This window comes from Sphaerisporangium flaviroseum (assembly GCF_039537005.1).
GTDB classification, from domain to species: domain Bacteria; phylum Actinomycetota; class Actinomycetes; order Streptosporangiales; family Streptosporangiaceae; genus Sphaerisporangium; species Sphaerisporangium flaviroseum.
This window is the reverse complement of sequence record NZ_BAAAZR010000002.1, coordinates 81412-139082: the sequence shown is the minus strand read 5'-3', so window position 1 is coordinate 139082 and position 57671 is coordinate 81412. Positions and strand designations below refer to the sequence as shown.

The window sequence follows — 57671 nt, the reverse complement described above, 5'->3', positions numbered from 1 at the left end:
ACACGTGCGATGGGGGACGTGCTGTCCCGCGGCGTCGACCCGGTCGCACGGTTCGCCGAGGCCACCATCGAGGCGCAGATGCTCCTGGACGACTACCACGCGGACCGCCTCGACGGCGGGCTCAGCAGGCCTACCAGCCTCAGGGTGGAGCACTTCGCGGAGGCCGCGGCGGGACGCGACTACTCCGCCGCCGACCTGGAGAAGGTCGTCAAGCTCAACGGCTGACCCAGTCTCTTTACGGCCACCCGCCGGCTCCGGCCGGCGGGTGGCCGTACCCGTCTCTGGGAACATCCGCCACGACGGCGCCGGCCGTCGCCACGGTGTCCGGCCCCGGCGAGGTCCCAAGGACCTGGACGGCCCGCCGATGCCGTGAGCCTCAAAGGACGTGAACGGCGGGCCGTCGATGCCGTGACGGCCCGCCGTCGTGACCCCCTGTCACCCTTGACCCCGGACAACGCAGACGGGCGGCCCCGGGGTCTCCCCCGTGACCGCCCGATCTCCCTCTGACTCGCCGATCAGGTGTCCGACGGCGTGCCGTCAGCTCGCCTTGCGGGCCACCGCGATGAGATAGCCGAGCTGCGGCACCAGCCCCACAGGGGACCGGAAGACCTCGAGCAGCGGGGCGATCTCCTCGCCGTACCGCGCCACCAGCTCGTCCCAGCGCTCGTCGATGGCGGCGATCACGCGGTGAGTGGTCTTCTTGGTGTGCTTGCTGATGTCGAGCAGCTCCACCAGCTCCAGCCCGGACTCGGCGACCAGCGCCCGGTAGCCGTCCAGGTCGAGCAGGGGGCTGGCCTGCATCTGCTCCATGAAGCTGCGTACGGACCTGTCGTCTTCCTCGCTCATCGGGCCGGTCCGCAGCTGGTCGGTCAGGACGACCCGGCCGCCCGGCCGGAGCACGCGGCCGATCTCGCGCAGGGTGAGCAGCCGGTTCATGTGCATCAGCGACTCGAACACCCACACGACGTCGAAGGAGTCGTCGGCGTACGGCAGGTCCAGGGCGTCGGCGTAGGCGAAGGAGACGCGGTCGGCCACACCCTTCTCGGCCGCCCGGCGGTTCGCCTCGTCGATCTGGGCCTGGTTGTTGGAGATGCCGACGATCTCGGCCGGCGTCGCCTCGGCCAGCCGGAAGGCGGAGGTGCCGATGCCGCATCCGATGTCGAGCACCCGGCCTCCCTGGCCGAGCTCGGACTTCTCGATGAGCAGATCGGTCATCCGCTCGGCGGCGACCCGGTTGGAGCTCTCGTCATCCTCGGAGTGCCAGTACCCCTGGTGGAAGTTCTCGTCCCACACCTCGATGAGGATGAGGTTGGAGATGTCGTAGTACTCGGCGGTCCCAGCGGAGCTGGGAGAAGCCTGGTCGGTGGTCATGTCGGCTCCATTACTGATCGACTAGATGTCTCGCGGCGCGCCGGGCGCGCCGCCCTCATTCCGGCCGCTGGGCCGTGATGATGATGAAGGTGCCGGGCCGGGACTCCTCGTGCACCACCAGCCCCGCGTCGGTCAGCCACCGCTTGATGTCGCCGGGCTCGAAGAGCTGCATCCCCTCCTGGTGGCCGGGGAAGTAGTGCGAGGCCTGGAAGTAACGGGCGATGGGGTCCTCGGCCATGTTGAAGGTCAGCAGCGTGAAGGTGCCGCCAGGCCGCAGGCACCGGCCCACTTCGGCGATCGCCGCCGCGGCGTGGTCGGGGAACGCCTGCAGGGCGTTCCAGCAGATCACCGCGCCGAGGCTCGCGTCGTCGAAGGGCAGGACGGCCGCGCTGGCCATGACGGCCGGCACCTCCACCAGCTTCCTGCGCAGCGCCGAGAGCATGGGCGGGTACATGTCGAGCGCGATCACGCGCTCGGCGCCGACCGCCTCGGTCAGCATGGCCGTCCAGGTGCCGGCGCCGGCCGCGAGGTCGAGCACCGGTCCCGCGACCGGACGCACGTGCTCCAGGATGTAGCTCTTCTCGTCGGCGGGCGTCACCTGGCCGCCCCAGTTGCCGCCGGCGATCCGCAGGAAGTTGGGCCGGGCGTACGCCTCGTAGAACAGCCCCATGCTCGGCATCTCGGCGAGCCTGTAGAGGAAGTCGTCGCCGTTCCTCTCGGCGCCTTCCAGAAGGTTGAGGATGCCACCTGCGACCGCGTACTCCGTCGAGCATCCGGTGCACCGGATGCCCTCGGAGGCGAAGTCCAGCCCGGCGTGGCAGCTCGGGCAGCGGAACGCGTCCGCGTGCCGGCCGAACGCCTCCACGTCGAGGCCGGGCAGCGGCTCGTTCGCATCGCGGGGAGGTACAGAACCGGTGACCACGGGGGCCGGCGTCCCGTTGCACACCGCCCAGTACGCCTTCGCGCCCGCGTGCGCCAGCACCGTCCGCGTGTCCTTCTCCCAGTTCGACTGGATCTGCTCCGCCGGGAGCGCCCTGATCCAGCTCTGGTCGAACTCCCGCTCGTCGCCGTCCATCAGCGCCCACACGGCCGGGGAGGGGAAGACCCTTCCGAGGACCGGGTTGTCGGGGTCCAGCCGGTCGAGGGCGCGCTCCAGGCGGGTCAGGTCGTCCGCGTCGAGCTCCCGCCCCGCCGCGACGGCGAGGATACGGTCACGGTCGTCGGGGAAGTGCGCCACCAGGTAGGCCAGTGCCGTCGACAGCGGCTCCCCGTTCGGGCTGCGGCTCCACAGGTCGAGGTACAGGTCGAGCCCTTCCCGGACGGCGGCGGTGACCTCGCCTGCCGCCGGGTACTCCGCCTCGGCCAGCAGGCCGAGCAGGACGACCAGGTGTCCCTTCCGCTCGTCGTCGACCTCGGCCAGCTGCGCCACGAGCTCGGGCACCGCGGGCAGGGCGAGGCCGGTCAGGGCGCCGTCGTTCCACAACGCCTTGACCAGCGGCCCGTACTCCGCTCCTGCGCGGCCGGGGTCCGCGTCGGTGAACGACCTGACCAGTTCGGCCACCGTGGAATGGGCCGTGGAAACACTCATGTGCGCGTCCTTTCATGATGGGATGTGGCCGCCTGGCCGGCGTCGCCCCGCCCGCCCGCCGGACGACCGATTCGCGGGACGGCGTGCCCTGTCAACGGCGAGGTTTGCGGGCGGAGACGATCACGTACCCGATCTGGTGCTTCCTGGGCGCGAAGAAGCCCAGGTGCGACTGGGAGAATCCCGCGACGGCGTCCTCGCCGAACTTGGTGGCGACCTCCTGGCGGCGGCCCATCGCGGCCTTGAGGTATTTGGCCTTCCTGCCGAACACCCGCGGGCCGCACTGCGTGTACTCCTCGATCTCGAAACCGGCGCTGCGCGCGTGGTCGAGCCATTCGGCCAGCGTGGGCAGCGTGTGCAGTTTCAGGCTCGCCATGAACTTGGCGACCCTCTGCGGATCGGAAGAGGATTCGAGGCTGAAATCGGAGAACGACACCCGGCCGCCGGGGCGGAGCACCCGGAAGAACTCCTTGAACACCTGTCGCGGATCGGGGGCGTTCTGCAGCGATTCGAGGGCGAGCACGGCGTCGAACGACTCGTCCGGGTAGGTGAGTTCGGTGTAGTCCCCGTACTGGAAGCGCACCATGTCGCTCACGCCGGCGGCAGCGGCCCTGCTCTTCGCCTTCTTCAGCTCGAATGCGCTCACCGTGATCCCGGTGACCTGGACGCCGAAGGTGTCGGCGAGATAGACGGCGGTGGCCCCCGGCCCGCACCCCGCGTCCAGGACGTGCTCGCCGGCGCGAAGGCCCATCGTGCCGGTGACCTTGCGGCTGATCCTGTGGACGGCCTCCGTGAGTGGGGCACCGTCATCCTCGTCGTACCAGTACCACATGTGCAGCTGGCCGTCGCGGAGCTCATCTCCGATGGGCGACTGCTCGTCGTAGTGCTTTCCGACGTCGGCCGGACTTATGACTTCATTCCCCATGAACACGTCGCTCCCATCGAGCGGCCATATGACTGTGGGCGGGTTGACGCGGCCGGCTGGGGCCCGCCGGGAACACCTGCAACTCATGGTGAGCGCAGGACGCCCTGGCCACATCTCCGAAAGTGCCGTCCTGCCAGGGCCGTCACGCCGATCCCCGCATCCCGTCACGGCGCGGGACGACACCGCAATCGAGGAGATGCCGCGGCCGGTGGCCCCGTGTGAGGCTGGCACACGGCCCAACGTGAGAGCACGACCGTTGTCCACCGTGTTACCGCACCCACCGCCGAGCTGGAGGCACGTCACTCATGACCACAGTCGACGAGCGGGATACGCAAATCGCGCTGCCCGGAGACGAGGCGTTCGAGAGCGCGACACAGGTCTTCAACCTCGCCGCGCCGGCCAGGCCCGCGGCCGCGGTGACCGCGCGCAACGTCCAGGAGATACGAGCGGCGATCCGCTACGCGGAGTCGCATCGGCTGTCGGTCCGGGTGCACACGACCGGGCACGGCTCTCCCACGGCCCGTCCCATGCACGACGCCGTGCTTATCCGCACCCGGATGGAGGGCGGCGTCGACGTCGACGAGGCACGCCGCGTCGCGCGCGTCCCCGCCGGAACACCGTGGGGCGCGGTGGTCGCGGCCACGGCACCCTACGGCCTGACCGCGCCGCACGGCTCGGCCGAGACCGTGGGCGTCGTCGGCTACCTGCTGCGCGGCGGGATGAGCTTCTACGGCAGGAAGGTCGGGGTCGCCTCCAACAGCGTACGGGCGATCGAGCTCGTGACCGCCGACGGCGAGCTGCGCAGGGTGGACGCCACTTCCGACCCGGAGCTGTTCTGGGCGCTGCGCGGCGGAGGCGGGGGCTTCGGCGTCGTCACGGCCATCGAGATCGGGCTGTTCCCCGCCGCCAGAGTGATCACCGGAGCGGCGTTCTGGACGTTCGCCGAGGCCGCGCGGCTGCTGTCGACCTGGCGCCGGTGGACCCTGGACGCGCCCTGGGAGGTCACGACCTCGGTGCGCGTGATGAACCTGCCGCCGATCCCCGAAATCCCGGCCGCACTCACGGGCGGGCCGGTACTGTGCGTGGACGGTGTGGTGCTCGGCGAGACCGAGGACGACCTGCCCGCCGTCCAGCGGCACGCGGAGGCCCTGCTCGGCCCGCTGCGGGCCGTGGCCGAGCCGGTGCTCGACACCTGGCAGTCGACCACGCCGTCCGCCGTGCTGGAGGCTCACATGGATCCTTCCGATCCCATCGCCATCCACGGCGACCACATGCTGCTCGACGAGATCGGGGACGAAGGCGCCGCGGAGTTCCTGCGGGTGACCGGCGAGGGCTCCGGTTCGCCGTTGATCGCGGCGGGACTGCGGCAGCTCGGCGGCGCGTACTCCGTCCCGAACCCCGCCGGCGGCGCGCTCGACCACTTCGATGCCCACTACGCCTACTCGGGCGCGGGAGTGGTCGACGGCCCGGCCTCCGTCGATGAGATCGCACGCCACTGCGCGGTCATCCGCCAGGCGCTCTCCCCCTGGGACACCGGCCGGACCGCGCCCAGCTTCGTGGAGGGCTACGAGCAGCCCCAGGGCCATCTCGGCCACGAGCAGATGGTCGCCGCCGACCGGGTCCGCGCGCGAGTCGACCCCTCCGGCCTGTTCCGTGATGACATCTCGCCCAACGCGTCGGCGGCCGGCTGAGCGCCGGAAACCAGTGGAAAGGCATGAGCGGCGTACAGGTATTACCCCTGGAAGATGTGCTCTAAAATCATTTTCGACGCCGGATGCCGGCGCATATCGATCGCCGGAACGCTGCGATCGATGGGCGTCTTCGCCAATCCGCTGCATAATCGGCAGAAAGCGGCCGAGGCGGACATGAATCCCCACAGGAGCGCATCATCGGCGTTGACTTTCGGTACTGTTTTTGGTCGGATAGGCTATTGACAACAAACAATAGGAGGTTCCGTTGAGTAAAGTAGTCGCAGTAGTATACGCATCCCTGGACGGGGTGATCGATAATCCCGAATGGTCGATGCCGTACTTCAACGATGAGGCCGGCGAGTACGCCGGCAACCAGGTCGAAGGGACCGGTGCCCTTTTACTGGGGCGGGAGACCTACGAAGGCTTCGCCGAGGCATGGCCCAACATGCCCGACGAGGACGGCTTCGCGACCAAGATGAACACCCTGCCGAAGTACGTCGTCTCGACGACCCTCAAGAAGGCCGAATGGGGCCCGGTCACGATCATCAGCAAGAACGTCGCGGAGGAGGTGTCCAAGCTCAAGAAGAAGTACAAGAAGGACATCCTGATCTACGGCGTCGGCCGGCTCGCGTACTCGCTGCTCGACGAGGGGCTCCTCGACGAGCTCCAAATCTGGGTCCACCCGATCCTGGTGGGCAAGCCGAAGGGCGGCGGCGGCCTGCTGGCCCTGGAGGGCACCAACGCGCCTCTGGAGCTCCTGGAGGCGAAGACCCTGAGCACGGGCATCACCATCCTCCGCTTCAAGCCGGCCGAGAAGGAAAAGGAATCCGCCAAGTAGCGGTGAGCAGGCGGGGGCATGTGTCAGCCCGATGACGGGCGGCTCGCGAAGACGCTGAACCGACGCGTGTCCCCTGCCGGCGGCGCGTAGCCGCACCCGAACGACGGCGCCAGGACTTCCCTGAAGGAAGCCCTGGCGCTTTTGGTCGTGGCGAGGAGTGCGGGTCAGATGCCCGCCATCGCGGCGGAGGTGGCCGTGGCCGCCAGCGTCGGAGGCCGGGCGCCCAGGGCGGCGATCTCCACCCGGGTGTGGTCGCCGACCACCATGCAGTGGCTCGCCTCGCCAGGGCTCGCCGGGCCGACGACCGCCGAGCGGCCGATCAGCGAGCCGAGCAGGCCGGAGACCTCCGAGATCAGCGCGCCGCGGAGCACGATCGAGTCCGCGAGGTGGGTACGACGCAGCGTGCAGTCGTCCCCGATGGAGGTGTACGGCCCGACGTAGCTGTCCTCGACCACGGTGCCCGCGCCGATGATGGCCGGGCCCTCGATGCGGGAGCGCACCACCCGGGCCCCCGGCTCGATGACGACCTGGCCCTCCACCCAGCTCGCGGCGTCCACCTCTCCCCCGACGGCGGGACGCAGCCCGGCGAGCATGTGGCGGTTGCACGCGAGGACGTCCTCGGCCTGCCCTGTGTCCTTCCAGTAGCCTGCGTACTCGCTGGCCCTGACCTCGGCGCCGTGGCCGAGCAGCCACTGGACCGCGTCGGTGATCTCCAGCTCGCCGCGGGGGCTCGGCTCGATGGCGGCCACGGCCTCGTGGATGGCGGCGGTGAAGAAGTAGACCCCGAGCATGGCGAGGTCGCTGCGCGGCCGGCGGGGCTTCTCCACCAGCCGCCGCACGGCGCCCCGCTCGTCCAGCTCCACCACGCCGAAGGCCCGCGGGTCCGCGACCCTGCGCACCACGACCTGCGCGGCCGGGCGCAGGGCCCGGAACTCCGCGGCGATCTCGCCGACCCCGTCGGGAAGCATGTTGTCGCCGAGGTACATCACGAAGTCGTCGTCGCCGAGGAACGAGCGCGCGAGCGTCACGCAGTGCGCGAGGCCGAGCGGGCGGTCCTGCGGAAGGTAGGTGACGCGCAGGCCGAAGCGGGCGCCGTCGCCGATGACATCGGCGATGTCGGGCGCCCGGTCCCCGACGATGACGCCGACCTCCCGCACGCCGAGGTCGCGCACGTTCTCGAGCACGTACTCGAGCACCGGCTTGTTGGCGATCGGGATGAGTTGCTTCGGCATCGAGTAGCTGAAAGGACGCAGGCGGGTGCCGGACCCGCCTGACAGGATAAGAGCCTTCATCACCGTCCCTCTCGTCGGGAAGGCATGGCCCGGCTCAGCCACGCCGCCGGTGCTGGGCGGTCCGCTTCTCCAGGTCCTGGACTATGCCGGCGGGCTCGGGCTTGGCCTGCCACTCGTCGTACAGTGCCGTCGCGCCCGCCTTGAAGGACGGCTCTTCCAGCACCCTGACGATCTGCGCCCGGATCTCCTCGGCCGACTGGGTCTGGTGGTTCAGGCGCATGCCCGCCCCGTGCTTGGTGACGTACTCGGCGGCGATCGGCGACAGGATGTGCCTCTGGGGGATCGAGAACTCGGTGTCGGCTCCCTGCCCGGTGACGATCCTGCGCTGCGGCTCGTCGGTGTCGGTGACGAGCTGCGGCAGCTTGTTGACCAGCGAGGCCCAGAAGGTGCCGCTCGAACCGTGGTTGATGCTCGCCGAGCAGGTCGGCAGGAGCTGGACGAGCGGCACGTAGTCGACCGTGCGGACGTTGCCGGGGATCGGGGGCAGTCCCTCAAGCTGGTCGGCGTTCAGCGTGGCGACCAGCTCGATGTCGAGGTCGGCCACGGCCTCCAGGATCTTGGGGGTGCGCCACTCGCCCTTGTTGTAGGCACGGGTCGAGACGCCCAGCGACAGGGCCACGCGCGGCTTCTCCGGCCGCGCGTACAGCCACTCCGGCTTCTCGGCCCCGCCGTTGTAGGGAATCCACCGGACGGGCATCGAGGAGATGTCGGCGGACAGGCGCATCTCGCGCGGCATCGGGTCGATGGTCCACTGCCCGACCAGCATCTCGTCGTCGACCTCGATGCCGTACCGCTCGGCCAGCGGCCGCATCGCCGCCGCCACCGGGTTGTCCTCCGGGGTGACACCGGCCCGGCCGTTGTGCTCGACGAACCTCTCGAACGCCCAGCCGCTGTAGTCGGGGGCCATGAGCATCCGCGCGTGCGCCGCGCCGCAGGCACGCGCCGCCACCGCGCCCGCGGGGAACCACGGGTCCCAGAGCACCAGGTCCGGCTGCCAGCTCCGCGCGAACTCGATGAGGCTCACGTTGTCCTCGCTCGGCTCCGGCGGGAGGTGGAACCGCACCCCGATGAGCAGGAACTGGTAGTACACGTCCCAGTGGTCGCGCTCGGCGGGGTCGATCTCCAGCACCTTCGCCAGGCGCTCCATCTCTTCCATGTCCGTCACGAGATCGGGTCTCGACCAGCTCTCCAGCGACTTGGGCGCCGGGTCGCCGCAGACGACCGCGGTCAGGCCCGCGGCGGTGATGTGCTCGGCGGTACCGGGAGGGCAAGCCACGCAGACCTCGTGCCCCGCGTTCTGCAGCGCCTGGGCGTACGGGACCACCGGGTACAGGTGGGCCATATGAGGCCAAACGGTTAACATGACTCGCATTGCGATCTCCTTGGAACGTGGCATCTCTCGTGGGGTTGCGGTCGCGGGTCGGGCGGTCCGAGGCCCGTCCGCCTCGGGTGGTGCGGAAGCCGGTCAGACCGAGGAGACGGCGAGCGAGGCGCTCCCGGTGACGTTCATCCCGCGTACTTCCACGAACTCCTTGATCGAGGCGACGACGTAATCGATCATCTCGTCCGTCAGCCCCGGGTAGACCCCGACGTGGAAGGTCTGGGTGGTGATGATGTCGGTGTTGGTCAGCTCTCCGACCACGCGGTACGGCTGGTCGGCGTAGGCGGGGTGACGGATCAGGTTGCCCCCGAACAGGCGGCGGGTGCCGATCTTCCGGTTCTCCAGGAAGTCCACCAGTTCGGCGGTGGTGAACGGCGCCTCCGGGTCCAACGTGATGACGAAGCCGTACCAGCTCGGGTCACTGCGCGGCGTCGCCTCGGGCAGCAGCAGGTACGGCACGCCGTCGAGGCCCTCGCGCAGCCGCCGCCAGTTGCGCCGCCGCGCCGCGCAGAAGTCGTCGAGCTTCTCGAGCTGGCTGAGGCCGAGGGCGGCCTGCAGCTCGGTGGCCTTCAGGTTGTACCCGACGTGGGAGTAGATGTACTTGTGGTCGTAGCCGGCGGGCAGCGTGCCCATCTGGTAGCTGAAGCGCTTGAGGCAGGTGTTGCTCTCGCCTGGCTCGCACCAGCAGTCACGGCCCCAGTCGCGCAGCGACTCCACGATGCGCGCGAACAGCAGGTTCGAGGTGAGGACGCAGCCGCCCTCGCCCATCGTCATGTGGTGCGCCGGGTAGAAGCTCACGGTCGTCATGTCGCCGAACGTGCCGGTCGGCTCGCCGTCGTACTTCGAGCCCACGGCGTCGCAGTTGTCCTCGATGAGGAACAGCTCGTGCTCGGCGGCGAGCTCGGCCATCGCGGCGACCTCGAAGGGGTTGCCGACCGTGTGGGCCAGCATGATCGCCCGGGTCTTCGGCCCGATGGCCTGCGCCACCATGTCGACGGTGGGGTTGTAGGTACCGAGCTCGACGTCCACGAACACCGGCACGAGGCCGTTCTGCAGGATCGGGTTGACCGTGGTCGGGAAGGCCGCCGCGACGGTGATCACCTCGTCGCCGGGGCGCAGCCGCACCTCCTGCAACCGGTGCGAGGTGAGGGCGGAGACGGCCAGCAGGTTGGCCGAGGAGCCCGAGGTGGTCAGGAGCGCCTTGCGCCGCTTCAGCTTGCGCGCGAACACCGACTCGAACTTGCGGGCCTTCTGCCCGGCCGCGACACGCAGCTCCATGGCCGCCTCGACGAGCGCCACCCGGTCTTCCACGTCGTGCACCGCGCCGGTCGGCCAGATCTCGGTGACGCCTGGGACGAACTCCGCCTCGGCCTGGATGTCCTGGTGGTACCTGCGGACCTCTTCGAGGACTCGTGCCTTGTGGTCATTCATCTCCGGTCCCTCAGTCGTCGGGTCGACAGCGCTCGATGGTCTTCCAGACATGCCGGTGCTCGTGCTTCCGGGACGACGGTGCCGGTGGACTCCCTGCCGCGGCACGCGGACCGCTCATGGCCCGGATCGGGCCGGACGCGAGAACGATCCGGCGGTGTCCGAGCCGGAGAACAGAAGAGCACCCTCTCCGGTCACACCACCACAGGATCGTCTCCGGTCCCTCCGCGCCGCATCTCCTGAAGTGCGGTGAGGCGAGGAAGGAGACCTGGTGATGCACACGCTGTTACGCCCTCGCAATCCAGGAGATGCGGTTTCGGAGGGACGCCCCTGACGATGTGCCAGAGGGGACGACCCAGGGCGGTCGATGCCCGCGCGAGAACAAAGTGCCGCGCCCTGACCCCCAGCGATCGAGTCATCACTCTCGACGGGAGCGTTCATGCGTTTTCTACGTGACCATCAAAGTCCCAAAGTGGCGGTCGTCGGCCTCGGCTATGTCGGCTCGTGCTTCGCCGCGATCCTCACCGACCGTGGCTGTGATGTCATCGGCGTGGACAACGACTCGCGGCTGATCGAGGAGCTGTCGAGCGGGTACTGCCGCTACCAGGAGGACGGGCTCCCCGCTCTCCTCTCCGCCGGGATGGAGTCCGGGCGCCTGCGGGTGACCACCGACTACGCCGCCATCCGCGCCGCCGACGTGGTGCTGATCGCGGTCGGCACGCCGGTGCGCGCCGACGGCTCCCTGGTGGACGAGCAACTGCGCGGAGCGTGCCTCGAGCTGAGCCGGCACGTGCGCGAGGGCCATCTGTTCGTGCTGAAGAGCACCGTCCCCCCCGGAACGACCAGGAAGCTCGTCCTGCCGATCCTGGAGGCCGGCGGCCTGGTCTGCGGCCAGGACTTCGGGCTGGCGTTCACGCCCGAGCGGTTCGCCGAGGGCACCGCCCTGCGCGAACTGCGCAGGCTGCCGATCGTCGTGGGCGGGATGGACGCCGACAGCACGAAGGACGCGGCGGAGTTCTGGCGCCGCACCTTCGACGTCGAGGTGTCGGAGCTCGGCTCGCCGGAGTCCGCCGAGATCGTCAAGCTGGCCGACAACTGGTGGATCGACCTCAACATCGCGCTCGCCAACGAGCTCGCGAAGTTCTGCGCCCTGTTCGACGACGTGGACGTGCTGGAGGTGATCTCGGCCGCCAACACCGTGCCCAAGGGCGGCGGCAAGGTGAACATCCTGCTGCCCAGCGTCGGCGTCGGCGGCTCCTGCCTCGTCAAGGACCCGTGGATGGTGTGGCGGGCCGCCCGCGAGCACGGCCTTGAGATCCTCACCGCGCCGATCGGCCGCGAGGTCAACACCGGCATGCCGGAGTGGACGGCCCAGCAGATCACCGACGGGCTGCTGCGGCTCGGCAAGGACCCCGCCACCTCGACGGTCGCGGTGCTGGGCCTCGCGTTCAAGAACGACACCGGAGACCTGCGCGCGACGCCGGTCGAAGGCGCCGTCACCGCCCTGAAGAAGGCCGGTGCCACGGTTCGCGTGTTCGACCCGCTGGTGGACCCGGTGCTGGCCGAGGAACTGCTGGACCTCAAGCCGGCGGCCACCCTGCACGAGGCCGTCCAGGACGCCGACTGCCTCGCCCTCATGACCCTGCACAGGGAATTCGAGGACATCGACTTCGGCGAGCTCCCCGTCACCACCTCCTGCCTCGTCCTGGACGGGCGCGCGTACTTCCCGCAGGAGAAGATCGCCTCGCTGCGCCGTCTCGGCTACGTCTACCAGGGGATCGGCCGGTGAGTGCGGCCCGCGCCGTCGTCACCGGAGGCTCCGGCTTCATCGGCGGCCATCTGGTCGAACGCCTCATCACCCGCGGCGACGAGGTGACCGTCTTCGACAGCGGGCCGCTTCCCGAGCACCAGCGGCTCGCCCGCGCCCACGCCCGGCAGATCCAGGGCGACATCCGCGACCGGGACCGCCTCGCCGAGGCGATCACGGCCGGGACCGACGTCGTCTACCACCTGGCGGCGGTCGTCGGGGTGGACCAGTATCTGGCCCGGCCTCTGGACGTCATCGACATCAACTTCACCGGCACGCGTAACGTGCTGGAACTGGCGGCCCAGGCCGGCGCCAAGGTCGTCGTCGCCAGCACGAGCGAGGTGTTCGGCAAGAACCCCGCCGTGCCGTGGCGCGAGGACGCCGACCGGGTCCTCGGCCCCACTTCCGTCGACCGCTGGACCTACTCCTCCGCCAAGGCGCTCACCGAGCACCTCACCTTCGCGTTCGGCCGCCAGCACGGGCTGGCGACGACGATCGTGCGCTACTTCAACGCCTACGGCCCCGGGCAACGCCCGGCGTACATCCTGAGCCGCAACGTCCACCGCGCGCTCAACGGGCTGCCCCTGGTGACCTACGACCAGGGCACGCAGACCCGGTGCTTCACCTACGTGGGCGACGCCATCGAGGGGACCCTGCTGGCCGCCGACGGCCCGGGTTCCGCCGGTGAGTCGTTCAACCTCGGGAGCATGGTCGAGACGACCGCCGGCGACGCCATCGAGCTGATCGCGGACCTGTCCGGCACCGCGTCGGCCACGGTCTCGGTGGACACCCGGAAGAAGATCGGGGCGGCCTACGAGGACCTGTCACGGCGGATCCCCGACAACGCCAAGGCGCGCGACGTCCTCGGCTGGGAATGCGGGACCTCCCTGCGGGACGGGCTCGCCAGGACCATCGCCTGGGCGCGGGAGAATCCCTGGTGGCTGGCGCTCCCCGACAGCGGTGCCGCCTGACGCGTTCCTGCGGGCGACCTGCGTGATCGGCCCTCACGGTGGTGACTCCACCGCGAGGGCCGATCGCTTTTCTCTGTACAGGACCGGGGCGGGGCGGCCTTCCGTGGATCGGCACGCCCGCACCGGCAGGGCGTCAGACGGGGACCTTCGGGCTCGGCACCTCCTGCTCGACCGCGCCGACCGGCACCTGGGGCACGGTCGCGACGGGCTTCTTGGACCGGCTCCAGTGCCGCATCGTGGGCTGTTCCACCAGCTTGAAGAGCAGCCAGCCGGCCACGATGTTGATGGCGATCAGGCCGATGAGCAGCACGGTGCCGCCCAGCAGGCCGTAGGACGCCTCACCGATGACCGTGGGCCGCAGCCAGAACAGCACCACGCCCTGGGTCATGAAGAAGCCGAAGGACACGTTCCCCAGCCAGACCATCGGCCTGCTGCCCATCACGGTGCGAACGCCGTCCAGGTTGCGCGAGGCGTAGGTGCCGATCGCCAGACCGAAGGGAACCGCCGTGACCAGGAAGAGCATGAACGGCGACGGCACCGTCAGCGCGGCGGCGTACCCGATCACCAGCAGGACGAGCACCGGGGCGAGGCCGATCCTCGGCCAGCGGCCCCGCATCACGATCTGCGCCAGGATCATGCCGAAGATGAACTCCATCAGGCGCGCGGGCGGGAACATGTAGCTGAACCAGAACTGCGGCATCGAGAGCGCCTCCCCCGGGTAGCGAGGCGCGTCCGGGATCAGCCAGAGCGTGACGACGCAGATCGCGGCCATGCCGGCGACCGCGGCCCCGGCCCACAGCCACAGGCGGCTGTCGGCTATCCGCCTGATCGGGATGATCAGCAGAGGGAACAACAGGTAGAAGAGCATTTCCACGGTGAGCGACCAGGCGGGCATGTTCGCCCCGCCCCAGTATTCGGGGTTGGACGAGTAGGTGTTCACCAGGAACAGGTTCGGCAGGCCGAACAAGGGGGTGTACGCCCCTGCGAACAGCAGCATCGCGAGAGCCCAGGTGACCACGTGGTTGGGGAACACCTTCACGAGGCGGCGGCGCAGGTACGCCGTGGTGCGCTGTCCTGGACGGGACGACCAGGTGATGACGAACCCGCTCAGGATGAAGAAGAAGGAAAGCCCAATGGTTCCGCTCGGAGAGAAGAACCAGATGAGGTTCTCCGTGAGCGTCGGGTCGCTGTAGGGCACGGCGGGAGTCTGGTTGCCGGGGGTCAACGGGAAAACGGCGTGGCACAGGAAGACGGCGAGCGCGGCCAGGAACCGCATTCCCGTCAGCGCCGGCAGATCGCGTGAGCGCTCCGGCTTCGCGCTCGATTCAACGGATGACGCTGTCAAGGTGAGGACTCCTCTTTCTCGATGGTTTTGCGGCCGGTGATCCACGTAGGCCGAAAAGCAACGCGAGGACCACGGCCCGCGCCCACTCATATCTCGGTCTCCTGTCACCGGATGGCGTCCCAGTCACCCAGTACTTCCGGACGGCCGGCTCGCGAAAAATAGAACTCTCTACGCGTATGATTCGCGCGGAAACGGCGCCGCCGCATCTCCACGATTGCTTGACTGTGCCCTCGACCGAATTGAACGGCTCTCTCGCGCGCGGATTCGGGGCCGTCCCACGACGGAGCCGCCCCGCCGGCCGGGGACGTGCGGCCGGTCGGCGGGGCGGCGCGAGGCCGTCACGGCGGCGCGAAGGCCGGCAGGGCGGCGGGAAAGGCCGGCGGGCGGGGCCGCCGGCCTGACCGCGGCCGGCCCCGGACCATCGCCGGGATCTCTCAGACGATGTGGACGTCGGGGACGTAGAGGATCCAGCGTCCTCCGCGCTCGCGGAACTCCTTCTCGTTCGCCATGATCTCCTCGGCGTGGTTCCAGGCGAAGAGCAGGGCGTATTCCGGGTAGTCCGCGCGGAACTCCTCCGGCGACCGCACCGGGATGTGCGAGCCCGCCACGAGGCGTCCCTGCTTGGAGGGCGTGGAGTCGCACACGAACGGCACCAGGTCGGGGCCGATGCCGCAGTAGTTCGTCACCGTGGCGGCCTTGGCCGGGGCGCCGTATCCGACCACCCGCCCGCCCTCCGCGTGGATCTTCCGCAGCAGGGCGTTGAGGTCGTCGCGGATGCGCTCGACCGAGACGCCGAAGCGCTCCAGCGTCTTCTTCTCGCCCAGCCGGCTTTCCTTCTCCTTGGCCAGCCACTCGCCCACCGCGGGCGTGGGCGTGCGCATGGAGGGCCGGGCGATCGTGTAGCGCATCGTCCCGCCGTGCAACGCGAGGGGCTCGACGTTGACGAGCTCCAGGTCGAACCGCGCCGCCATGGCCTGGACCGATCGGACCGCGAAGTAGAACGAGTGCTCGTCGTAGATCATGTCGAAGGCGACCTGTCCGACGACGCTGCCCAGGTAGGGCTCCTCGAAGACGAAGACCCCGTTGGGGGCGAGCAGCGTCTCGACCCCGCGGAAGACCGACGCGAGGTGGGCGATGTGGGCGATGCAGTTGGCGCCGAAGACGACGTCGGCCGGGCCGTGCTCGAAGAGGATCTTGCCGGCGGTGGACTCGTCGAAGAATTCTGAGAGCACCCGGACGCCCTTGGCCATGGACATCTCGGCCACTTCCTTGGAAGGCTCGACGCCCAGATGCCGCACGCCCGCCTGCGCGATCGTCGCGAGCATCACCCCGTCGTTGCTCCCGATCTCGACGATGAAAGGGTCGGGACCGGTCAGCTCGGTGTCGAGAAAGTGACGGGCGTTCTGCTCGAAGTGCCGGCGGTGAACCGCCGATCCCGATGCATGGTACGGATACGCATCGTGGTACCTGATTTCCTGAGGCACCTCACTCTGGAGCTGGACCATCGTGCAGGCATCACACATACCGACGGTCAGATGGAAGAAGAACTCGTTCTCGACCTCCTCCGGCAGGAGGAATCCGTTGCCCCGGGGGTGCCGCCCCAGATCAATGGATGTCAAGACCGTGCCGCCACAAATCCGACAGGTGCTCTGCATGCAATTCAGGCTAACCTCGGACCCGATGCGGGCCTTCTCCGAAAGTGCCGTGCCATTCGCAGAAGGCCCCTGATCCGCACTCCAGAAGATGCGTCCCACACAGGTCGGAGTGGAGGCTCGCATCATGGCTTTCATGGCTTCATGGCTGCCCAGCTGAAATCGAGCCTTTCTTACCCGACCAAGTGGAGAGACGTCGATGACCACAGATACGTCCGTTCGGGGATCAAACGTCTATGGCGCAGAGGTCAGCGAGGTCTACGACTTCCTCTACCAGGGGCGGGGCAAGGAGTACGCGAAGGAGGCCGAGGTCGTCGCCGGCCTCGTACGTCACCGCAACCCTCTGGCCGCCTCGCTTCTGGACGTGGCCTGCGGAACCGGCGAGCACCTCGCCACGCTGAAGGCCATCTTCGGCGACGTCGAAGGCGTGGAGCTGTCCGACACGATGCGCGCGACGGCCAGGAGGAAGCTCGCGGACGTGCCCGTCCACGGCGGTGACATCCGGGACTTCGACCTCGGCCGCACCTTCGACGCCGTGTGCAGCCTGTACAGCACCGTCGGCTACATGGCCTCGACGGCCGAGCTGGACGCCGCGGTGGCGACCATGGCCCGGCACGTCTCGCCGGGCGGCGTGCTCATCGTCGAGCCGTGGTACTTCCCCGGCAGGTTCCGCGACGGTCACATCGGAGACGACATCATCCGCGCCGACGGCCGCACGGTGGCGCGCGTGGCGCGGTCGGTGCGCGTCGGCGACTCGGTCCGGCAGGAGGCCCACTACATCGTGGCCGACTCGGCCGGCATACGGCACTTCGACCACGTCCAGGTCTTCACCCTGTTCGAGCCCGCCGAATACGTGGCGGCGTTCGAGCGCGCGGGCTGCACGGTGGAGTACGTCGAGCGCGACGACATCCTCGCGGGCCGCGGCCTGTTCGTGGGCACCAAGCGCTGAACGGACGGCGACCGGCCGGCCGGACGCACGAGGAGCAGGCGATGATCCCCCTATTCAAGGTCGCGATAGCTCCGGACGCCCTCGACCGGGTCACCGAGGTCATCCAGAGCGGCCAGCTCGGGCACGGCCCCGTGGTCGGCCGGTTCGAAGACGCCCTCCGAACCCACGTCGGGAACCCGCACCTGGCGACGCTCAACAACGGCACCTCCGGCCTGCACCTCGCCCTGCGGCTCGCGACCGGTCCCCCGCCCGCGAGCGGCTCGGGCGAGCCCGGCGAGGTGCTGAGCACGCCGCTGACCTTCGAGGCCACCAACTGGGCCATTCTGGCGAACGGCCTGCGCATCCGATGGGTCGACGTGGACCCGGCCACGCTGAACGTCGACCTCGACGACCTGGCCAAGAAGATCTCGCCGGCGACCCGGGCCGTCATGGTCGTCCATTGGGCCGGCCATCCCGTGGACCTCGACCGGCTGAGCCGGATCCTCGACGAGGCCGAGGCCGCGTACGGGCACCGTCCCGCGGTCATCGAGGACTGCGCGCAGGCCTGGGGCACCACCTACCGGGGCCGTCCGCTCGGCAACCACGGCAACATCTGCGTGTACAGCTTCCACGCCACCAAGCACCTCGCCTGCGGCACCGGAGGCATGATCGTCCTGCCCGCGGAGGAGCTGCACGCGCGCGCCCTCGCCCTGCGGTTCTTCGGCATCGACCGAGGAGCCGACCGGGTCAACGGCGCCTACGACGTGCCCGAATGGGGCTACAACTTCTACCTGAACGAGATCAACGCCGCCATCGGCCTCGCGAACCTGCGGACGGTCGCCGACCGCGTCGAAGAGCACCGGCGCAACGCCGCGTTCTACGACGCCGAACTGGCCGGCGTTCCCGGGCTGGAGCCGACCGCACGGGTGGAGGGCCAGGAGTCCTCGTTCTGGCTGTATCCCGTCAAGGTGGAGGACCGCGCCTCGTTCATACGGAAGATGGCCGCCGCGGGCGTCACGGTCAGCGCGGTGGTGCGGCGCAACGACACGCACACCTGCCTGTCGCCGGGGGACTCCGCGCTCCCCGGCCTGGACGGCGTGCACGAGCGCGTGGTCCACATCCCCGTCGGGTGGTGGCTGTCGGAGGACGACCGCGCCCACATCGTGGACGCCATCAGATCAGGCTGGTGACCGCACGGCCCCGACGCCGACCGGCGTCGCGGCGGCCGTCAGGCCCATCGTGTCCCACACCACGGGATCGAGGAGGCTCCGGGCCCGCAGGTCGGCGTCCAGTTCGAGCTCGGTGTGCGAGGGGACGCCGATCACGTACATGCCCGCCGCCCGCGCAGCGAGCGCGCCGTTGGCGGAGTCCTCCACGGCGATCGCCCTGCCGGGCCTGACGCCGAGCGAGGCGCAAGCGTGCAGGTAGGGGGCGGGGGACGGCTTCGGGACCCCGGCGGTCACGCAGTCCACGACCACGTCGAAGGCGTCGCGGATGCCGATGACGTCCAGGTACCCCGTGACGATCTCGAGGGGGGTGTTGGTGGCTATCGCGAGCGGCCGGGTCCCGTACAGGGCGCTGACGAGCTCGACCGCGCCGGGCAGCGCCTCGACGCCGGCGTCGGCGTTGCTGCGCACCAGGTCGTAGACGGTGCGGCCGAGTTGTTCCGGCGGGGCGGGGTGCCCGAGCAGCTCGGCCAGCGCGTGCCCGAGTTCGCGCAGTTGCAGGCCGACCAGACGGCACCGTGCCATCGAGTCGAGGTGGACGCCGTAGTGCTCGAACAGGTCGTAGTAGGCCTTGCTCCAGGAGGTCTCTGTGTCCACAAGGGTGCCGTCGCAGTCGAACACGACCGCGTCGTGCGGGATGGGCATGGCGTACCTCCGTGCTTCGGGAGCGGTGGGGACGCGTCGCCCAGGCCGTGGGCCGGGCGACGCGCGGGCGCATCGCGGATGCGGGAGGGAAAGGCGGGAGGCGCGGCGAAGGGAAGGCGGGAGGCGAAAGGCGGGAGCCTTGCGGATCAGAGGGGGATGGAGGTGGTCAGGCCGCCGTCCACGGCGATCTCCTGGCCCGTGATGTACCCCGCGCGAGGCGACAGCAGGTAGAGGACGGCGTCGGCGACGTCGTCGGCCTGGCCGAGCCGGCCCAGCGCCACCTGGCTGCGGCAGAACTCCTGCGCCTCCTCGGTGCTGGAGATGCTGGTGAACATGTCCGTCACGATGTAACCCGGGCTGACCGAGTTGACCCTGATGCCCTGGGGGGCGAGGTCGGACGCGAGCGTGCGCGTCAGGTTGCGCACGGCGGCCTTGGTCGCCGCGTACACCGACGTGAAGGCCATGCCGCGCTGCACCAGCCACGAGGTGTTGATCACCACGGATCCACCGTCGGTGAGCAGCGGCAGCGACTTCTGGATGGTGAAGAAGACACCCTTGAAGTTGGTGCCGACGACGTCGTCGAAGTCGGACTCGGTGACGTCCGCGGTACGGGAGAACCGGGCGGTGCCGGCGTTGGCGAACACGCCGTCCAGACGGCCGAACCGCTCCTGGATCTCGGCCGTCAGCCGGTCGAGGTCGGCGACGCTGGCCACGTCGGTGGGAACGACCAGCACCTGGTCGTCGGAGTCGAGCTCCTTGGCCGCCGTCGAGAGGCGGTCGGCACTGCGGCCGGCGAGCACCACATTGGCGCCGGCGGCGACCAACTGCCGGGCGGTGGCGAGGCCCATGCCGCTGCCACCACCCGTGATGAGCACGGTCTTACCGTCGAATTCAGTCATGCGGCAAGGGTCACACCCACGCGTGCCGCGACGCATCTCCAGAAGTGCGGCGTGAACCCGCGTACCGGAGGTGCCACGGACCCCCTCCAGCCGGGCGACGATCACTTTACTCTACACTTTTCTGTCAGATTTCATGTTATGTCGGAAATATTTCTATCCAGGGCCAACTTCATAGATCACCATATTATTCGCGGGTCAGGGAACACCTTTTATAACAGTTCCATGTAGCAGGGCACATGATCAGAACATCTGCCCAGGTCAGACCCTCGCCGCCAATGGCCGTCACCTGAATTCCGCAATCTGGAAGAAGCCCGTCCGAGGTCCGAACTGATATGACTGACATGTCTGCCAGTGAGTTTGACAACCTTTCTCTCCATAGCACGACCCCCTTGTCATGACAGCACGGACACAAGAGACGGAAGGATCTTTTAATGGATGCGAATCCCGAGACCGGGTCCGGTGTGCGGGCTGGGCCGCGAGAGTGGATCGGGTTGGCCGTGCTGGCGCTCCCGACCTTGCTGCTGGCCCTCGACCTCAGCGTTCTGTACCTCGCGCTGCCCCAGCTCAGCGCCGACCTCGGAGCCGGCAGCACACAGCAGCTGTGGATCACGGACATCTACGGATTCCTGATCGCGGGCTGCCTCGTCACGATGGGGACCGTGGGCGACCGGGTCGGCCGCCGCAAGCTGCTGCTGATCGGCGGCGCCGCCTTCGCGGTGGTCTCGCTGCTGGCCGCCTACTCCACCAGCCCGGAGATGCTCATCGCCAGCCGGGCTCTGATGGGGATCGCCGGGGCCACCCTCATGCCCTCGACACTGGCACTCATCGCCAACATGTTCCAGGACCCCAAGCAGATGGGGACCGCCATCGCCGTGTGGATGAGCTGCTTCATGGGCGGCATGGCGATCGGCCCGGTGGTCGGCGGGACACTGCTGGAGCACTTCTGGTGGGGCTCGGTGTTCCTGCTGAGCGTGCCGGTCATGGCGGTGCTGCTGCTGGCCGGACCCCGGTTGCTGCCCGAGTACCGCGACCCCGACGCGGGGCGCATCGACGTGACCAGCGTGGTGCTGTCCCTCGGCACCATCCTGCCCGTCATCTACGGCCTCAAGGAGCTGGCCAAGAGCGGCTGGCAGGTGACGCCCATCGCGACCATCGTGGCCGGCGTGGTCATCGGCGTGCTGTTCGTCCGCAGGCAGCGCCGGCTGCCGAACCCCTTGCTCGACACGCGCCTGTTCCGTAACCGCTCCTTCAGCGCCGCGCTCGGCATCATGGTGTTCGGCGGGGTCATGAGCGGGAGCTACCTCCTCATCAACCTGTACCTCCAGGCGGTCGAGGGTCTCTCGCCGCTGAACGCGGGGCTCTGGCTGGTCCCCTCGACCGTCGCGACGATCATCAGCCTGCAGGCTGCCCCGATCATCGCCCGCCGGGTCCGGCCCGCCTACGCCATCGCCGGGGGCCTCGTGGTCACGGCGATCGGCTACCTGCTCATCACCCAGGCGGACGGTCCTTCCGGGCTGCCCCTCCTCCTGGGCGGCCTGTACGTCGCCGCCCTCGGCGCCGGCCCGATGGCGGGGCTCGGCACCGGCCTGATCATGGGCGTGGCTCCCCCCGAGAAGGCCGGATCGGCGGCGGCCATGTCCGAGACCGGCGGTGAGCTCGGCATCGCGCTCGGCGTCGCCACCATGGGAAGCATCGGCACCGCCGTCTACCATGGCCAGCTGAGCGGTGCCGTCCCCGGCGGGGTCCCCGCCGCGGCGGCCGACACCGCCCGCGAGTCCATCGCCGGTGCCGTGGCCGTGGCGGACCAGCTGCCGGCCCCGCTCGGGACCCAGTTGCTCGACACCGCCCGCGACGCCTTCACCGCCGCGCTCCACTCCGCGGCCGGGACGAGCGCGGCGATCGCCGTCACCCTCGCCGTGGTGGCCACGCTGGCCCTGCGGCACGTGGGTGCGACCGGCGAGGCGCCCGCGGAGGAGCCCGCCGCTCCTGAGCCCACCCCGGAGCCCCAGGAGCCGGAGTACTCGAAGGCGTCCATCTAGATACCGACAGGTCCACCCTCGAGGGCCGGCCCGGCCCCCCGCCACCGGCCCTCACAGAAACCAGACCCGCGGAAACCAGACTCACGGGAACCCCGGACCCTTACGGACCCCGGATCCATGGAAACCCAGACCCTCACGGGAACCGGGACCCCAGGAAACCCGGACCCACAGAAACCCGGACCCTCATAGAAGACCCGGACCCTTACGGAACCCGGACATGACCCCTGGCCCGGCCGGGACGGTACCCCGCCGCCCCGGCCGGGCTCTTCTTTGCCCGAAATATGGCCGTTTATCCGGGCCGCTTCCCCGCATCCACGTCGGGCGGAGCTTCCGGTGCGTGTTGAGCGCCCACCATTTCTCTTCCGGATTGCTGAATTCGCTCCCGGCGGCTCCGGCGCCTTTTCCCGGACGGTCCGCCGACGTAAAATTACCTATAGATCATGGATGCGCGGACATTTATCGATATGGCCGCCGCACAGGCATTCACCTCGGTGACCACTCGTATTGTCGGTTGTTTCCTGTCGCTGTGTCCGCATCCTGATTTCTACCCACGAGATTCCGGGAGACATCCGATGGAACAACGTTGCCCCGTCGCCCTCGACCCCACCGGCCAGGACATCCACGCCGAGGCGGATAGGCTGCGCGCGCAGGGCCCCGCCACCCTGGTGGAGCTCCCCGGCGGTGTCCAGGCGTGGTCCATCAACAGCTACGCCGTCATCAGGCAGCTGCTCACCGACCCGCGTGTGACCAAGAACGCCCGCAACCACTGGCCGGCCTTCATCAACGGCGAGATCCCGCCCGACTGGGAGATGATCAGCTGGATCGCCATGGACAACATGGTGACCGCGTACGGCAAGGAGCACGTCCGCCTGCGCAAGCTCGTGGGCAAGGCGTTCACGCGGCGGCGCGTGGAGGCGATCCGCCCGCGCATCGTGGAGCTCACCGGCCAGCTCCTGGACGGGCTCGCCGCCACCGAGCCCGGCCAGGTGGTCGACCTTCGCGAGAGGTTCGCCTATCCCCTGCCGGCCAGGCTCGTCGCCGACCTGATCGGGATGTCGGAGGACGCCCTCGCCAAGACGGCCAAGGTGATCGAGTTGATGATCGACACCACGGTCAGCCCCGAGCAGGCCACCGCCATCCTCGGCGGCTGGCGGGACGCCATGGCCGACCTCATCGCCTCCAAGCGCGCGAACCCGGGCGAGGACATCACCAGCGACCTGATCGCCGCCCAGGAGGAGGACGGCTCGCGCCTGAGCGAGGCCGAGCTGACCGACACGATCTTCGCGATCCTCGGCGCCGGTTCCGAGACCACGATCAACTTCTTCGACAACGCGATCACCGCGCTGCTCACCCACCCCGAGCAGCTCGCGCTCGTCACCAGTGGCCAGGCCTCCTGGGACGACGTGATCGACGAGACGCTCCGTGTCGAGTCCCCGCTCGCGCAGCTGCCGCTCCGGTACGCCGTCGAGGACATCGAGCTGGACGGGGTCACCATCCCCCAGGGCGACCCGATCCTCATCAACTACAGTGCCGCCGGGCGCGACCCCGCCCTCCACGGTGAGGACGCCCACCGCTTCGACATCACCCGCGCCGACAAGGAGCACGTCTCCTTCGGCTACGGCCCGCACTTCTGCCTGGGCGCGGGCATCGCCCGCACCGTGGCCACGATCGGCCTCTCGACGCTGTTCGAGCGCTTCCCCGAGCTGAGCCTGGCCGTCGAGCCGACGGACCTGCAGCCCCTGCCGACCTTCATCATGAACGGTCACCGCAGCCTGCCGGTCCGCCTGACCGCCCCGGTGCCCGCCGGAGCCGGCGCGCACTGACGCGACGCAAGAAGAGATCCGGGCGGTGGGCCGTACGGCCCACCGCCCGGATCTCTTTGTCGTGCGGCCCTCCGCGGTTCAGACGCTCGCAGCGGCCCGGCAGGGTTCGGTAAGGACTCCCCCGCCATTGATGTTCAGACGCGTGCAGCGGCCCGGCAGCGGTCCATGATGCGCTCCCTGCCGTGGTTGCCGCGGCTGAGCAGGTCGACCAGCATCCCCGGCGCGCCCTCGCCGTTCCCGGCGCGGAGCGCGCAGGCGGCCTCCGCCAGGTCGCGCACGACCGAATCCAGGACGGTGGCGACGGCCTCGCCGTTCTGTTCGAGGATGTCGCACCAGAGTGCCGGGTCGCCCGCGGCGACGCGGGTCATGTCCCGCAGGCCGGTGCCGACCAGCGACAGCATGCTCTCGTCCACGCCGGCGAATCCGGCGGCGAGCGCCGCGGACACCAGGTGCGGGGCGTGCGAGGCCGCGGCGACGATCCGGTCGTGCGTATGGGGGGCGAGGAACTCCGGCTCTCCCCCGCACGCGGCCGCGAGCTGGGCCACCATGTGCAGGGGTTCCGGCGGCGTCGCCGGGTGCGGGCACAGCGCCCACGGCCGGCCGGCGAACAGGTCCGCGCGGGCCGCGAACGCGCCCGACAGCTCGCGGCCGGCCATCGGGTGACCGGGGACGTAGGTGGTCAGATCGCACCCCGCACGTTCGGCCTCGGCGACGATGCGGCCCTTGGTGCTGGCGACGTCGGTGTACACCTCGCCCAGGCCGCGCGCCTGCGCGTCGCGCAGCACGCCGACGACGGCGGAAGGGGGTGTGGCGATGACCACCACGTCCGCGGGCGGGTCGCCGGGCCGCAGCGCGACGCCCGCACCCATCAGCTCCGCTTTCACCACCATGTCCTGGTCCTTGTCGGACAGCCCGACACGGATGCCCGCGCGCCGCAGCGCCAGCGCGATCGAGGTGCCGATCATGCCGCTGCCCACGATGGCGACACGGCGAAGTGTGGTCGGATACATCAGCCCTCCCGACGTGCCCCTGGCCGAGCGCTCAGCGGGCCAGGGACTCCCGCTGCATGGGCGGATGAAAGCCCATGAGCCCGGTCAGATCCTGTGTCGCGCGAACAGGCACGCGCGGGTCCTCCTCGACCGGGGCCCGCAGGCCGGGCCGAAGGCCGCTGATCACACCGTGGCGGTCGCGAACTGACCAGGAGTACGGCCGGCGCCGGCGGGGCCCCGGTAGCACTGGGCGATGTCCAGCCAGTGGTCGGCCTCGTCACCGGTCGCGACGACGGCCAGGTCGTCACGGTGGCGCCGCCTGGTCACCAGGAGGCAGAAGTCCTCCGCGGGCCCGCTCACCCGCTGCGTCGAGTTCTCGGGGCCGTAGGCCCACAGCTCGCCCGAGGGCGCGGTGATCTCGAAGCGGAACTCGGTCGAAGGCGGGTTGAGGCCCCGTGACAGGTAGCCGAAGTCCCTGGTCAGCACCGCGAACACGACCAGATGCTTGAGACGGTCCGTGGCCTCGCGCCGCACGCCCAGCGCGTCGCAGATGTCCTGGCCGTGCGCGAACTGCTCCATGATGCCGGCGCAGGCGAGGACGATGGGCGGCAACGGGTTCACGAGCCACGGCACGACCTGGCCGGGCGGCACGGCGGCGAGCGCGGCCACCACGTCCTCGCGCTCGGCACGCCACCGGCGGAGCAGGACCTCGGGGGTGTCGCCGGCGTACAGCGCCAGCGCGGCGTTCACCGCGCCGTTGAAGTCGTGTTCCGCCCCGGCGACCATGGCCTTGAACGCCTCGGCGTCCGAGGCGGCGGTCCCGGCGAGGCGGAAGATGAAGGCGAGGTGGGCGATCTGGTTCGCGATCGTCCATCCGGGTGCGGGCGTGGGCAGCTCCCACTGCGACGCATCGAGACCGGCGACGATTCGGTCCAGCTCGTCGCCCTCCGCGGTCAGTGCCTGGAGCACTTCATCCAGCTCGCTCACGCGTCTGTCCTCTCAATGGAAATCGGTTGGTGCTGTGATCACGATCGCCCGGCGTCACGTATTCGACGACGGAAACGCGGCAATGGACATCCATCGGGGCGCGGGGGCGTCCACGAGAATGGATGAAATGCGCCTCATCCAGCATGCACCGGAGAAATACCGATGTCTTCTCCGTCTTTGCTGTACGGCGTCCTGGCATAAAGTCGGCGACGTCATTTCGGGGAATTCATTCCGCTTTCGCGGCGTTCTGCGGCACCGGTGCGAATCCAGCCGCCGATCCGGCGGGCCGCGGCCATTGCGGCCCATGAGGTGAGCTCGACGAGCTCCCTGTCGCCGGGCGTGCCCGACCGGAACTCCTCGACGACCGGCCCGTCGATCTGGTAGGACGCCATCGCCGTGAGCAGCGCCAGCCGGCCGGCCGGGCGCTGCGCCGCGGGCAGGCCCGACACCGCGCGGGCGGCCCACGCGCGGCTCGGTCCGGTGGGCTCGCCGTTCCACGCGGCCAGTTCGGCGGCGACCAGCTCCCGGACCGGGTCCGGCACCGAGCGGCGGCCGGCGGCGTCGATGGCGGCGGCGGCCCGGGAGAAGGCTCCGGCGAGGTGCGGCGACCCGTCCGCCCAGGACAGTTCCTCGGGCAGCGGCGCGGCCGGGAGCAGGGCGACCGAGGTGCCGGGTGTTCCGGCCCTGCGGGCGGCCGGGCGCATGATGAGTCCGAACAACCGCATGAGCGGGCCGCGTGCGCGGGCCGGCACTTCGGGCGGCAGCGGGGACTCGCCCAGGAAGACGTTGACCATGCGGTTCAGGTAGTGGAAGGTGACCGCCACCCCGGCCAGCTCCCTGCTCTGCTCCGCCGTCAGCGGGGCCTCGTGGCGGGCGGCGCTCTCGCGTGTGCCGCTCGCCCGCGCCCACGCGGCCACCCTGCCCACGACCGGGTCGGTGACCGCCTCGACGCCGCCGCTCACGATCCCGGCGGCCTGGCGCCCCGGCACCAGGCCGTCCATCGTCGCGCTGTGCACGTCGACGCAGTACGGGCACGCGTTGCCGAGCGACACCGCGGTGGCGGCCGCCTCCCTGACCGGCCTGGCGACGAGCCCTCCGGCGAGGAGCGACTCCCGCAGGATCGACCACGAGGCCGCCAGCGCCTCGGGAGCCGGCGAGTGCAGGAGCATGGGCGGCGCGAGCATCCCGAAGTCCCGCTCCACCTGTGCGTAGACCCTGGTGACGAGGCCTGTGGCCTCGCGGGGCCGTACCGGGGTGACATGGCGAACCTGGGACAGCGTTCCCGGCAGTGTCACCCGGCTGAGCAGCTTGCCCATGGCCTGCTCCTCTCCTACTGGCGCAGCAGGCTGGGCACCAGGGGCAGGGCTCCGTGCCGGCCGCTGGTGGAGCCGTCGGGGGCCGGCGCCCCGTACGTGACGTCGACGCCCCGCTCCCGCGCGGCCTGGACGATGCCGGGGATGGCGCGCTCGGCCAGCGCGGCGATGGTCATCGCCGGGTTGACGTTCAGCGCGCCGGGGACGGCCGAGCCGTCGGTGACGAAGATGCCCGGGTGGCCGCGCAACTCGTTACGGTCGTCGAGCGCCGAGGTCGCCGGGTCGTCGCCGATGCGGCAGGACGCCAGCGGGTGCACGGTGTAGGCGCCCACCACGTCGTTGGTCCACGCCGCCACCTCGGCCAGCCCGTCGCGCTCCAGGATGTCCTTGACCTCGGCGTCCGCCTCGGCCCAGCCGCGCAGCGTGTTGGGCGTCGGGTCGTACTTGAGGCGGCCGACGCCGAGCATCTGCTGCGACAGCCGGTCGGCGTTGCCGTGGGCGGGAGGCGGGCCGAAGACCCCCTCGTTGTCGTCCTCGGTCATCTGGAAGATGATCAGCCAGGAGCGCCAGCGCTTGAGGATCTCCTTCTTGTCCTTGCCGAACCAGCTCACGCCGGGGGCGCCGGGGACCTGCGCGAGGATGGTGCCGAGGCCGGGCGGGAAGTACAGCTGCTCCAGCGAGAACCGCGAGTACTCCGGCAGCGAGCCGTCCAGGCGGTCCCAGCTCGCCACGACCGGCCCCTTGCCGATCTGGTTGGCCTCGTACGCCAGGCCGTCGCCGCGGTCCAGCCCGAGCACGTCGCGGACCCGGTCCTCGTTGAGGATCGCGGTGTTGAGCCGCTCGCCGTTGCCCGAGAAGTAACGGCCGACGGCGGAGGGCATCGTGCCGAGCGTGTCCTCGCTGCGCTGCAGGATCACCGGCGTGGCGCCGGCGCCGGCGGCCAGCACGATGATCTTGGCGTCGATCGTGCCGCCCTCGCCGCGGATCCGGTAGTCCTCGTCGTCGATGAGGTCGTAGTGGACCCGGTAGCCGCCGTCGTCGGTCCGCGAGATCTTCTGCACCTCGTGCAGCGGCCGGATCTCCGCACCGTGCGCGAGCGCCGCGGGCAGGTAGTTGAACAGCAGCGACTGCTTGGCGTCGAAGCGGCACCCGGCCATCATCCAGTTGCAGTTGGTGCACTTGGTCGTGTCGATGGCGACCGGAACCGGGTTGGCCGTGCGGCCCGCGTGGTCGCACGCCGCCGCCCACAGCCCTCCGGCGTAGGAGACGTCGCTCCAGTCCTGCTGGGTGATGTTGATCGACTCCGCGACCCGGTCGTACCAGGGGTCGAGGGTGTCACGGCTGACGGCCGCCGGCCACATCCGCCTGCCGATGCTGCCGTGGCGCTCGAAGGTGTAGCGCGGCGCCCGCGGCATCGCGGCGAAGTAGACGACGCTGCCGCCGCCCACGCAGTTGCCGCCCAGGATGCTCATGCCGTCGCCCACGACGAAGTCGAAGGCCCGCGTGTAGGAGGAGCCGAGCTTGAAGTCGTGGTCGAAGTCCTTGCCCGTCAGCCAGGGACCGCGTTCGAGCACCACGACCCGCGCGCCGCCCGCCGCGAGATGGTAGGCCGCGATCGCGCCGCCGAAGCCGCTTCCGACCACGAGGACGTCGGTGCGTTCGGTGCTGGTCATGCGGGGCTCCCTGATGGGGTCGTGTCCGGATGCAGGCGGGCCAGCGGCCGGCCGTAGGAGTACTCGGGGAACCTCCACAGCCCGTCGGGATCGGGCTTCTCGATGCCCAGCGCGATCAGGCCCGGGTGTCCCGCGGCGATCGCGTCGGCGGTGTGCATGTGGGCCGCCGAGTCGTAGGCCATGTTGCTGAACAGGGCGAGACTGACCCAGAGCGCCTTCTCGGGATGGCCCGGCGTGGTGAGCCGCTCCACAAGGGCGGTACGGTCCTCGAACGCCAGCGCGACGAACGGCGGCACGGAACCGTCGAGGTCGAGCCCCCGCTCGGCGGCGTACGCCCGCGCGTGGTCGTCCAGCGAGGACGCGAAGTCGCCGAGCGCCTCGCTGACCCCGGTCGCGTCCCACCGGAGCAGTTCCAGGGCGCCGGCCGCGACCGCGCCGCCGCCGGTGGAGACTCCCGCGACGGCCCTGTCGTCCGGAGACCGCTTCTCGCCGGGGATGATCGTGTCCGCGAACGCCTCGAGCGTCATCGTCTGTGCTTGCTCTTCGTCTGGAGTTGGCGGCCGCATAGGCGTGGTCCTCGTCCGTCTCGATCGACTGCTGACCAGTTCATCGTTCAGCCAGGGACGCCTTCGCCGCATCTTCTGAGTTGCTTTGACATAAGTCCCGGACCCAATGATCAAGCCGCTTCGCAACTCGCAAAAACCGGATATCGGCAGGCTGGGGGCTCCTAGGGGTTGTCGCAAGAGGTGGTGACGACCAATTCTGATTGCATGGCGAAGTGCCACAGATGCGTCATCGTCGAGTGTCATTCACCCCGGATATCGCACCGTAAGCCCGTTCGGGTGAGTCGCTTGCGCGGAGTGGGATCACGTGATGGAGGCTCGCGATGACGAGTGCTCCCGCGTTGATTCGTAGCGAATTATCACCACACCTCCAACGCACTGGAGGAGCAATGGAAAACGCGATAGAACAAGCCGTCCTACGAGTCGTAAAAAGCATGCACGAGAACCTCGGCGAGCAGCTCACCATCAATGACATGGCTCGCACGGCTATGTTCAGCAAGTTCCACTTCTCCCGTGTTTTCCAGCGGGTCACCGGGCTCTCTCCCGGCCGGTTCCTCTCGGCCGTGCGCATCCAGGAGGCCAAGCGTCTCCTGGTCTCGACCTCGCTCACCGTCACCGACATCAGTCACCGGGTCGGCTATTCCAGCGTCGGCACCTTCAGCTCGCGGTTCACCAGCAGTGTGGGGCTGTCCCCCACCAAGTACCGCCAGTTCAAGAGCATCACGCCGCAGGCACCCGCCAACGGGGACGACCCGGCGTACAGGCGGCCGGTGACGACGGTCCGGGGGGACATCTCCTCCCCGCTGAGCGACCAGCCGGTCTTCGCCGGGCTGTTCCCCGACCGGATCCTGGAAGGCCGGCCGGTCAGATACGTGATCCTGCGCAAGCCGGGCCCGTACGTGCTCGAGGACGTTCCCCAGGGCGAGTGGCACCTGATGGCGCAGTCCGTGGCGCCCGGCCGCGAGGACGCCGCCGACCACGCCCCCGGGGGCGACGAGGCCCTGTGCATCGGGCGCCACGGGCCGATCACCGTACGGCCCGGCACGCACACGAAGGTCGCCGACCTGCACCTGCGGCCGATGCGCTCCCTCGACCCCCCGGTGCTGCTGGCCCTGCGGGACCTTTTGTCCGTGGACGTCCCCCAGCTCACCCACTGACCTCCCGCCTCCCGTCCGGCCCTCGCCATTCGATGTCCTGGGCCGGCCGCGGGCCGGTACGCGGCCCGCGGTGCCCGGGGTCAGGCGGAGTGCACGGTCATCGGCAGGCCGCCGCGCACCCGCAGCGACAGCATCGGCTCGGGGACCACATTGTGGCCGGGCACCGTGACCAGCCTCAGGTCACGGGCGACCATGGCGATCACGAACGTGGCCTCCATCATGCCGAGGTGGTTGCCGACGCAGAACCGCGGCCCGGCGCCGAACGGGATGTACGCGTACCTCGGCCGGTTGGCGGGACGGTCCGGGTCGAACCGCTCGGGGTCGAACCGGTCGGGGTTGTCCCAGAACGCCGGGTGCCGGTGCAGCGTGTACGGACTGATCAGCACGTCGGATCCGGCCGGCACGTGGTAGCCGCCGACCTCGTCCTCGCCCTGGGCCTCCCGCGGCAGCATCCACACCGGCGGGTAGAGGCGCATGACCTCTTCCACGACCATCGCGGTGTAGCGCAGCCGGTGCAGGTCATCGTGGACCGGCAGCCGGTCGCCGAGCACCTCGACCGCCTCGGCGTGCAGCCGCTCGCGCACCTCCGGATGCCCGTCGATGAGGTGGAACGTCCACGCCAGCGTGCTGGCCGTCGTCTCGTGCCCCGCGAGCAGCAGCGTGACGAGCTCGTCACGCATGCGCTGCCTGCCGACCCGGGGGTCGGCCTCCTGACGGGTCGAGCCGATCAGCCGGGACACGACGTCGTCGCCGTCCTCGCCGCGAGCGAGGCGGTCGGCCACGAGGTGGTCGACGATCCTCTGGAGCTCCTTACGGGCGCGCCGGAACCGGATCTGCTTGGGCAGCGGCACCCACATCGGCACCTTGCTCAGCGTCACCAGCTCGAACATCGCCTGGTCCTGAACCGCCTCGAAGGAGTGCCCGATCGAGCTGAAGGCGCCGAGGTCGGCGTCGAGCAGGGTGCGCCCGAGCACGCCGAGGCTCAGCGAGGTCATCTCCTGGACGACGTCGACCGGCTCGCCGCCCGTGTGGGACCGCAGCCGGTCGACCAGGTGAGCCGCCTCCTTGGCGATCACGCCGTCCATCCGGGAGATCCGCTTGTTCTGGAACACCGGCTGGATCATGCGGCGCTGCTTGCGCCACAGTTCGCCCTCGCTCGTCAGCAGCCCGTCCCCGATGGCCCGCCGTGCCTGCACGAGACCGACGCCCTTGTGGTAGTTGCCGCTGTTGTCGGCCAGCACATGCTTGGCGTGGTCGGGGTGGTTGAAGAAGTACAGGGTCTTCGGGCCGATGGACAGCCGGGCCGCGTCGCCGTACGTCGCGGCGAGCGACATCAGCGCGATGCGGTCCGTGGCCAGCTTCTTGAACAGGCTGGGCGCCGCCCAGGGCGGTGGGCCGGGAGGCACCCGGCGGCCACCCGGTGTGGGCGGCCGCTTGGATGCCTTCTCCGACTTCGGTCCGGTGAGGGTCACGTCGGCACCTCGCTCCAATCAGGACTGATCTGGCGGAACTTCCCCTTGAAGACGAGCAAGGCGTCTCGGTCGGTCTGCTGGTGCAGCGAGATGATCTTCCCGATGAAGATCGTGTGGTCACCGCCGTCGTACGTGCGCCACAGCTCGCATTCCAAGCTGGCGAGCGTGCCATTGAGGAGCGGCACGCCGCTCACCTCTCCAGGGCTCCACTCGACATGCTCGAACTGGGCCGCGCCCAGGGTCCGCCAGCGGTCGGCGAAGTGCATCGCCTCGGGCTCCTGGTGCGCGGCTAGTACCGACACCCCGAAGAAGCCCGTGGCGGTGAGGCACTGGTGCATCACCGCGCCACGATCGACGCAGATCAGCACCAGCGGCGGGTCCAGCGAAACCGAGGTGAAGGAGTTGGCGGTCATGGCGTGCGGAGTGGGGCCGCCCGTCGTCACCACCGTGACACCGGTGGCGAAGGTCCCGAATGCCCGCCGTAGCGACTTCGGATCCGGCACCGGGCGGGTTGTCGTGGAGTTGTCGACGTTCACGCTGTCCTCCTGGCTAGCTGTCCGGACCCGCGCCTACGAGGCATACGGTTCGAGCGCCCGTGCCAAGGCGTCGGGGACCCTGGCGGGGACCGTGCGGGTGTTCGGTCCTCGCATGCACGCCACCCGCTGCCGGCCGCGGGCGACCAGGGTCTCCCGCTCTCCCGGGTCGAGGCGGACGTAGTCGAAGCTGAACTCGACCTGGGTCTGCCCGAGCTCCTGCAGCCGCATCCTGATCGACAGCTCGTCGAAGACGGTGATCTCGGCGAAGAACTCGCAGTCCACCTTCAGCGTGAAGAGCTTCAGGTCGTCCTGGAGGTCGGCGAGCACCTCCGGCGCCCGCTGCTTGAGGAACATCTCCCTGCAGCGTCCCTGCCACCGCAGGTAGTTGACGTAGTAGACGTTGCCGACGAGGTTGGTCTCTTCGAAACCGACCGTGTGCTGGTATTCGTAGTACTTGCCCATGGCCTACGACCGCCCTTCTGTGAGGACTGCGAACACGACTGGGGACTGGGCGTCCCGGAGCGTCGTGGCGAGCGTCGAGACGCGCACACCTCCCGACGCGAACACCGCCCACGCGTCCCGTCCCGCCGGAGCGAGGGTCAGGGGCGCGTCCAGCGGGAGGCCGGCGCCACGAAGGCACTCGACGGCGGTCAGCACCCGCGTCGCCGCGGTGCCGAGCCCTTCACCGGTCTCCGCGGAGACCAGCTCGGCCAGCGGCGCGTGCGCGCCGAGCAGTTCGAGCCATTCGGCCTCCGGCCGCTCGGTCACCGGCGCGACGCCGGAGCCCAGCGTGCCCTCGGCGGCGACGCACAGGGTCACGCCCGCGCCGTGGGCCGCCGAGACCGTCGTGCCGCCGTCGATCTCCAGCGCTCCATCGGGAAGGTGCCGGACCTCGACCTGCCTGCCGAGCGCGCGCCCGGCCGCCACGGCCGTACGGGCCAGGCGCTCGGCGTCGCCGTCCGGGCCGTCAGGATGACGCGGTTCCACCGCGACCGCCACCCGGACACCGACCAGGTCCTCAAGCGTGCGCTCCAGGTAGGAGCCGAGGATCGGGGTCACCCACGGGCCGCGGCCGTCCTTCTTGCGTACGGCCTGCAGGCGCAGGCCCTCCCACCGCTCGACGACCTCACCGGCCGGTGTGCGCACCGCGATGTCGTAGATGTAGGTGTCACCGTCGCGCTCCCGTTCGGTGGCGCAGTAGCGCAGCTCACCCGCCGCCGCCAGCGCGGCGCCGCCGGGGTGGATCCGGTCGATGCCGACCGGCAGCAGCGTGGCGTCCGGCACACAGACCTGGTTGCCGTGCATCAGGGCGTCGCGCATGCCCGGGTCGCCGAGCAGCAGCTCGCCGGACAGGAAGCCGGCGAACCAGTCCCCGGCCTCCAGCGCGGCCACGTCCGCGTCGACGTGGCGTGCGGCGGCCCTGTGGTAGCGGCGCAGGCGGTGGAACCGCCCGCCCTGGAACAGCACGTCGCCGTACAGCTCGGTCGCCGGGTCCAGCGGCACGACCGGCAGGCCCTCACCGACCTGGCTCGGCGGGCCCTCCGGCGCCGCCTCACCGGTGAACCGCAGCCGCGCGCGGAAGTGGTCCACCTCGAAGCCGGTCTCCGCGCTGCGGATGGCCACCTCGACCGTGTCGTCGTCCTCCGTGACGGTGGCGGCGACCCGGATCGTGGTGCTGCCCTCCGGCGGCACGATGATCGGCCGCAGGAACTCGGCCCGCTCGATCACCGGGATCGCTTCGCGTCCGATGGTCGCCGAGGCCACCTGCGTCATGGCCTCCATGCCGAACACGGCCGGGAACAGCAGGTTGCCGTCCAGGAGGTGGTCGGCCAGGTAGAGGTCGGTGCCGGCGTTCATCTCGGCCTCGGTGACGAGCTCGACACCGTGGTAGCGGATCAGCGGCTTGTCGACGAAGCGCAGCAGCGGCAGCGACGGCAGGTCGTAGCGGACGGTGTCGATGCCCTCGGTACGCCCGCTGATCACCACGATGCTGGGGGCGTCGGGGTCGGCCACCAGCCGCCGCATGATCTGCACCCCCTGCTCGGGGGAGATCGGCGTGATGCCCTTCGCGGCGAGACCCTCGACGACCGAGAGCCGCTCGCCCATGCCGACGTCGGACCAGACGGACCACTCCATGCAGATCGCGCGGCACTGCGGGTGCCGCTCGCCCACCTCACGGGTGAGGTCGGCCAGCCAGTCGTTGGCCGTGGAGTAGTGCGCCTCGCCGTGCAGACCGGCACGGCCGATGATGCTGCCGAACGACACCAGCAGGCGGAGCCGGCCGGGGTCGACGACGTCGAGCACGTTGCGCAGGCCGTCGACCTTCGGGGCGAAGGTGCGCCGGAAGGCGGCCATGTCGAGGGTCGACAGGCCTCCGGGCTCGTTGCGCCCGGCGCCGTGCAGCACCGCGGTGACGGGCCCCAGGGCCGCCTCAAGCTCGGCGATCCCGCTGCGCACCGCGCCCGCGTCGGTGACGTCGGCACGTGCGTAGTGGACCGTCACGCCGGAGTCGCTCATCCTGCGGAGGTTGTCGGCCAGCTCCTGGTCGGCGGCCGGGTCGGAACGGCCCAGCACGGCCAGCTTGGCACCGGTGTCGGACGCCACCGCCAGCGCGCACTCGGCGGTGATGCCCTTGCCGCCACCGGTCACCAGCAGCACGTCGCCGCCGTCCAGCGGCAGCTCCGTGCGGGCCGAACGTACCGGCATCGCGCGCATCGTCGGCACCCGGCGCACGCCGTCGGCGTCGTAGAACGCCTCGGCGAACCTGGTGGTCGACCCCACCTCGGCCACGACCCAGGCGACCGCCTCGGGCGTCGCGGGCACGTGGACGATGGTGGTGCGCAGGTGAGGGGCCTCCAGCTGGAGCGTCTTGGCGAGACCGGCCGCGCCGCGGTCGTGCTGCACCACGACGAACCGGGTGCCTGCCGCACCGGCGATGGCCGCCTTCGCGCCCAGCAGCGCCTGCTCCAGGTGCTCCTCGGCGCAGTCCTGCGGGAGGACGACCAGCACACCGGAACCGACCTTGCCGCCTTCGAGCGCCTCCCGCAGCGGCCCGGCGAGCGGGGAGTCCCCGGCCGCGTAGAGCTGCCACTGGCCGTTCTCCTGGGGTGAGGTCCGCGCCGGGAGGCGCAGCTCGTCCAGGTCGACGGCGAAGGGCCGCGCCCAGGACGCGGCGCCGGCCACCAGCGTGGTCGGGGCGGTCTCGCCGGAGCCGGCGTTGGCCGCCAGCGCGTCGAGCGCCTCGGACAGCTCACGCAGGCTCGCCGTGGCGAGGTTGGTCGGCGCCTGGGAAGCGGGCACGCCCAGCTTCTGGGTCGCCTGGTCGATGATGTGCATCACCGTGACCGAGCTGAGGTGCAGCTCGTCCAGCGGCCTGCTGTCCTCGCTCACCATGTCGAGCGGCAACTCGGCCCGCTCGGCCGCCAGGCGGCGCAGCAGGTCGATGCTCGACTCCGCGGCGTCCCCCTCGGCGGCCGCCGTGCCGGAGGTGACGACGGGGGCCGCCTTGAGGGGCTCCTCGGCCCGGCGGGCGGCGGCGCTGATCTGGATCTGCGGCGCCTTCTCGACGGGGCTCTGGAAGAACGTGAACTCGGTGCCGACCTCCAGGGGCCGGACGAGCCGGCCGTGGAACAGCTCCTCGTGGACGACCGGGACGCCCGCGACGTAGGCCGCGCCCGCCACCCGGAGCAGTCCGGTGAGCGACTCGTCGTCGGTGTCCAGCGCGACGGCAGGCACCTCGGTCACCGACGCGGCGAGGCCGCTGAGCACCCGGCCGGGACCGACCTCGATGAGCAGGTCCATGTCCTTGGCCGCCACCTCCACGGCCTGGGTGAACAGGACGGGGTCGGTGATCTGCGTGCGCAGCAGCGCCGGGATGTCGGTGTCGGCGGGCAGGACCTCGCCCGTCACCGTGGAGACGACCTGCCGTGTGATCGGGCCGAACTCCTCCTCGGCGATCTGCGTGCCGAAGGCCTCTGCCGCCGGCGCCACCAGGGGCGAGTGGAAGGCGTGGGACACCTTCAGCAGCGTCCACTTAAGGCCGGCGCCCGTGGCCCTGCGCCCGAAGTCCTCGATCGCGCCGACCGGCCCGGCGATGACGGTCTGCTCGGGGCCGTTGTACCCGGCGATCACGACGGGCAGGTCGCCGGCCAGCTCGGTCACCGTGTCGGGTGTCGCCCGGACGCTGGCCATGGTGCCCGAAGCGCTGTGCTCGGTCATGGCCTTGCCCCGGACGCCCGCCACGCGCAGCAGGGCCTCCTCGTCCAGCGATCCGGCCCAGTGCAGCGCGGAGATCTCGCCGAGGCTGTGGCCGACCGCGACGTCGGCCTCCACACCGATCAGGGACAGGGCCCGCAGGCCCGCCATCGAACCGGTGACGATACGCGGCTGGGCGACCGCGGTCGCCACCATGTCGCCGCTGGTGGGCAGGTCCGCCTGGACGTAGATCTCCTCGACCTCGGCGAAGCGCCGGCGCAGCGCGCCGCCGCTGGTGCCCCTGCCCGACCCTTGGCCGGGGAACAGGAACCCGACCCGGCCGGGCCCGTCGGCGTGGCCGTAGAAGGCCCGCCCGTCGGGGGCGAACAGGCCGGTCTCACCCGCGTCGAGGGCGGCGAGCACGCGCCGGAGCTGCCGCTCGGCGTCCTCGGGCGAGGAGACCACCACGGCGGCGCGGAACGGCAGCTCGCGCAGGTCCCGCTGCAGCGTGGCGGCGAGGTCGGCGAGCTGGCCGTACGACACCTGCGTGACGAAGTCCGCCAGCTCGGCGACGCGCTCGCGCAGCGCCTCCGGTGAGGCGGCGTCGGCGAGCAGCAGCTCCATGTCCTGGAGCGACGAGGCCAGCGCTTTGGTGCGCGTCGAGAGCGGCGCCCGCCGCCTCGCGCCCGTCTTCTCCAGCACGACGTGGGTGTTGATGCCGCCGAAGCCCATGGCGGTGATGCCGGCGCGCACCGGGGCCCCGGAAGGCCAGGGCTCGGCCTTGCGCAGGACGCGGAGCGCCGCCGACTCGCCGGACAGGATGTCGTGGGGCTCGACGCAGCCGATGGCCGGAGGGAGCACCTGCTCGTGCACCGCCATCGCGGCCTTGATCAGGCCGGCGACCCCGGCGGCGGCCTTGGTGTGCCCGATCATCCCCTTGATGGAGCTGACCGCGGCGCGACCGGCCGCCGGATCGGCCTCGGACCTGGCCTGCGACAGCGCGGTGAGCTCGGTCGCGTCGCCGACGGCCGTGCCGGTGCCGTGGCCCTCGAACAGCTCCACCGTGTCGATGCCGAAGCCGGCACGCTCGTACGCGCGCCGCAGGGCCAGCTTGTAGCCGCTGACCTCGGGCCTGGTGATGCCGCCCTTGCCGTCGGAGGAGATGCCCCATCCGGCGATGGTGGCGTAGATGCGGTGCCGAGCCTCGATGGCCTCGGACTCCCGCATCAGCACGATCATGCCGCAGCCCTCGCCCGGCCAGAAGCCGTTGGAGTGCCGGTCGTACAACCGGAACTCGCTCTTGGCCAGGGCGCCGGTCTTGGCGAACCCGACGATCTCGAACGGGTCGATGGACAGGTCCACGCCGCCGGCGATGGCGACGTCGAGGTCACCGTCGAGGAGCGCCTTGCACGCCGTCGTCACCGAGAGCAGGGACGAGGAGCACGCGCCGTCGACGGTGTAGCCGCCGCCGTTGAGGTCGAAGTAGTTGCAGATGCGCCCGGCGATCGTGTTGGAGAGACCGCCCGCGAGCGTGTCCTCGTCGATGCTCGGGAACGGGCTCTTGTAGGTGGACTCGAGGTCCTCCAGGAACGTGGCGAGCCGTTCGTCGTCCCAGCCCTGCTCCTTGAGCACCGCGGCCACCGTGCGGCGCACGTACGGCCAGCGCAGGCGCATGACGTTGGCCCTGGTGAACTCCCCGGTGAGGGTGTTCCCCACGACCACGCCGGTGCGCTCGCGCGGCAGGCCCTGCGCCGCGGGGAAGCCCGCGTCCGCCAGGGCCTGGGCCGCCATGTCGAGCGCGAGCCAGTGCGTCAGGTCGGTGGAGCGGTATGTGCTGCCACCGATCTTGTAGCCGACACGGTCGAACTCGTAGCCCTCGATCACCGCAGCGGTGCGCGCGTAGAAGGTGTCCGGGTGGGCCGGGTCGGCGTTCCAGTAGTCTTCCAGCCGCATGCGCACGTCGGGGAGCCGTCGGAAGGCTCGGCGACCGGCGACGGCGTTGTCCCACAGTTCCTTCGGCGATGCGGCGTCCGGATATCGGCACGCCATGCCGACGATCGCGATCCTGGTCATACGGGCGCGCCCTCTTTCTGCGTGGCGGGAGCCTTCTCGATGGGCAACTCGGAGATCGCCCGGATCGCCTCCTGGGCCTCACGCTGCTTGCGGGCCTTGTCCACGAAGTGGATCGCCCAGAAGAACCCGCCGCGGATGGCGCAGACCCCCGCGGTGGCGAAGAACAGCGCGTAGGAGATGTGCACCGCGGTGAGCACCCCGTAGAGCAGGGCGATGCCACCGCCGAAGAGCACCTGGGAGGCCGGCTTGGAGGGGCTCGTGCCCGGGTCGGTGACCATGTAGTTGCTGAACAGCACGAACGCGACGCCCGTCATCATGCCGAGGGCCGCCGGGATCGAGGTGTCGAAGAAGATGCCGCGCACGATCGCCTGGAGGGCGAAGACCCCGACCCAGCCGGCGATCAGCGGCATCCGGTTGGTGAGCTTCCCGTTGAGCATCGTGCCGCCGACGATGATGATGCCGGGGATGATCCAGTCGAACCAGGTGTCGGTGTGCTCGGTGAAGTGGTACGGGGGCGCGATGCTGGCCCAGGGCAGGAGCAGCAGGATCACCGCGATGCCGAAGTTCGACGGGTTCATGAAGTGCCGCATGCGGCCCTTCACCGGAGCCCGCAGCACCCACTTGGCGCCGACCGCCACGACCACGCCGAAGATCAGGACCAGGACCTGGTCGTTGACGTAAATCAGCATGTTCATCGCGAGGCTGGTGATGTGTGCCGGATACAGGAACTGCATCAGGCCCTTGAATCCGCCGCCCGCGTACCGGGGCGCGCGCCCCTCTGTCTTGGCTCCGATCCACTCCAGCGCGATCTCGGTGGAGTAGCCGGTCGCCAGGGCGATGAAGGGCCACAGCCACGGCTGCTCGAACCCGAGCACGGTGTAGCCGAGGATGTTGAACACCGTGATCGACATCGCGAAGTTGCGCAGTGCGATGATGACCTTCGGGTCGTGACGGGGCGGGGCGCTGGGCTTCGTCTCAGCCATGTCGATCACTTCTCCTTGGCCTGCTGGCCGAGCACGAGCGAGTGCCAGCCCGTGGTCAGCTGAAGTTGCTGTTCGCGCACCTGTCCGGTGCGGTCGCGCCACCACAGACTCACCTGCACCGGCCCGTTGACGTTCTGGCCGAGCCCGATGTGGACGTCGGTGCTCCGCCGGCCGGAGTGGCCGCTGCTGCCGTCGACGCGGGCGATGAACGAGCGGCCGTCCGCCGTCTTGACCTTGACCTGCGCGCCGGTGACCGGTGAGCCCGCGGCGGGAAGGGTCCCCGTGACGGGGGAGGCGTCGCGGGTGAGCTTCAGACCCAGGAAGGCGCCGGTGGACGGGCTCTGGTTCTGGTAGAAGACCGGAGCGTCGAACTGCCGTGCGACGGCGAAGTCCACGCGGCCGTCCCCGTCGGAGTCGCCGGTGGCGATGCCGCGCGTGGGCACCGGGATGGCCAGGCCGAGCTGGGGCGCCAGGTCGACGTAGCGGCCCGTCGGGCCCTTGACGAAGAAGTGCAGGGTCTGGTGACCACCGATGTCGTCACCGGCCTGGGCGTTCGGCCACCAGAACGGGTTCTGCAGCAACTGGTCGTTGGCCGTGGCCAGCTCCTGGAGTTGCGGCCAGCGGTCGATCTGTCCCTTCACGAACCCGGTGGCCTGGGCGATCGTGAGCTCACCGCTGTTGTTGAAGTCCTCCATCTTGACGTCCCAGCCCCAGCCGGACCAGGCCGTGCCCGCGGGACCGCTCTTGTCCACCCACGGCGCCTCGCCGGCGCGCAGCTTCGCCCGAAGGTCGGCCTGGTCCTTGGCCGTCGAGACGAACTGGAAGTTGCTCTCCTCGATGCCCCACGAGGTGGTGATGTTGCTGACGAACATGTCGTAGATGCCGTCGTGGTTCAGGTCGCCGAAGTCCAGGCCCATGCCCTTGAACGAGTCGTGGCCGACCGTCTTGGACTTGGGGATCAGCGGCGTGCGCACGCCCTCGACGGGCGACAGCTTGATCTGGCCCGGCGTCGAGCGGTTGTAGAACATCCGGTCCGGGCCGAAGTCGTTGGCCAGGTACAGCTCGGGGAGCAGGTCCCCGTCCAGGTCGTTGGCCGCGGCGCCGAGCTCCCAGCCCTTGGAGGCGTAGTCCGGGAGGACGTTGTCGAGCTTCTGGTAGGTGACCGAGGGGGTCGCACCGGAGGTGGCACCGGTCCAGCGGAAGAAGTAGTCCTCGCCGCCGTTGTGGGCGTCGGACATGGAGTGATTCATGTGGACCCCGCCGCTGACCGTGGAGTCCAGCACCGGGCTGTCGGCGAAGTAGTTGCCGATGAAGATGTCGTCGTGCCCGTCACCGTCGAAGTCCGCGACGGTGGCGGCGTTGGTGTTCCACTGCGGGCCGTTGTACTCGCCGCCGCTCGAGTTGGCGCCGGGGACCAGCTCCGTCGCCTGGTAGGCGTTGGCGTCCAGCTTGGTGGCGCCGGGCTTGGCCAGATGGACGATCGGCGTGCGGCCCCACATGTAGACCAGCAGGTCGATGCGGCCGTCCTCGTTGTAGTCGCCGGGGACGCAGCCCATGGGCGCCATGTGGTCGTTCACCGGCAGCGTGCCGGAGTTCAGCGCGAACGAGGCGTACCTGTCGCTGCGCGCGCCGGGAGTCGGCGTCACCACGGTCTGGTCGGTACGGGTGTCGACCAGGCACAGGTCGTTGGACAGTCCGTCGCCGTCGAGGTCGTTCATCGCGATCGCCGCGCCAACAGAGGAGATCCAGGCGTCGATGTGCTTGTAGTCCTGGTTCACCTTGCGGATCGTCTGCTGCGCGTGCCCGCCCGGGAGCGATATGGACAGCGGCTTGAACGCGAACTTGCCAGCGATGTTCGTCGTTTCGGCCGCGGAGTACGAGGGCAGACGGGCGATCAAGAAGACGCTCGTGACCAGCACGAGGGCGACGATTCCCGGTAGCTGCCTGCGCAGCCATCCAAGGGTCGCAGTCACGGGCTAACACCTCCAAGAGAGACAAATTGGTCGGCGATACGTCGGCGCCACACCTCATAGGCCGGCACATCGCCCTGAATCGGCTGGTCGGGGCGGGATTCATTGCTGATCCGCGCCGCCTGCTCCGGCGTCACGCCGCAGAAAACCTCTGTCGCGATCTCCGTCGCGGGGACCACCAGCCCCGGTCTCACCCGGGCTTCGGCCGCGAAGGCGCAGCCTTGCGCGAGCTGGGGGCGGTACTGTCCCGCGCGCTCCCGGAACCGGCGGAGCTCCTGCTCCTCGGCCCCGCAGGCGTAGGTGGCCGCCAGCCCGGCGCCCGCGTACAGGTCGCCACGCCGGGACTCGGGAAACTTGTGGATCATGTCGGTGACGACGTCGACGTCGGTGCCTCCGACGAACCACATGGCCCGCCCGATGCCCTGGTCGATGACACGGTTGGCGTACCCGGGAGGGGCGTCCGCCGGCCACGGGAACCGGGGGTCCTGGTACTGCCCGTGTACGTACTGGTCGGTGCGGAAGTAGGCCTGGTGGAAGCCGTATCCATCGAGCGCGAGCCACCGCAGCAGCGGGTCCGGCGCGTGGATCTTGGACCACAGGAACCTCGGGAGCCGGGCCATCGCCCAGCCGACGCCGACATAGACCAGGTAGATCTGGGCGTCACCTCGCCCGGCGAGGAAGCCGGCGACCTTGCCACCGCTCGCCAGCGGGGTCGCGTCCAGGACGGCGAAGCCCATGCCCGCGCCCTCGTAGGCGAAGCCGCGGAAACGGCGCGGGATCTGCTCCAGACGCTCCTCGGCCTCGGCAGGCGTACGCGACTCCGCCGCATAGGCATAGCCGGTCAGAAACATCTCGCCGACCGTTTCCAGCAAATCCCGGGACTCCGGACTCTTCACATGGAAACCACGTGTCGCGAGCTTCGTCTCCGAGACGTTAGGTGTGATAATACGGCGCCTCAACGACCGTAGAACGCTGGCCAATTGCCTCTCCCTCCCCCCGGGTTTCCCCTTGTCCGCGGGAAATCTTTTACTTAGATGTAGCCATATGGGTTGACTTCTGGTCCACTTCAAACGTGCTCACTAGAACGAGCGCATTACTTATCCGGGCATGCCGATAAAGACCGTCCGGCCAAAAGGAATCCCGCCGAGGCGGGATCGTGGTCGCCGTTCTCCGGCGGGGGCGTCAGCTCAGGACACGGTCCGCGCTGAAGTGCGCGCGCACCCCACGCCGCCACAGTTCGTACGCCGGGACCGGCTCGGACCCGGCGGACTCCACGGCGGTGGCGTCGGCGAGCGCGACGGCGGCCTCCACGGAGAGCCCGGCGAGGACGGCCGTGGCGGTCTCGGTGTGCTCGGGCACGAAGCCCGCGAAGTCGCGCGCCTTGGCCGCGAAGACCACACCCTGTGCCAGCTCGGGGTGGTGGTCGCCCGCCGCATGGCGAAGGGCGTCCAGGCCGCCGGCGTCGCTGCCGCCGGCGAACGTCGCGGCGAGGCCGACTCCGCTCCACAGGTCGGCGTGCCGGTGGGCCGCGAAGCTCCCCACCCTGGCTGCGACGTCGGGCACCTGCCCGCCGTGGATGAACCACAGCGCGCGGCCGATGCCCTGGTCGACCGCCCGCAGGAAGTAGTCGGGCGAGCCTTCCCACGCGTAGGGCGACGGGACGCGCTGCTCGTCGACCCAGCGCCGGGTCTCGAAGTACGCGCGGTCGAAGCCGTAGCCGTCGACCGCCAGCCAGCTCATCGTCGGGTAGTACGCCGACCCGCTCAGGTCCGGCATGATCTTCTTCCACAGCGGCCGGGGCAGCCGCGCCATGGCGAAACCGATTCCGATGTAGGTGAGGAAGATGTGGGGCTGCCCGGGGCCGAGCAGGAGGTCGCGGGTGCGGTGGCCGCGGCCCCCGCCCATGGCGTCGACGATGGTGAACGCCATCGTCGCCCCTTCGTAGGCGAAACCGCGCAGCTCCTGATCGACCATGCTCAACCGGCGCTCGACCTCCCACTGGTCGCGCGCGTCGATTCCCCACTCGAATCCACAGATCACCGCCTGGGGAATGGCCTCCAGATGGCGGGTGGCGTCCGATGGCGTGACCGGAAAGCCGCGCACGCCGAAAGTCACGTCGGCCAGCGATGGGGTCAAGACGAGCCTGCGCAGGGAACCGATCAGGGTAGGCATGACGCTCCTTGTCGTTCGCCGTCAGCTGATGGCGTAACGGGCACCAACTGGGCTATTTCATGGTCATATACCGACTTGTTTAGGCACATCTTTCGTATTGCGGTGCTATGAGGCGTCTGGAGTGATCGGCCTTACCCGGGCGTCGGAAGCCCTCGCGTGAGCGGAGGCTTCGGTCGGCGTCCGATGGGGCTATCGAGGCATCCCGCTGATCCGCCAGGCGGTGGAGCCCGCACTCGGCGTGACCGGCTGACGCGAGGCACGAGAGCCCTCGACCCAGGCGGACGTGGCCGCCTCCTCGGGCGCCGGCTCGGCGGCGGCCGACGCGGCGAGTGTGGTGAGGGCGATTATGAGCGCCGCCAATTCCTCGGGCGTCGGGTTCCCGCGTAGCACTCTCAAGAACACGCTTTGCGCCACGTCACGCCTCCAGATCGTGGTCGCCGTCCTCCTGAGGGTCACCCGCACAGCACGAGCACGCAACCTCTTGAATGCGCATCTCGGAACGGCCGGGCGCCACCGGTCAAGGGATCGGCGTGGCAGGAAGCGGGTAAGGCCGGGCAGCTTGCTGACTGCGAGAACCCTGTCTACGGGGCCGATACCAAGCGCAGAGTTGGTAATGCGAGAACAATTGGGAACCACAACCAAAGGGCTGATCAAATGACGAATGCCGTGACCTATCCCGTCCGCAGGAATAACATCGTGGAACTCCCCGACCTGGCCGGGACCAGCGAACTCTCATGCGGACTCGAGTGGCCGCACCGCCCTCCGCTCGTCCCGGTGGGAAATGAACAGGAGCCGGATCCACATATCGATCTGGACTCCAATGAACCGGGAATTCGGGGCCTGTTCAAGTTCCGCCCGGAGACGGCTCTTCCCCTGGTCGCGCTGTCCGAGGTGCTGCTCTGCGGAGAAAGCACGCTGAGCCGGGGAGAACGCGAACTCATCGCCGCCTACGTCTCGGCGCTCAACCAGTGCCGGTTCTGTTTCTTCACGCATGCCGCCTTCGCGGCGGTGCGGGCCCCTGAGGGGATGACATTGGTGGAACAGGTCTGCGCCGACCTCGACTCCGCGCCGGTCTCGGACAAGCTGAAGGCGTTGCTCGCCATCGCGGGGGCGGTCCAGGAGGGGGGCAAGCGGGTCACCAAGCAGCACGTGGCCCATGCACGGGCGGCGGGCGCGACGGACCTGGAGATCCACGACACCGTGCTGATAGCCGCGGCGTTCTGCATGTACAACCGCTATGTCGACGGGCTTTCCACCTTCGCCCCAGACGATCCCTCCGTCTACGCCGCACGGGCGAAGATGACGGGAGGGTACATCGCGGTGCTGGCCGACTCGCAGCGGGAGGCGTGAGCGTTCATGGGGAAGAAAGGCCACCCGGACCTCGGGTCCGTCGACGGCGGAGGCCGGGTGACCATGAAATCGGACGATAGGGTGGCGGCCGGCCGGAGCCGTCGTCAGCGCCGGACGCGGAAAGGAATGGGACTACGAGAAGAATTCGTCGATGACGTAGGAGTCCTGCGGGAAGCTCCACCGTTCGGCGATTCTGCCGCCGACGATGCGGAACACGTGAACACCGCGCTCGTTCAGCACCTTTCCATCGTGATCCCCGCGAATGCGGAGCAGGACCGAGACGTACTGGTCGTCGGCGAGGAACACTTCCGGCTCGTACCGCATCGAATTGCCGGACTGCTCGGCGAGTTTCGCGAGGTAGCTTGAGACGTTCGCCTTGCCTGAGTGGTCACCCGCCAGTGAACCCCGGCCCGGAACGTGGAAGACCACGTCCTCGGCGAGCAGGTGGTCCCGAATGTAGTCCAGGTCACCCTTGGCGATGGCGTCGTAACTCTCGCGGGCTGGATTGACGTTGGGGTGTTCGGACATGAACTGCCTCCTGGAGATGGTGCGGATCTTTTGGGGGGCGACGGTGACGCTACGCCTGGGCGTCTGAGCAAACAAGGGAGTGAGGACAGACTTACCGTAAGGTCACGTGAGGGTAACGACCTAAAGGAAACGGACAGAAAGGACGATTAGGGTCGCAACAAAAACCGGCCATTGACAGCCGGGCGGCCATATGACGAACATGAGCCTTTGTCGGATGGATCTGTTCGCCACGACCGCCTGAGAGGCGGCCTCTCCTCGCCGGTGAGGAAGCCAGCCTGCCCGCATCACCGTCGCCTGATCACAGCGCGTAACCTCGGCGCCTGCCGTGCTCTGAGGAGGCGCGGACGAGACCGCCGGACCCGACGACCGTGAAGGACACCACTCATGGCCAGCCACCCAAGCGCGTTACCCTCCCGAGCGGGCCTGCCGACCACCCCGAACCGCGAACGGGCGCCCATGACCCGCCGACCCGCCATCGTCCCCGCTTGATGAGCGCGCAGGGCGAGCACCTCCACCGCTACCTGATCATCGGCGCCGGACCCGGCGGCCTGCAGCTCAGCTACTTCCTGCAGCGGGCCGGCGCGGACTACCTCACGCTGGAGCGCGAGGCCGCCCCGGGCGGGTTCTTCCGCCGGTTCCCGCGTCACCGCAGGCTGATCTCACTGAACAAGGTCCACACCGGCGAGAAGGAGCCGGAGATCGCCCTGCGCTGGGACTGGAACAGCCTGCTCAACGACTCGCCCAGCCTGATGTTCCCCCGCTACTCCAAGGAGTACTTCCCGGACGCGGAGGATTTGCTGCGGTACCTGTCGGACTTCCAGCGGGAGCACGAGCTCAACGTGCGGTTCTCCACGGCCGTCGAGCGGATCGAGAAGACCGGCGGTCACTTCGCCGTGCACGCGGCGGGCGAGGTGTTCCGCGCCGAATGCCTGATCATGGCCACCGGCTGGGGTGGGCCACACATTCCCGATATTCCCGGCATCGAGCTGGCGGTGGGATACGAGGACGTCTCAAGCTCGGGGGTGGACTTCACCGACAAACGCGTATTGATCATCGGCAAGGGCAACTCGGCGTTCGAGACGGCCCAGGCCATCCTCGGCCACGCCTCCATCATCCACCTCGCCAGCCCGAGCCCGGTCCGGCTGGCGTGGACCAGCAAGCACCCCGGGCACGTACGCGGCCAGTACGGCGCCCTGCTGGACAGCTACTGGTTCAAGACCCTGCACGGCGTGCTGGAGTGCCGCATCGACCGGATCCGGCGCGAGGGCGACCGGTTCAAGGCGGAGATCACCTACACGCTCGCCGAGGGCGAGCGGGCGCTGCTGGAGTACGACGTGGTGGTGCGCTGCACCGGGTTCACCATGGACACCGGCGTCTTCGACGCCTCCTGCACACCTGAGCTCGCCCCCAACGGACGCATCCCCGCCATCCGCCCCGACTTCCAGTCCACGAACGTCGACGGCCTCTACTTCGCCGGGACCTTGATGCAGGCCCGCGACTTCAAACGGGCCTCGTCGGCCTTCATCGACGGGTTCCGCTACAACCTGCGCACCTTGGCCGCCCTGCTCGCCGAACGCTACGACGAGACACCCCTTGTCCCGGAGGCGCTGCCGGCCGACCCCGACCAGCTGACGGCGAGCATGCTGGACCGGGTGAACTACAGCTCGGCGCTGTGGACGCAGTTCGAGTACCTGTGCGACGTGTACGTGGCCGACGAGGCGACCGGTCAGATCCGGCACTACGAGGACCTGCCCGAGGACTACGCCGTCGACCGGTTCGCCGGGCACTCCCTGTTCTTCACGGTCACCCTGCGGTGGGGGCGCCAGGACCACGCGGACGTGTTCGCGATCAAGCGGCATCCGACCCCGGAGCGGGCGCACGAAAGCGCGTTCCTGCATCCGGTCGTCCGGGTGTGGCGGCATCGCGAGCAGGTCGCCGAGCGGCATCTCCTGGAAGACCTGATGGCCCAGTGGCGCGACCCGGTGAGGCACGTGCGGCCGCTGCGCGAGTTCCTCGCCGGCCACCTCCCCACGGACGCCTCCTCAGTCCCGCCCCGGTGAATCCGGGCCGTCCACCAGCCGCGCCACCAGATGGTCGACGACGTCGGCGGGCCGGCCACGCCGGGCGTGGGCGGCCCGCTGCCGGGCCGCTCCGGTGCCGGCGGCGCGCAGCCGCTCCAGCCGGCGGGTCACCATATCGAGGTCGCCGGTTCCCTCCAGCGCCGGGCGGATGTGGTCGAGCAGCGCCGTGACCAGGTCGCCGGCCGGCCGCAGGTCGCCGGTCACCGGGTCGACGCCATGCCCGTCAAGGCCGTCCCTGGCAGCCCGCCAGTACGCCACCCGCAGCCGCTCGCCCGCCAGCCGAGGCCCCGGGTCGCCGTCCTCCACCCGCTCGAGCGACACCAGCACCAGGGCCCGTGCCACCGCGGCGAGCAGCGCGGACTCCTCCGCCGTGGCGGGGACGTCGGTCACCCGGATCTCCAGCGTGGGCAGCCGCGCCGACGGGCGCACGTCCCAGAAGATGGTCCCGGGATCCACCAGCGCCCCCGACTCGGTGAGCCGGCCGACCAGGTCGTCGAACTCGGCGAGCGAGGCGAAGTACGGCGGCGGCCCGGCCACCGGCCACCGGCCCCAGCACAGGGTCCGCCAGCTCGCGTATCCGGTGTCGCGGCCGAGCCAGAACGGCGAGTTGGACATCAGCGCGATCAGCACGGGCAGCCACGGCCGGATGTGGTTGCTCACCAGCACGGCGCGCTCCCGGTCGGGCAGGTGCACATGGACGTGCCCCGCGCAGATGCTCTGCTCGTCGTGCAGCGCGCGATAGTTGGCGATCCCGACCGCGTACCTCGGATCGTCGGTGATCGGCGGCGGGACCGCCTCGCCCAGCACCGGCGTCCCCGAGGCGATCACGGCCAGCCCCCGCTCCGCGGCGGCGGCGGCCACCACGGCGCGCATCCGCCGCAACTGCGCCTCCAGGTCGGAGACGCCCGCACACGGCGTCGTCTTGGTCTCCACCTGGAACCGGGTGATCTCGGTGCCGACCTGCTCGCCCAGCTCGTCCGCAGCACGCTCCACGACCTCGCCCGCCCGCGGCGCCACCTGCCTCGTCGCCGGATCGACGACCAAGTACTCTTCCTCGACCCCCATCAGCGGGCAGACCGCATCGAAGGGCACCTGATGGGGTGAATCCACAGTCGCCGTCATCCCTGCTCCCGCCTCGGGAAGTCGCCCGTACCGGCGGGCGTGCTCTGTCGACGACGCCACGTTACCCACTCGGATCTTCTCCCGCGGGAACAGAACGCCGATCGCTTCCGCGAATGAGCATTACTGAAGAAACACCGCGACGTCACCCGCGGGGAGGAGCGGACGGCATGGTGGCGAGACCGTGGCGGAACGCGTAGGTGACGGCCTGCGCGCGATCACGCACCCCGGCCTTGGCGAAGAGCTTGTTGATGTGGGTCTTCACCGTCGCCTCCGTGATGTAGAGGGCGCGCGCGATCTCGGAGTTCGACCCGCCCTGCGCGATCAGGCGCAGCACCTCGGCCTCCCGCGGGGTGAGGCCGTCGGGCAGGTCGTCATCCTGCGGCCGGCCGCGGGTGACCGCCTCGACCAGTCGTCTCTGCACCGCGGGGTCGAACTGCGCCTCGCCCCGGCGCACGCTCGCGATGGCCTGCGCGATCTCGTCGGCGCGCGCGTCCTTGGTGAGGTAGCCCCGCGCGCCCGCGCGCAGCGCGGCGAACACCGACTCGTCGTCGGAGTAGGTCGTCAGCACCACCACCTGGGTACCGGGGTGTTCGGCCCGGATCCGCCGGGTGGCCTCGACCCCGTCCATCCGGGGCATGCGCAGGTCCATCAGCACCACGTCGGGACGCTCGCCGGCGACCAGCCGCAACGCCTCCTCACCGCTCGCCGCCGCCCCGGCCACCTCGATGCCGGGCAGCAGGCCGAGCAGCAGCACCAGCCCTTCCCGCACGACGGTCTGGTCGTCGACCACGATCACGCGGGCGGGGCCATCCGCCGCGGCCTCCCCGCTCACGCGGGCACCCGCAGACGCACGGTGAACCCCTTCCCGTCGGCCCCGGCGTGCAGGCTGCCCCCGATCAGCTCGGCGCGCTCGCGCATGCCGATCAGGCCGTAACCGCTGCCCGTGGCCGCAAGCCGTCCCGGCTCGCCGCCCATGTCGCGCACCTCCAGCTCGCACCAGCTCTCCCCGCAGCGCAGCTCCATGGCCACCTCGGCGAAGGAGGCGTGCTTGTGCACGTTGGTCAGCGCCTCCTGGGCGGTGCGGATCACCGCGAGCCGGGCCTCGGGCGGCAGCCGCGCGGGCTCGCCGGAGACGGTCACCTTGCACGGCGCGCCGGTCACCGACCGGAACTCCCCCGCCAGCCGTTCGAGCCGGCCGGCCAGGGGCATCTCGTCGCCGCGCAGTGCCTCCACCGCCCGCTTGGCCTCCTCAAGACCGGCCCGCGCCATCTCACCCGCGAGGTCGACCCTCTCCAGCGCCGACCCTGAATCGTCCCCGCGCTCCAGCAGCAGGCGTGCCCCTTCCAGGTGCACGATCTGGGCGGACAGGGAGTGCGCGAGGATGTCGTGGATCTCGCGGGCCAGCCGCTGCCGCTCCCCCATCACGGCCTCGCGCGACCGGGCCTGCGCCATCGCCGCCGACTGCCTCCTGGTCACGGCCAGCTGGTTGACGACCGCGGCGAAGAACATGGCCCAGCCGAGGCCGGTGGCGATCCCGAAGGCCGCGTCGTTCGGCAGGGAGTTGACCCGCGCCATCAGGACGAATCCGATGGAGGCGAGAACCGAGAGCGGCACCGCCTGCCACAGCCGCATCCGGAAGGGGGCCACCCAGACGACGAGGAACAAGATGGCCACGCCGGTGTAGGGGGTCAGCGCCTCCATGCACAGCGCGATGACCGTGGCCACCGCCGGCAGGACCGCGTAACGCGGCGTGCCGCCCCATCGCAGCGTCGCGACACAGCACGCCGTCGCCGCGATGTACAGGACGGCGTTGAGGCCGCCGCCCGCCCATCCCCGCGTGCCCGCGGCGTCGATCGTGCCCCAGACCAGAGAGGACAGCAGATAGGCGGCCACCACCGCGCCGATCGCGTACTGCCACCATGGCCGCCTCTGCCGTGTCACGCGAGAACCGTACCTCCGCGTGCCGGCCCGGCGCCTCCACCCGGGGGTGGGCGGAGCTCCACCCCCGGTGGGAACCTCAGGTGCCCACCCCCGGCATCACGACGTCGCCCCCCGGCCCGGGCGACAGTCTGCGTATGCCAGCGATAACGGTCACCCACCTCAGCAAGTCATTCGGCCGGGTACGTGCCGTCGAGGACCTCTCGTTCACCGTCGAGCCGGGCCGCGTCACCGGCTTCCTCGGCCCCAACGGCGCGGGCAAGACCACCACGCTCCGTATGATCCTCGGGCTGGTGGAGCCGACCTCGGGCACCGCCGTGATCGGCGACCGCCCGTACACCCGGCTGTCCGCACCGATCGCCACGGCCGGAGCGGTGCTGGAGGCCACGGCCTTCCACCCCGGCCGTACCGCCCGGATCCACCTGCTCGCCCTGTGCACGGCGGCCGGCATCCCCCTCGGCCGGGCCGACCAAGTGCTGAAGGTGGTCGACCTCGCGGATGCGGCCGACCGGCGCGTGGGCGGCTTCTCGCTGGGGATGCGCCAGCGTCTCGCCCTGGCCTCGGCCCTCCTCGGCGACCCCCTCGTCCTCATCTTGGACGAGCCCGCCAACGGCCTGGACCCGGCGGGCATCCACTGGCTGCGCGGCTTCCTGCGCGACCTGGCGGCCGAGGGGCGCACCGTGCTGCTGTCGAGCCACCTTCTGGCCGAGATGGAGCAGACCGCGGACGACCTGATCATCATCAACGGCGGGCGGCTGGTGACAGAAGGCACCGTCGACGAGCTGGTCGGCGCGCGTGCCGGGCTGGAGCAGACCTACCTCGAACTTCTCAAGGAGACCCGATGATCAACCTGGTGAAGGCGGAGCTGCTGAAGGCGCGCGCCACCCGCTCGGTCTGGGCCCTCGGGGCCGTCGGCGTGGCCTTCTCCGTCGTGTGGGCCGTCGTCGACGTCCTGGTCTTCATGCGGCTCGGCGACGGATCGGGGTCCATCGACCGTAAGGTCCAGGACGCGTACAGCATGGCGCAGCAGGGCTATCTGCTCGCCCTCATCCTCGGCATCGTCGTCATGGCGGGCGAGTACCGCCATCAGACGATCACGTGGGCCTTTCTCGTCACACCGCGGCGCGGCAAGGTGATCACGGCCAAGCTGCTCGCGTGCGCCGTCCTCGGTCTCGTGCTCGGAGTCGCGTCGGCCGTCGTGACCGGTATCGTCACGGCCATCCTGCTGGCCGCCACCGGGCACCCCGTCACCGCGCCCGGAGTCCCGCTCGTCCTGATCGGATCGGTGCTCAGCACGACTCTGTGGGGGGTGTTCGGCGCCGCGCTGGGCGCGCTCATCCGCAACCAGGTCGCCGCGACGACGGTGGCCTTCCTGTGGTTCTTCTACGCCGAGTGGTTCCTCGTCATGCTGGCCCCCTCCGTCGGCCGCTGGGTGCCGACCGGGGTGGCCAAGTCGGTCAGCGGATGGAGCCGTGACGGGATGGTCGGTTTCGACGGCCGGCCCATTCCCGGGGAGTTGCTCCCCGTGTGGGCGGGCGGTCTGGTCTTCCTCGGTTACGCCCTCGCCGCGGCGGCCGCGGCCCGGCTGGTCAGCGTCCGGCGCGACGTCACCTGACGGCGGTGTGTCAGCCGCGTTCGGCCGCGATCGCGGTGACCAGGCGGCGCAGCCCGTCGTCCAGCCCGACCCTGGCCCGCCAGCCGGTGACAGAGCGGAACGCCTCGGGGTCCGCCACCATGTGCCGCAGGTCCGTCGTGGTGGCCCCGTCCGCGGGCGGCACCCGCACGACGGGCACGGGGGGACGGCCGGTCCGCTCGGCGACGAGCCGCACGACGGCGTGGAACGCGTCGCCCAGCCGTTCGCCCCGGCCGGTTCCCAGCAGCCAGTGCCGGCCGGACAGCGGGCCGGGATGGTCGAGCGCCGCGGCGAAGGCGGTGGCCACGTCCCCGGCGTACAGCAGGTCACGGGTCACGGTTCCGTCCCACAGGGTGAGCGCCTGCCCGGCCAGCGCCCGCCGGACCATGGTGGCGAGCACGCCGCGGTCCCGCGGGCGCTCGGGGGGCGCGTCGCCGTAGACGGTCGGCAGACGCAGCGAGATCCCGCGCACCGCGCCGTCCGCGGCCGCGGCCAGCAGTGCCCGCTCGGCCGCCTGCTTCTGCCGGTCATAGGTGCTGACCGGGTGGTCGGGTTCGCCGCCGGTCAGCGGGACGCGCGGGGGCACGCCGACCTGAGAGAGGGAACCGGCGAAGACCACGACGGGCGGCGGTCCGGACCGCCGCTCCGCACCGAGGACGGAGACGACGTCGCGCATGACACCGACGTTCACCCGTTCGCTGTCACCGTGCTCGTCCGCGCCACGCCAGCCCGCGGAGTGGGCCACCAACTGCAGCACGGCATCGGTGCCGCGCAGGACCTCCCGGAGATGGCCGGGGGCGGTCACATCGGCCTGGCGCTGCTCGACCTCGGCGGCACATCGTACGGGCACCGTCGCCGGCCCGCGCGATACCAATCGGAGGCGGACCGGCCGGCCGGCGAGCTCCCGTACCACGGCCGATCCGACGAAACCGGACGCGCCCAGGACGGTGACCAGCGGGCGAGCCCGGCTCTGAGGATGGGTCACCCGGTCCGCTCCCCCCACAGCCCGCTCACACCGTGCTTCCGAGGCAAGGTCCTCTCCTTTTCCCGCGACCGCGACCGCGGCTCGCGCAGGGACCAGGACGGCGACCCTACACCCGGCCGGAAGCGGGAGCCGGGAGAGGCCTGGGCACCGCAACGCGAAGAAGCAGGGGTTTCCGTAAGCGGGTGGACGATGGATCCTCGACGTGCGCGAGGTCCCCGTCGTCTGACGGGTGGACGGCCGTCATCCAGCGAAAGAGCGGGAACCATGACCCCACACGATCTCGTCGGCGGCGCCGTCGCGTTCACCCCGCGGCGGTACCCCGACCATCGAGGTCTCTTCGTCTCGGTGCTGGAGGAGTCGTCGTTCACCGCCGCGGTGGGACACCGGCCGCCGTCGGTGGCTCAGCTGAGCTGCAGCCTCTCGCGGCCCGGCGTGGTGCGCGGCCTGCATTACTGCCGCACGCCACCGGGCTGCGCGAAGTTCGTGCACTGCCCGCGCGGGCGGGTACTCGACATCGTGGCGGACGTCCGCGTCGGCTCGCCGACCTTCGGCCGGTGGGACTCGGTGGTGCTGGACGACCGTGAGTTCCGATCGGTCTACATTCCCGTTGGCATGGCGCACATGTTCGTGTCGCTGGAGCCCGGCAGCATGATGTCGTACGCGCTGTCGGTGGAGTACGTGGCCGAGAACGAACTGGCGGTGTCGCCGTTCGACCGCGACCTCGCCATCTCCCTGCCCGATGGGCTGGAACCGATCGTGTCGGACCGGGACCGCGACGCCCCGGCCCTGGCCGAGGCGCTGGCCGCCGGCGCGCTGCCGGACTACGACACCTGCCTGCGGCTGGAGGCGGAGCTCGGACTCGCCGCGGGCGCGACCACCTGAGCCGATCCGGCTGATCGGAGACTCCACGACCCGGCGACCCCGCATCTCGTATCAACACTTTTCGGTACATGTACGGATGTCGCTACGGATGTTCAACTCCTGAACGCTGATCTAGCGTCGCGGCAACAGGCGGTTCGCCCCGGCCGCCTTCGCGGAAAAGGAGCCCCGTGCAGTGACACCCCCTGCTCTCCCGCCGTAGCCACCGCTTCAGCCATGGGAGACATCTCCGCAGGATGAGCGGGCTGCCCGCTTAGCCGCACAACGGCGTCATCCGGCGGCAAGCACCATTCATTTCTCTCATCACCCCCCGCTCCCACTGTGTCCGCCACCGGGTGCTTCCCGGTGGTGCGATCGCGGCTGCCCGCGTACAACGCGGAACGCGGCGTGGGAGGCAGAGAAAGGAAGAACGCGCATGAGGCGCAGAGCCCTACTCGCGGCGACCGCCGCACTCACCATCGCCGGCGTGGTGGTACCCACCACCGCCGCGGCCGCGAAGCCCCCTCCCGGTAGCGACGGCAAGGTCCAGTCGTCCGCCGCCGACCCGGCGCAGCGCGCCGCCGCAGCCGCCGACCAGGCGGTCGCGAGTGGCCTGGACAAGCTCGGCTTGAGCCCCAGCGAGACCTACAAGCGCACCGCCGTCACCGCGGGCGCGGGCATGTACGCCGTCACCTACGAGCGCGCCTACAAGGGCCTGCCCGTCGTGGGCGGCGACGCGGTCGTGGTCACCGACGCGAACGGACGTGTACGCGACACCGCGGCGGCCACTGCCGCCACCCCCCAGGGCGTCCCCACCACGCCGACGGTGTCCGCCGAGACCGCCACCGAGACGGCGAAGACCAGGCTGGACCGGGCCGACGACAGCGCCGCCCCGCGCCTGGTGGTCCTGACCTGGGGCGACAAGCCACGCCTGGCATGGGAGGCGCTGGTCTCCGGCATCCTCCAGGGCAATCCGAGCAAGCAACACGTCTTCGTCGACGCGACCACCGGCGAGATCGCCGACTCCTACGACGAGGTCAAGGCCGGCACCGGCAACGGCTACTACTACGGCACGGTCACCATCAACACCAGCGGCTCCGGCAGCTCGTACTCGATGACCGATTCCACCCGCAGCGGCCTGAGGTGCGGCGGCCAGAACGGCTCGGCCTACACCGGCCCCGACGACGTCTGGGGCAACGGCAGCGGGACCAACCTGGAGACCGCCTGCGTCGACGCGCTCTACAGCGTCCAGCGGGAATGGGACATGCTCGGATCCTGGCTCGGCCGCAACGGGATCAACGGCAGCGGCGGAGGCTTCCCCACCCGCGTCGGGCTGAACGCCGTCAACGCGTACTGGAACGGCAGCTACACCAACTTCGGCCACTCGCAGGACAACGCCCGCCAGGCCACGCCGATCGACGTGGTGGCGCACGAGTTCGGCCACGCCATCTTCCAGACCACCCCCGGCGGCGCCGGCTCCGGCAACGAGAACGGCGGGCTCAACGAGTCCACGGGTGACATCTTCGGCTCGCTCACCGAGGCCTACGCCAACAACCCCAACGACCCGCCGGACTACCAGGTGGGCGAGGAGGTCAACCTCGTCGGCCAGGGCCCGATCCGCTACATGTACAACCCCTCGCTCGCCGGCGACCCCAACTGCTACTCCTCCTCGATCCCCAGCACCGAGGTGCACGCGGCGGCCGGTCCGCTGAACCACTGGTTCTACCTGCTCTCCGAGGGCTCCGCGCCCGGCGGCGGCAAGCCGAACAGCCCCATCTGCTCCGGCGGCCCCTCCTCGGTGACCGGCATCGGCATCCAGAAGGCCGGCAAGATCTTCATGGGCGCGCTCCAGCGCAAGACCTCGACGTGGAGGTACACCAACGTCCGGGTGGCGTCGCTGGCGGCGGCGGTCCAGCTGTACGGCGCGAGCAGCCCCGAGTGCGCCGCCACCAAGGCGGCCTGGAACGCGGTCAGCGTCCCCGCGCAGTCGGGCGAGGCCTCGTGCAGCTCGTCGACCAACGACTTCTCCATGTCGCTGAGCCCCACCGGAGGCACGGTGGCGCCGGGTTCCGCGACCACGACCACGGTCGGCACGACGACCACCGCGGGTAGCGCGCAGACGGTCTCCCTCAGCGCCTCCGGGCTGCCTTCCGGAGCCACCGCGAGCTTCAGCCCGTCCTCGGTGACCTCGGGCGGCTCCGCCACCCTGACGATCAGCACCGGCTCGTCCACCCCCTCCGGCACCTACACCGTCACGGTGACGGGCACCGGGCCGGGCGCCACCCACACCGCGGCGTACACGCTGACCGTGTCGGGCAGCCCAGGCGGGCGCACCTTCACCAACGGAACGGACTACACCGTCAACGACCTGACGACGATCCAGAGCCCGATCACCTCCACCGCGACCGGAACCGCCGTGTCCCCGGTCCAGGTGAGCGTCACCATGTCCCACACCTGTGCGGAGGACCTCCGCATCAGGCTCCGCGGCCCGAACGGCACCTTCTACACGATCGACACCAGCGGCGGCTCCAGCTGCACCTCCTACGGCACCCGGTCCTACTCGGTCCCGGTGACCCAGGCGGCGGCCGGCCAGTGGATCCTGGAGGTCAGCGACCAGTACTTGCAGGACACCGGCTTCCTCGACTCGTGGACCATCACGGTCTGAGCCGCATCGCCACCGGCCCCCGGGACCATGCCCTGGTCCCGGGGGTTCGCCTTGTCCCCGGCGACCAGGCGGGTGACTCCCGCGTATAGGCAGGCGGCTTCCGCGTTCAGACGATCGGCTGCCGCGTTCAGGCGGGTGGCTGGGCGACCTGGGTCCGTGACCGCACGCCCAGCTTGCGCAGCACGGTGGCGACGTGGGTCTCGACAGTGCGCGTGGACAGGAAGAGCACGTCGGCGATCTCCCGGTTGGTACGGCCGAGCGCGACGAGCCTGGCCACTTCCCTCTCCCGCTGTGACAGCCCGCTCGAACCGCTCTTCCGAGGACGCGGGAGCCGGCACTCCGCGCCGATGTCGCGCAGCACGCGCCTGCAGCGGGCGGCGTCGTGGGTGGCGCCCAGCTCCCCGAACCGCTCGGCGAGCCCGGTGAAGGCCGCCGCCGTGCCGCCGTCCCCCAGAGCGAGCCGGGCCCGCGCCTCGCCCTCCCCCGCGCGCGCCGCCGCGTACGGCTGGGGCAGGACGGCGTAGGCCTCGCGTGCCCGCGCGAAGAGGCAGGCGGCGTCGGCATGCCGACGTTCCGCGGCGGC

General features: G+C 70.1%; 46 protein-coding genes (1 of these 46 running past the window's edge). 16 read left to right on the top strand and 30 right to left on the bottom strand.

Annotated features, from left to right (window positions below):
* A protein-coding gene (locus ABD810_RS06915) for an extracellular solute-binding protein (RefSeq protein ID WP_344935734.1) crosses the window boundary here: on the top strand, nt 1–225 show its 3' end. Its footprint begins 1209 nt before the window's first position; only the last 225 of its 1434 coding nucleotides appear in the window; its start codon lies off the left edge, out of view; it ends in the stop codon at nt 223–225.
* Nucleotides 226–537: 312 nt separating this feature from the next.
* Here ABD810_RS06915 and ABD810_RS06910 read toward each other — a convergent pair whose 3' ends face one another.
* The 3 genes from ABD810_RS06910 to ABD810_RS06900 all read right to left on the bottom strand — a co-directional run bounded on the left by ABD810_RS06910 (nt 538) and on the right by ABD810_RS06900 (nt 3881).
* The gene (locus ABD810_RS06910) at nt 538–1371 is read right to left on the bottom strand and encodes an SAM-dependent methyltransferase (protein ID WP_344935731.1); all 834 of its coding nucleotides are present in this window, start codon (nt 1369–1371) and stop codon (nt 538–540) included.
* A 55-nt stretch (nt 1372–1426) separates the two neighbouring features.
* On the bottom strand, nt 1427–2959 hold the full coding sequence (locus tag ABD810_RS06905; protein ID WP_344935729.1) for a class I SAM-dependent methyltransferase: 1533 nt from the start codon (nt 2957–2959) through the stop codon (nt 1427–1429).
* Nucleotides 2960–3050: 91 nt separating this feature from the next.
* The gene (locus ABD810_RS06900; protein ID WP_344935727.1) at nt 3051–3881 is read right to left on the bottom strand and encodes an SAM-dependent methyltransferase; all 831 of its coding nucleotides are present in this window, start codon (nt 3879–3881) and stop codon (nt 3051–3053) included.
* Nucleotides 3882–4186: 305 nt separating this feature from the next.
* Between ABD810_RS06900 and ABD810_RS06895 the strand changes: the two genes are divergently transcribed.
* Together ABD810_RS06895 and ABD810_RS06890 are read left to right on the top strand one after the other, a co-directional pair.
* On the top strand, nt 4187–5572 hold the full coding sequence (locus ABD810_RS06895) for an FAD-binding oxidoreductase (RefSeq protein WP_344935724.1): 1386 nt from the start codon (nt 4187–4189) through the stop codon (nt 5570–5572).
* Nucleotides 5573–5837: 265 nt separating this feature from the next.
* Nucleotides 5838–6410 carry a dihydrofolate reductase family protein gene (locus ABD810_RS06890; protein ID WP_344935722.1) on the top strand — a complete coding sequence of 191 codons (573 nt, stop codon included), beginning with the start codon at nt 5838–5840 and terminating at the stop codon, nt 6408–6410.
* A 164-nt stretch (nt 6411–6574) separates the two neighbouring features.
* Here the strand turns inward: ABD810_RS06890 and ABD810_RS06885 are convergent, their stop codons facing one another.
* The 3 genes from ABD810_RS06885 to rfbH form a co-directional block, all read right to left on the bottom strand.
* Nucleotides 6575–7702: a glucose-1-phosphate thymidylyltransferase gene (locus tag ABD810_RS06885; protein ID WP_344937530.1), complete on the bottom strand. Its 1128-nt coding sequence runs from the start codon at nt 7700–7702 to the stop codon at nt 6575–6577.
* Nucleotides 7703–7736: 34 nt separating this feature from the next.
* On the bottom strand, nt 7737–9074 hold the full coding sequence (locus tag ABD810_RS06880; protein WP_344935720.1) for a nucleotide disphospho-sugar-binding domain-containing protein: 1338 nt from the start codon (nt 9072–9074) through the stop codon (nt 7737–7739).
* Between the two features lie 93 nt (nt 9075–9167).
* The gene (gene rfbH, locus ABD810_RS06875; protein ID WP_344935717.1) at nt 9168–10514 is read right to left on the bottom strand and encodes a lipopolysaccharide biosynthesis protein RfbH; all 1347 of its coding nucleotides are present in this window, start codon (nt 10512–10514) and stop codon (nt 9168–9170) included.
* A 436-nt stretch (nt 10515–10950) separates the two neighbouring features.
* Between rfbH and ABD810_RS06870 the strand changes: the two genes are divergently transcribed.
* Together ABD810_RS06870 and ABD810_RS06865 are read left to right on the top strand one after the other, a co-directional pair.
* Nucleotides 10951–12300: a nucleotide sugar dehydrogenase gene (locus ABD810_RS06870; protein WP_344935715.1), complete on the top strand. Its 1350-nt coding sequence runs from the start codon at nt 10951–10953 to the stop codon at nt 12298–12300.
* The gene (locus tag ABD810_RS06865; RefSeq protein WP_344935713.1) at nt 12297–13289 is read left to right on the top strand and encodes an NAD-dependent epimerase/dehydratase family protein; all 993 of its coding nucleotides are present in this window, start codon (nt 12297–12299) and stop codon (nt 13287–13289) included. The genes ABD810_RS06870 and ABD810_RS06865 overlap by 4 nt, the downstream gene beginning before the upstream one ends.
* Nucleotides 13290–13422: 133 nt before the next feature.
* Here the strand turns inward: ABD810_RS06865 and ABD810_RS06860 are convergent, their stop codons facing one another.
* Both ABD810_RS06860 and ABD810_RS06855 read right to left on the bottom strand, forming a co-directional pair.
* Nucleotides 13423–14634 carry an acyltransferase family protein gene (locus ABD810_RS06860; protein ID WP_344935711.1) on the bottom strand — a complete coding sequence of 404 codons (1212 nt, stop codon included), beginning with the start codon at nt 14632–14634 and terminating at the stop codon, nt 13423–13425.
* A 434-nt stretch (nt 14635–15068) separates the two neighbouring features.
* Nucleotides 15069–16289, bottom strand: a complete 1221-nt coding sequence (locus tag ABD810_RS06855) for a methyltransferase domain-containing protein (protein ID WP_344935708.1) — start codon at nt 16287–16289, stop codon at nt 15069–15071.
* Nucleotides 16290–16485: 196 nt separating this feature from the next.
* Between ABD810_RS06855 and ABD810_RS06850 the strand changes: the two genes are divergently transcribed.
* Together ABD810_RS06850 and ABD810_RS06845 are read left to right on the top strand one after the other, a co-directional pair.
* On the top strand, nt 16486–17235 hold the full coding sequence (locus ABD810_RS06850) for a class I SAM-dependent DNA methyltransferase (RefSeq protein WP_344935706.1): 750 nt from the start codon (nt 16486–16488) through the stop codon (nt 17233–17235).
* Nucleotides 17236–17276: 41 nt separating this feature from the next.
* A complete protein-coding gene (locus ABD810_RS06845; RefSeq protein ID WP_344935704.1) occupies nt 17277–18404 on the top strand; it encodes a DegT/DnrJ/EryC1/StrS family aminotransferase in 1128 nt (375 codons plus the stop codon).
* On the opposite strand, the gene ABD810_RS06840 is transcribed toward ABD810_RS06845, so the two are convergent.
* Together ABD810_RS06840 and ABD810_RS06835 are read right to left on the bottom strand one after the other, a co-directional pair.
* On the bottom strand, nt 18393–19085 hold the full coding sequence (locus tag ABD810_RS06840; protein WP_344935702.1) for an HAD family hydrolase: 693 nt from the start codon (nt 19083–19085) through the stop codon (nt 18393–18395). The two genes, ABD810_RS06845 and ABD810_RS06840, sit on opposite strands and share 12 nt — an antisense overlap.
* A 146-nt stretch (nt 19086–19231) precedes the next feature.
* Nucleotides 19232–19984 carry an SDR family NAD(P)-dependent oxidoreductase gene (locus ABD810_RS06835; protein WP_344935700.1) on the bottom strand — a complete coding sequence of 251 codons (753 nt, stop codon included), beginning with the start codon at nt 19982–19984 and terminating at the stop codon, nt 19232–19234.
* A 431-nt stretch (nt 19985–20415) separates the two neighbouring features.
* On the opposite strand from ABD810_RS06835, the gene ABD810_RS06830 reads away from it, so the two are divergent.
* Both ABD810_RS06830 and ABD810_RS06825 read left to right on the top strand, forming a co-directional pair.
* The gene (locus ABD810_RS06830) at nt 20416–22023 is read left to right on the top strand and encodes an MFS transporter (RefSeq protein WP_344935698.1); all 1608 of its coding nucleotides are present in this window, start codon (nt 20416–20418) and stop codon (nt 22021–22023) included.
* Between the two features lie 572 nt (nt 22024–22595).
* Nucleotides 22596–23846, top strand: a complete 1251-nt coding sequence (locus ABD810_RS06825) for a cytochrome P450 family protein (RefSeq protein WP_344935696.1) — start codon at nt 22596–22598, stop codon at nt 23844–23846.
* 134 nt (nt 23847–23980) lie between these two features.
* Here the strand turns inward: ABD810_RS06825 and ABD810_RS06820 are convergent, their stop codons facing one another.
* The 5 genes from ABD810_RS06820 to ABD810_RS06800 form a co-directional block, all read right to left on the bottom strand.
* Nucleotides 23981–24856: a prephenate dehydrogenase gene (locus ABD810_RS06820; protein ID WP_344935693.1), complete on the bottom strand. Its 876-nt coding sequence runs from the start codon at nt 24854–24856 to the stop codon at nt 23981–23983.
* Nucleotides 24857–25018: 162 nt separating this feature from the next.
* A complete protein-coding gene (locus ABD810_RS06815; protein ID WP_344935691.1) occupies nt 25019–25822 on the bottom strand; it encodes a TIGR03084 family metal-binding protein in 804 nt (267 codons plus the stop codon).
* 212 nt (nt 25823–26034) lie between these two features.
* Entirely contained in the window at nt 26035–27138 is a 1104-nt protein-coding gene (locus ABD810_RS06810; RefSeq protein ID WP_344935688.1) for a carboxymuconolactone decarboxylase family protein, read from the bottom strand.
* 14 nt (nt 27139–27152) lie between these two features.
* The gene (locus ABD810_RS06805) at nt 27153–28808 is read right to left on the bottom strand and encodes a GMC family oxidoreductase N-terminal domain-containing protein (protein ID WP_344935686.1); all 1656 of its coding nucleotides are present in this window, start codon (nt 28806–28808) and stop codon (nt 27153–27155) included.
* Nucleotides 28805–29335 carry a DUF5987 family protein gene (locus ABD810_RS06800; RefSeq protein WP_344935683.1) on the bottom strand — a complete coding sequence of 177 codons (531 nt, stop codon included), beginning with the start codon at nt 29333–29335 and terminating at the stop codon, nt 28805–28807. The genes ABD810_RS06805 and ABD810_RS06800 overlap by 4 nt, the downstream gene beginning before the upstream one ends.
* Nucleotides 29336–29805: 470 nt before the next feature.
* Between ABD810_RS06800 and ABD810_RS06795 the strand changes: the two genes are divergently transcribed.
* Nucleotides 29806–30528 carry a helix-turn-helix transcriptional regulator gene (locus ABD810_RS06795; RefSeq protein WP_344935681.1) on the top strand — a complete coding sequence of 241 codons (723 nt, stop codon included), beginning with the start codon at nt 29806–29808 and terminating at the stop codon, nt 30526–30528.
* A gap of 80 nt (nt 30529–30608) precedes the next feature.
* Here the strand turns inward: ABD810_RS06795 and ABD810_RS06790 are convergent, their stop codons facing one another.
* From ABD810_RS06790 to ABD810_RS06750, 9 genes are all read right to left on the bottom strand, one after another.
* Entirely contained in the window at nt 30609–32000 is a 1392-nt protein-coding gene (locus ABD810_RS06790) for a cytochrome P450 (RefSeq protein WP_344935679.1), read from the bottom strand.
* A complete protein-coding gene (locus ABD810_RS06785) occupies nt 31997–32536 on the bottom strand; it encodes a flavin reductase family protein (protein ID WP_344935677.1) in 540 nt (179 codons plus the stop codon). Before ABD810_RS06785 ends, ABD810_RS06790 begins: the two co-directional genes overlap by 4 nt.
* Before the next feature lie 33 nt (nt 32537–32569).
* Nucleotides 32570–32998: an acyl-CoA thioesterase gene (locus ABD810_RS06780; RefSeq protein WP_344935675.1), complete on the bottom strand. Its 429-nt coding sequence runs from the start codon at nt 32996–32998 to the stop codon at nt 32570–32572.
* Between the two features lie 3 nt (nt 32999–33001).
* On the bottom strand, nt 33002–38803 hold the full coding sequence (locus ABD810_RS06775; RefSeq protein WP_344935673.1) for a type I polyketide synthase: 5802 nt from the start codon (nt 38801–38803) through the stop codon (nt 33002–33004).
* On the bottom strand, nt 38800–39786 hold the full coding sequence (locus tag ABD810_RS06770; RefSeq protein ID WP_344935671.1) for an enediyne biosynthesis protein: 987 nt from the start codon (nt 39784–39786) through the stop codon (nt 38800–38802). The genes ABD810_RS06775 and ABD810_RS06770 overlap by 4 nt, the downstream gene beginning before the upstream one ends.
* A gap of 5 nt (nt 39787–39791) precedes the next feature.
* Nucleotides 39792–41759: a CRTAC1 family protein gene (locus ABD810_RS06765; RefSeq protein ID WP_344935669.1), complete on the bottom strand. Its 1968-nt coding sequence runs from the start codon at nt 41757–41759 to the stop codon at nt 39792–39794.
* Nucleotides 41756–42715, bottom strand: coding sequence for a DUF1702 family protein (locus ABD810_RS06760; RefSeq protein ID WP_344935667.1), 960 nt, complete (start codon nt 42713–42715; stop codon nt 41756–41758). Before ABD810_RS06760 ends, ABD810_RS06765 begins: the two co-directional genes overlap by 4 nt.
* A 223-nt stretch (nt 42716–42938) precedes the next feature.
* The gene (locus ABD810_RS06755; RefSeq protein WP_344935664.1) at nt 42939–43928 is read right to left on the bottom strand and encodes a DUF1702 family protein; all 990 of its coding nucleotides are present in this window, start codon (nt 43926–43928) and stop codon (nt 42939–42941) included.
* A 189-nt stretch (nt 43929–44117) separates the two neighbouring features.
* The gene (locus tag ABD810_RS06750) at nt 44118–44330 is read right to left on the bottom strand and encodes an acyl-CoA carboxylase subunit epsilon (RefSeq protein ID WP_344935661.1); all 213 of its coding nucleotides are present in this window, start codon (nt 44328–44330) and stop codon (nt 44118–44120) included.
* A 252-nt stretch (nt 44331–44582) separates the two neighbouring features.
* Here ABD810_RS06750 and ABD810_RS06745 point away from each other — a divergent pair, with 252 nt between their 5' ends.
* A complete protein-coding gene (locus ABD810_RS06745; RefSeq protein WP_344935658.1) occupies nt 44583–45278 on the top strand; it encodes a carboxymuconolactone decarboxylase family protein in 696 nt (231 codons plus the stop codon).
* Between the two features lie 132 nt (nt 45279–45410).
* Here ABD810_RS06745 and ABD810_RS06740 read toward each other — a convergent pair whose 3' ends face one another.
* On the bottom strand, nt 45411–45806 hold the full coding sequence (locus ABD810_RS06740) for a nuclear transport factor 2 family protein (RefSeq protein WP_344935655.1): 396 nt from the start codon (nt 45804–45806) through the stop codon (nt 45411–45413).
* A gap of 488 nt (nt 45807–46294) precedes the next feature.
* On the opposite strand from ABD810_RS06740, the gene ABD810_RS06735 reads away from it, so the two are divergent.
* Nucleotides 46295–47866 carry an NAD(P)-binding domain-containing protein gene (locus tag ABD810_RS06735; RefSeq protein ID WP_344935652.1) on the top strand — a complete coding sequence of 524 codons (1572 nt, stop codon included), beginning with the start codon at nt 46295–46297 and terminating at the stop codon, nt 47864–47866.
* Here the strand turns inward: ABD810_RS06735 and ABD810_RS06730 are convergent.
* The 3 genes from ABD810_RS06730 to ABD810_RS06720 all read right to left on the bottom strand — a co-directional run bounded on the left by ABD810_RS06730 (nt 47849) and on the right by ABD810_RS06720 (nt 50950).
* On the bottom strand, nt 47849–49009 hold the full coding sequence (locus tag ABD810_RS06730; RefSeq protein WP_344935649.1) for a carboxylate-amine ligase: 1161 nt from the start codon (nt 49007–49009) through the stop codon (nt 47849–47851). The two genes, ABD810_RS06735 and ABD810_RS06730, sit on opposite strands and share 18 nt — an antisense overlap.
* A 142-nt stretch (nt 49010–49151) precedes the next feature.
* Nucleotides 49152–49841, bottom strand: coding sequence for a response regulator (locus ABD810_RS06725; protein ID WP_344935647.1), 690 nt, complete (start codon nt 49839–49841; stop codon nt 49152–49154).
* Nucleotides 49838–50950: a sensor histidine kinase gene (locus ABD810_RS06720; RefSeq protein ID WP_344935645.1), complete on the bottom strand. Its 1113-nt coding sequence runs from the start codon at nt 50948–50950 to the stop codon at nt 49838–49840. The genes ABD810_RS06725 and ABD810_RS06720 overlap by 4 nt, the downstream gene beginning before the upstream one ends.
* Nucleotides 50951–51084: 134 nt before the next feature.
* On the opposite strand from ABD810_RS06720, the gene ABD810_RS06715 reads away from it, so the two are divergent.
* Together ABD810_RS06715 and ABD810_RS06710 are read left to right on the top strand one after the other, a co-directional pair.
* Nucleotides 51085–51792 (top strand): ABC transporter ATP-binding protein, encoded by a 708-nt coding sequence (locus tag ABD810_RS06715; protein ID WP_344935642.1) that lies wholly within the window; start codon nt 51085–51087, stop codon nt 51790–51792.
* On the top strand, nt 51789–52562 hold the full coding sequence (locus tag ABD810_RS06710) for an ABC transporter permease (protein WP_344935640.1): 774 nt from the start codon (nt 51789–51791) through the stop codon (nt 52560–52562). The genes ABD810_RS06715 and ABD810_RS06710 overlap by 4 nt, the downstream gene beginning before the upstream one ends.
* Nucleotides 52563–52572: 10 nt before the next feature.
* On the opposite strand, the gene ABD810_RS06705 is transcribed toward ABD810_RS06710, so the two are convergent.
* Nucleotides 52573–53565, bottom strand: coding sequence for an NAD-dependent epimerase/dehydratase family protein (locus tag ABD810_RS06705; RefSeq protein WP_344935637.1), 993 nt, complete (start codon nt 53563–53565; stop codon nt 52573–52575).
* Nucleotides 53566–53829: 264 nt separating this feature from the next.
* Between ABD810_RS06705 and ABD810_RS06700 the strand changes: the two genes are divergently transcribed.
* Nucleotides 53830–54447: a dTDP-4-dehydrorhamnose 3,5-epimerase family protein gene (locus ABD810_RS06700; protein ID WP_344935635.1), complete on the top strand. Its 618-nt coding sequence runs from the start codon at nt 53830–53832 to the stop codon at nt 54445–54447.
* 412 nt (nt 54448–54859) lie between these two features.
* Complete coding sequence (locus tag ABD810_RS06695) at nt 54860–57088, top strand: M4 family metallopeptidase (RefSeq protein ID WP_344935633.1); 2229 nt, start codon at nt 54860–54862, stop codon at nt 57086–57088.
* A gap of 127 nt (nt 57089–57215) precedes the next feature.
* On the opposite strand, the gene ABD810_RS06690 is transcribed toward ABD810_RS06695, so the two are convergent.
* Nucleotides 57216–57671 (bottom strand): helix-turn-helix transcriptional regulator (locus ABD810_RS06690; RefSeq protein ID WP_344935631.1); only part of this gene is annotated, 456 nt, incomplete at its 5' end.

Excerpts from the sequence above, each read along its gene's own strand:
- ABD810_RS06910 (WP_344935731.1), bottom strand. The coding sequence starts at position 1,371 with ATGACCACCGACCAGGCTTCTCCCAGCTCCGCTGGGACCGCCGAGTAC.
- ABD810_RS06905 (WP_344935729.1), bottom strand. The coding sequence starts at position 2,959 with ATGAGTGTTTCCACGGCCCATTCCACGGTGGCCGAACTGGTCAGGTCG.
- ABD810_RS06900 (WP_344935727.1), bottom strand. The coding sequence starts at position 3,881 with ATGGGGAATGAAGTCATAAGTCCGGCCGACGTCGGAAAGCACTACGAC.
- ABD810_RS06895 (WP_344935724.1), top strand. The coding sequence starts at position 4,187 with ATGACCACAGTCGACGAGCGGGATACGCAAATCGCGCTGCCCGGAGAC.
- ABD810_RS06885 (WP_344937530.1), bottom strand. The coding sequence starts at position 7,702 with ATGAAGGCTCTTATCCTGTCAGGCGGGTCCGGCACCCGCCTGCGTCCT.
- ABD810_RS06880 (WP_344935720.1), bottom strand. The coding sequence starts at position 9,074 with ATGCGAGTCATGTTAACCGTTTGGCCTCATATGGCCCACCTGTACCCG.
- rfbH (WP_344935717.1), bottom strand. The coding sequence starts at position 10,514 with ATGAATGACCACAAGGCACGAGTCCTCGAAGAGGTCCGCAGGTACCAC.
- ABD810_RS06870 (WP_344935715.1), top strand. The coding sequence starts at position 10,951 with ATGCGTTTTCTACGTGACCATCAAAGTCCCAAAGTGGCGGTCGTCGGC.
- ABD810_RS06855 (WP_344935708.1), bottom strand. The coding sequence starts at position 16,289 with ATGCAGAGCACCTGTCGGATTTGTGGCGGCACGGTCTTGACATCCATT.
- ABD810_RS06850 (WP_344935706.1), top strand. The coding sequence starts at position 16,486 with ATGACCACAGATACGTCCGTTCGGGGATCAAACGTCTATGGCGCAGAG.
- ABD810_RS06845 (WP_344935704.1), top strand. The coding sequence starts at position 17,277 with ATGATCCCCCTATTCAAGGTCGCGATAGCTCCGGACGCCCTCGACCGG.
- ABD810_RS06840 (WP_344935702.1), bottom strand. The coding sequence starts at position 19,085 with ATGCCCATCCCGCACGACGCGGTCGTGTTCGACTGCGACGGCACCCTT.
- ABD810_RS06835 (WP_344935700.1), bottom strand. The coding sequence starts at position 19,984 with ATGACTGAATTCGACGGTAAGACCGTGCTCATCACGGGTGGTGGCAGC.
- ABD810_RS06830 (WP_344935698.1), top strand. The coding sequence starts at position 20,416 with ATGGATGCGAATCCCGAGACCGGGTCCGGTGTGCGGGCTGGGCCGCGA.
- ABD810_RS06825 (WP_344935696.1), top strand. The coding sequence starts at position 22,596 with ATGGAACAACGTTGCCCCGTCGCCCTCGACCCCACCGGCCAGGACATC.
- ABD810_RS06820 (WP_344935693.1), bottom strand. The coding sequence starts at position 24,856 with ATGTATCCGACCACACTTCGCCGTGTCGCCATCGTGGGCAGCGGCATG.
- ABD810_RS06810 (WP_344935688.1), bottom strand. The coding sequence starts at position 27,138 with ATGGGCAAGCTGCTCAGCCGGGTGACACTGCCGGGAACGCTGTCCCAG.
- ABD810_RS06805 (WP_344935686.1), bottom strand. The coding sequence starts at position 28,808 with ATGACCAGCACCGAACGCACCGACGTCCTCGTGGTCGGAAGCGGCTTC.
- ABD810_RS06800 (WP_344935683.1), bottom strand. The coding sequence starts at position 29,335 with ATGACGCTCGAGGCGTTCGCGGACACGATCATCCCCGGCGAGAAGCGG.
- ABD810_RS06795 (WP_344935681.1), top strand. The coding sequence starts at position 29,806 with ATGCACGAGAACCTCGGCGAGCAGCTCACCATCAATGACATGGCTCGC.
- ABD810_RS06780 (WP_344935675.1), bottom strand. The coding sequence starts at position 32,998 with ATGGGCAAGTACTACGAATACCAGCACACGGTCGGTTTCGAAGAGACC.
- ABD810_RS06775 (WP_344935673.1), bottom strand. The coding sequence starts at position 38,803 with ATGACCAGGATCGCGATCGTCGGCATGGCGTGCCGATATCCGGACGCC.
- ABD810_RS06770 (WP_344935671.1), bottom strand. The coding sequence starts at position 39,786 with ATGGCTGAGACGAAGCCCAGCGCCCCGCCCCGTCACGACCCGAAGGTC.
- ABD810_RS06755 (WP_344935664.1), bottom strand. The coding sequence starts at position 43,928 with ATGCCTACCCTGATCGGTTCCCTGCGCAGGCTCGTCTTGACCCCATCG.
- ABD810_RS06745 (WP_344935658.1), top strand. The coding sequence starts at position 44,583 with ATGACGAATGCCGTGACCTATCCCGTCCGCAGGAATAACATCGTGGAA.
- ABD810_RS06740 (WP_344935655.1), bottom strand. The coding sequence starts at position 45,806 with ATGTCCGAACACCCCAACGTCAATCCAGCCCGCGAGAGTTACGACGCC.
- ABD810_RS06735 (WP_344935652.1), top strand. The coding sequence starts at position 46,295 with ATGAGCGCGCAGGGCGAGCACCTCCACCGCTACCTGATCATCGGCGCC.
- ABD810_RS06730 (WP_344935649.1), bottom strand. The coding sequence starts at position 49,009 with ATGACGGCGACTGTGGATTCACCCCATCAGGTGCCCTTCGATGCGGTC.
- ABD810_RS06715 (WP_344935642.1), top strand. The coding sequence starts at position 51,085 with ATGCCAGCGATAACGGTCACCCACCTCAGCAAGTCATTCGGCCGGGTA.
- ABD810_RS06710 (WP_344935640.1), top strand. The coding sequence starts at position 51,789 with ATGATCAACCTGGTGAAGGCGGAGCTGCTGAAGGCGCGCGCCACCCGC.
- ABD810_RS06700 (WP_344935635.1), top strand. The coding sequence starts at position 53,830 with ATGACCCCACACGATCTCGTCGGCGGCGCCGTCGCGTTCACCCCGCGG.
- ABD810_RS06695 (WP_344935633.1), top strand. The coding sequence starts at position 54,860 with ATGAGGCGCAGAGCCCTACTCGCGGCGACCGCCGCACTCACCATCGCC.